Source organism: Erythrobacter sp. HKB08 (genome assembly GCF_004114695.1).
Lineage (GTDB): Bacteria > Pseudomonadota > Alphaproteobacteria > Sphingomonadales > Sphingomonadaceae > Parerythrobacter_A.
On record NZ_CP035310.1, the window covers coordinates 1037501 to 1093923 of the forward strand.

Here is a 56423-nt window from a genome sequence, read left to right on the forward strand (position 1 = left end):
GGCTGCGACTTCCTCGGTGGCGCGACTGGTCTGTGCGGCCAGCTCCTTCACTTCCGATGCGACCACCGCGAACCCGCGTCCCGCCTCGCCGCCGCGAGCCGCCTCGATCGAGGCGTTGAGGGCGAGCAGGTTGGTGCGCTTGGCGATCGACTGGATCAGCTCGACGATGTCGCCAACCTGCACTGCGGAATCGGACAGGGCGGAGATTGCCGTGTCGGCCTTCTCGGCGGATTCCGATGCCTTGCGGGCCAGTTCTGCCGAAGAGGCCGCCTGGCGGCTGATTTCGCCGATCGACATGGCGAACTCGTCGCTCGCCGCAGCGGCCGCCGTAACGCCCGAGGAAGCTTCGTTCATCGATTCGACGACCTTGGTTGCCTGGCTGGTCGACTGGTCGGCTGCGCTCGCCATCGAGCTAGCGGTGGTCTGGAGCTGGGTCGAAGCGGCCGCGACACCGCCGACGATCTCGCCGACCTGCTTTTCGAACCGGTCGGCCACGTCGGCAAGCATGCTCGCTTCGCGGCGGCGCAGTTCATCGCGCTCGCGCTCGCGCTCTTCATGCTCGCGCATTTCGGCCTCGGCGCGCTCGGCGCGTTCCTTGGCCCATTTCTCGAGGCGGATGTTGGCGCGCTTGAACAGGGCGATCGCGCGAAGCATTTCGCCGATCTCGTCCTTGCGGTCCTCGCCTTCGATCTCGAAGTGGCGATCGCCCTTGGTGAGGCGGATCATGCCGTCGGTAATTTCGCCGATCTTGCCGACGAAATCGCGCGACAGGTAGCGCAGGCCCAGAGCCAGTACGAGGCCGGCGAGAATGGTCAGCACGATGATCAGTGAGATCATGTTGAAGAAGTTCGCCATCCCGCTGCGTTCCATCTCGACGCCTTGCGCGACGAGATCGGATTCCAGCGTGGCGACATCGGCGACGATCGCATCGCCGATTTCGGAAAGCTCATAGGCGAGGGCAGTGCTGCGCGGGCCCTGGCCTTCGCGTTCGAGACTGGTGCGAAGTTCGTCGAACTTGGTCTCGTAGGAGCGCAGGTCGCCCTTCATTTCGGCGACGCCCGGGGCCAGTGCGGGAACCTGCGTTTTCACGACAGTCTCGATCCCGTCGAGTTCGCTTTCGGCGAGCGCATGGGCTTCGCGCCACTTGTCGATCGAGGAGGTTTCGCCGCCGAAGATGAAGCGAACCGCGTAGAAGCGCATTTCGCCCGTGGTGCTGCGAAGGTCGGCCGAGGCGAGGGTTGCCCGCTGGACGTCCGCCGCTGCCATGTAGCGCCCGTAAACATCGGACAGCCCGAAGCCGAGCACCAGTGCCATCGCGACGATCACGCTAAGAAACAGGGCGAACAGCGTGCGGATCTTCTTCGCCAGCGGCATGTCGCGCAGCCACGCTTTCACATCGAAGCGCTTCGCCTGTTCCTCGCGCCCGTCGAGCGCCAGGGCTTCGGCCGTCTCGGCCTGCAATTCGCCAACAATGTCCTGTACGGCAACCATTATGCTCTCTTCCCTCTGACCTGGGCGCGCGCTGCCTCTTCGGGCAGCATGGCGCCAAGATGCTGTGTAATCTGGTCTTTCGGCATGGCCTTGAAGTAGAGCCACCCCTGGATCTGGTCGCAGCCGGCGGCGCGCACGAGGTCGGCTTGCGCCTCGGTTTCCACGCCCTCTGCGGTGACGTTCATCTTGAGTGCCTGCGCCATCGAAATGCTCGACAGCATCATCGCGCGCGAACCTTCGTCATCGGCGGAATCGACCACCAGCGAGCGGTCGAGCTTCAGCTTCTCGAAGCGGAACTGGCGCAGGAAACCGATCGAGGCATAGCCCGTGCCGAAATCGTCGAGAACGACGTTCACGCCGAAGCCGCGGATGATATCGAGGCTGCGCTCGGCGACGACGGGGTCGAGGACGAGGCAGGTCTCGGTGATTTCGAGCTCGAGCCGTTCGGCCGGAAATCCGGTTTCCTCGAGGATCTGGCCGAGCTGGATCGGGAATTCCGGGTTGCGCAGCTGTGCGGCCGAAATGTTGACCGACAATTTGATCCCGTTCCAGTCGAGCGCATCGCGGCAGCTTTCGCGCAGCACGAACAGGCCGATCGCGTTGATCAGTCCCGATTCCTCGGCGATCGGAATGAAGACATTGGGGCCGACGACGCGGCCGTCCGGCCGGTTCCAGCGCACCAGCGATTCCACGGCGACGACTGCCTGGCTGCGGGCATCAACCAAAGGCTGGTAGTGTACTTCGAGCTCATCGTTGAGCAGCGCGCGGCGCAGGTCCTCGTCGATCTCGCGGATCGCTTCGAGGTTGCGGTCGAATTCCGCCTTGAACCAGGTGCAGCGCATCTTGCCGCCGCGCTTGGAGGCATACATCGCGACATCTGCGCGGCGCAGGAGTTCGGAGGAATCGAGCTTGTCGCCGGCAGCGCAATGCGACAGGCCGACGCTCGCGCCCACGCCGATGCGGCGATCCTCGATCGCGATCGGCTGTCCGAGGCGATCGAGCAGCGAACGCGATACGCCTTCGAGGAGCGTGGTGCTGAGCTGGCCCGACATGCAGATGGCGAACTCGTCGCCGCCGAGGCGGTAGGGCCGGGCTTCCTCGCCGCATACGTCTAGCAGGACCTTGGACGCTTCCTTGATCAGCTTGTCGCCGACCGCGTGACCGTAGAGGTCGTTGACCATCTTGAAGCCGTCGAGGTCGATCAGTGCGACCGAGACTTCCTCGCCGCCGGCAAGGTGCGAGCGCACGTCGGTGTGCAGCGCGCGCCGGTTCGGCAGCAGCGAAAGGCTGTCGGTAAGGCCGAGATGTTCGAGGTCGGAAATGCCGCGCATGCCGATCTTGCACAGCAGGGCCGCCGAGGCGGAGTAGAGCGCGATACCGCCGACGATCATCGAAATAGCGGTCGAACGCTCGATATCGCTGGTCAGCAGGACGGCGGTGACAGTGCCGAAAATAACGCTGAGGACGACAAGCGGCGCGAGCACGAGCATTCGCGGAGAAGTGCTGAATTTTCGCAGCGTCGCTTGCATCTGTGGACCCCCGGAGCGCGCCCACCAAGGCGCTTCGAAACGTGCTAGCGCGGCAAGGCTAAAGAACGGTTAATTCGAGGTTTACCGGCGCGCCTACAGGCGACCCTTGCCGGCAGTGGCGAACTGGGCACGCCAGCTCTCCGCATCAGGCAGGGTCGGCGTCGATCTCACGTAGAGCCCCTGGTTGCCCTCGACCGGCTTGAACTGGTCGGTCCGTCCCTGCGCCGTCTCACCCGCGCCGAGCATCAGCCAGCCATCGGGGCGGATCGATTCCGCCAGCCGGTCGAATGCCAGTGCGCGGCGTTCGGGATCGAAATAGAGCAGCACGTTACGGCACAGTACGAGGTCGAAGCGCTCGCGGATTTCCGCCGGATCGAGCAGGTTGCGCACCTTGTAGTGCACCATCGTCTTGAGCGCCGGCTTGGCCTTCCAGCCATTCTCGGTCTCTTCGAAATAGGACAGCATCTGCCCGACCCCGAGGCCGCGCTGGATCTCGAACTGCGAATAGCGCGCCTCGCGGGCAGTGCTGATCGCGCGTTCGGAAATGTCGGTGCCGACGATGTCGATCGTCCAGTCCTTCCACAGACCCGGCTGATCCTGGATCATCATCGCCAGCGACAGTGCTTCCTGCCCGGTTGAGCACCCGGCCGACCATATCGCGATGCGCTTGCTATCGGCCCGTTTGCGGGCGAGCGCAGGAAGCACCTGGCGAGCGAGCAGGTCGAACATGACGCGGTCGCGGAAGAAGTAGGTTTCGTTGTTGAGCAGCGCCTCGACGACACGCTGGGCGAGCCGTTCGGAACCGGGCGCGGCGAGCAGGCAGACGAGCTGGTCGACATTGCTGATGCCATGTTCGCGAAACAGCCCGGCGAGCGCGGTGTCCACGCGCCAGCGGCGGTTTTCGCTCATATGTTGACCGGTACGTGCTTCGAGCAGCTCTGCGATGATGCGATGCGAAGCACTGGTCATTTCCACGCCTCCGCATCCAAGCTTGCCGCGGCGCGCAATGCCAGCTTGTCCGGCGGCAATATCGCGGTAGCGAGCCCGCGTTCGGCAACGGCGCGGGGCATCCCCCACACGGCGGATGTCTCTTCGTCCTGGGCAAGGACCGTGCCGCCTGCATCGACCAGGTCCTGCGCGCCGATCGCCCCGTCGCGGCCCATGCCGGACAGGATGACGGCGAGCGCCCGGCCTTCGAAAACCGTGGCGAGGCTGGTCAGCATGGGATCGACCGAGGGAGTACAACCGCTCGGCATCGGGCCCTGCGTGATGGCAGCGGTCAGGCGACCGGCGCGCTGGACGAGCGAAAGATGGCCCGTGCCCGGCGCGACATAGATGTGGTTCGGCCTGATCTCCATGCCGCTCTCGGCGACGAGCGTGTTGCGCTTCGAAGCTGTCTGGAGCTGGCTCGCGAAGACCGGGATGAAAGAAGAAGGGAGGTGCTGCGTGACCAGGATCGGTGCGTCGAGCCCCTGCGGCAGCGTGCGCACGAATTCGTTCAGCGCATGAATGCCGCCGGTTGAAGCGCCGATGCCGATGATGGCCGGTCGCTTGAGCGTCTTGCGCGGCCGCTGCTGGGCGAGCGGCGGACGGCTCGAGGCATCGTGCGGCTTTGCCGACTGGCCGAGCGCGCGCACTTTCGCGACGAGAGCCTCGCCGAAGCCCTTGGCGAATTCACCCGCCTGCGGCTTGGGCATGGTATCGGCGGCGCCCATCGAAAGGGCCTGCAGCGTCGATTCCGCGCCTGCAGTCGTCAGCGAGGAGACGACCAGCACCTTGATCTGCGGGGATGCGCCGAGCAGCGCAGGAAGGGCCTTCATCCCTCCCATGCCCGGCATTTCGAGATCGAGCAGCACGACATGCGGCCGCGCATCGTCCAGCTCGGCGAGCGCGAGTTCCGCGCTCGAAGCCTTGCCGACGACTTCGATGTCGTGTTCGGCATCGAGGATACGCGAGAGGATCGAGCGGACCGTCAACGAATCGTCGACGACCATCACCCGCGTCTTGCGCGATGCCCTTGCGCCCGGTGGCGCTGCTATTCTTGTCGCCACGCCCATCGACCTTGGCTTTACGCCATGCCGACGAGCTGGAGCTTGATCTGTAGCGTTTCGTGATCGAACGGCTTCATGACGTATTCGTCGGCCCCTGCGCTGATCGCTTCGCGAATGTGCGCGATATCGTTTTCCGTGGTGCAGAAGACGACCTTGGGCTTGTCGCCGCCCGGCTGCTGGCGCAGCTGGGTGATGAATTCGATGCCGGTCATGACGGGCATGTTCCAGTCGAGCAGGACCACGTCGGGCATGCCCGCCTGGCACTTCTCGAGGCCTTCCTTGCCGTGTTCCGCCTCGTCGACTTCGAAGCCGAGCGTTTCGAGGATGTGTCGCGAAACTTTCCGGATGACCCGGGAGTCGTCGACGATAAGACAGCTCTTCATCATTACTTCCTTCCAATGCGTCGACTAGCGCGACCCAGTAACCAACAGCTTAAGCGGCCTGCTTTTGCAGTCCCGCCACAAGTGCTTCGACATCGAGAATGAGCAGCGGACCGCTCTCGCTCTCGATCATTCCGCGTCCGACACGCTGCCAGCCCGGGCCGTAGTCGCCCGGTACCGGTTGCATTTCGGAGCGCGATTCGAGGACGTCGTCGACCAGGTCGACGCGTAGTGCGTAAAGGTGCCCGCCGACCGACACGACCGGCGCGCGTTCGCCGCAGGTCTCGCTTTGCGCCAGGCCGAGCGCGGCGCGGCAGTCGATCACGGTGAGCGACTGGCTGCGCATGGCGGCAAGCCCTGCGACATGCGCCGGGGCGCGCGGCACCGGATAAATATCCTCCAATTCGATGACCGATTCCACGTGGCCCGCCGGGATTGCGGCCAGCCGGTCGTCGATGCGGATCACGACATAGAGCAGGCTCATGCGATCTTCTCCTGGCTGACACGGGCGAGCGCTTCGATCAGTGCGGCCCGGTCGTAGCGATAGACGCCGTTGTCGTTGCGCGCGGCTTCGGCCGGATCGGCGAATACGCGCAGCGACGGGATGGCCGGGTCGGCCTGAGCGTCATCGCCGGCGATGATTGCGAAGCTAGCGGCTTCCTCGTCGCTGTCGGCGATGGCGTAGCCGGCGGATTCGACCAGCGGGCGGAGCATGCGCTGCGTCCATTCGTCGTCGCCATAGATGCGGCAAACGGCGCGCTCTTCGGCGTTGCCACTGCGGGCATGGCCGGCAAACAGCCTGAATGCGTCGAGCACGCGGACCGGAGCCCCGCGGTCGAGCACGATGCCTTCGAGAGTGACATCCTCGGGTGCCGGATCGATAGCGCCCAGGACTTCAATCGTCTCGTCGAGCTCGGCTGCGGCATGGCAGACTTCGGTATCGCCGTCCGACAGGCGGAGCAGCTTGACCTGCTCGCCGCAATCGGCATTCGCACCAAGGCCCGAAAGCGGGAAAATTTTCTCGCCGATGACCACGCGCGCCTGTCCGTCACCATGGTCGATAGCCTCGACCGGAACCTGGTCGATCCGGCTCACCAGTTCCATCGCAACGGCATAGCGGCGGCCGTCGAAACCGACGAAAGTCATTAGCTTGCGACCGACTTCGCTGCGGACCGTGGTCTGGCGCGTTTCGGAAGCGATGCGGCGCGAACGCAGCTGGCTGACGAGCCCGCTGCGCTGGGCGATCGCGGGAATGTCGAGCATCAGGACCGGGCGCCCGTCATCGAGCAGGGTAGTGCCTGCGTAGAGGCCGGTTTTCATCACCGACGGGGCGAGCGGTTTGACGACGAGGTCTTCCTGGTCGTGGATCGCATCGACCGCCATCGCGAAAAGGTCGTTTGCCCCCATGCGCAGCAGGACGAGTTTCTTGGTCGCATCGGGCGCTTCATCGCCCGTCGCCAGCACGCCAGCTAGCGTCAGGCAGGGGATGCGGCGACCGCGGAAGGTCATGAGGTGGGTGTCGCCGACGCGCGAGAATTCGATTGTCTTGGTCGTGCTGTGGGCGATTTCCTCGACATAGGACTGCGGGATCGCGAACCGCTGGCCGGAAACGCTGACGGTCAGCGCGGAAATGATGCTGAGCGTGAGCGGGATCTGCAGGTCGAACTGGGTGCCGTGGCCCGGATTGGTCGTCACGCTGATCGAGCCGCCGACCTTTTCGAGATTGGCGCGCACCACGTCCATGCCGACACCGCGGCCCGAGATCGAGCTCACTTCCTCGGCCGTCGAAAGGCCAGGTTCGAAGATCAGGTCGACCAGTTCCTCTTCCGACAGCTTGGCAAGCTCGGCTTCGGAAAGAAGGCCGTTCTTGACCGCCTTCGCGCCGATCTTCTCGGCATTTAGGCCTGCACCGTCGTCCGAAATGGTCATGGTGATGCGATTGCCCGACTGGCGGGCCGAGATGCTGAGCAGGCCGATTTCGCGCTTGCCGGCGGCCATGCGTACAGCCGGGGTCTCGATGCCGTGGTCGACTGCATTGCGGATGATATGCGTGATCGGATCGCGCATCATTTCGATCATCTCGCGATCGAGTTCGACATCGCCGCCGTCGAGATCGACCATCACCTGCTTGCCGAGTTCTGCGGAGAGGTCGCGCACTAGGCGGGGCAGGGCGTTGTAGAGGTTCTCGATGCGCTGCATGCGCATCTTGGTGACGGCTTCGCGCACGTCGGTGAGGATGCCGCTGAGGCGCTCGAACGGACCGTCGAGGGTCGGCTCCGCGCCGCTTTCGCGCAGGCGCCGGGCAAGGTCGTTGCGTGCCAGGACCATGTCCGAAACGCCGCTCATTACGCGGTCGAGCAGTTCGACCGGCAGGCGGATGGAGCGCAGGTTCGCCTGGCTGTTGCTGCCCGACGTCTTGGTCGCGGCGGCGTTTGCTGCCTGCATGGCCGCGCATTCGCCAGTGTCGGATGCATCGGGCTCGAGCGCGCCGATGAGGTATTCGTCGCCGCCTTCGGGAAGCTCTTTCCCGTTCTCGATGGCATCGACCATATGCGTGATGCGATCGATAATCGCGAGGACGGCGTTGACGAGGCGGCTATCCGCGCTGCGGCGTCCCGCCCGCACTTCGGCGAGTGCGCCTTCGGCAGCGTGGCTGAGCTTTTCAAGGCGCGGGAAGTCGAAGAAGCCGCAATTGCCCTTAACCGTATGGACGAAGCGGAAAATCGCATCGAGGCGTGCGCGGTCGGACGGCTCCGCCTCCCACGCGACTATCTCGCCTTCGATAGCTTCCAGCATTTCGCGCGTCTCCGCGACGAAATCGGCCAGCAGGTCGTCCATTGATGCACCCCCAAGAATTGCAGAGTGCTGTATGGACAAGGATGGTTAACGAACCGTCACTTCTCCGGCGCTTTGCGCCACAGGATGCGCCAGACGACCAGAATTGCGACCAGCCCGCCCAGGAGATTGGCTGCGAGTTCAGCCGCATAAATCGCTGAGGAGCCCCAATCTTTCCGCAGGAACCACGCGATCGGCAGCATGACGGCGAAGACGCGCGCGAAGCTCTGGCCGAGGGCCCATGCGGCCTTGTCGACCGCGTTCAAAATGCCGTTGCCGACGATCAGCAGGCCGTAGCCCGCATAACCCCAGGCAGCGATGCTGAGGTAGAGTGCGAACTCGTCGATCACCTCGGGGTCTTCGGTGAAGAAATCGGCGAACCACTCGCCGGCTGCGAACAGGATGATCGCGATGGCGATCCCGTAGCCGATACAGAACAGGCCCGCTCCGAAAGCGGCTTTGCGTGCGCGGTCGTGCTGCTTCGCCCCCCAGTTCTGGCCGACTATCGCGCCGATTGCGCCCGACAGGGCGAGCAGGGGCACGACCGCAAAGCTCTGCAAGCGACCCGCGGCACCGAAACCTGCGACCGCTGCCTGCCCCTCGATCGCCACGAGCGCGGTCAGCACCGACAGGCCGATCGGATTGATTGCGTTCGAGAATGCCGCCGGGACCGCGACGCGCAGAATCGCCTTCATCGGATCGACGATGGAGCACTTGCGCAGCAACGAAGGATGAAGCGGGATCGCGGCCTTGCCGATCAGGAACAGGCCGAAACCGATGCCCAGCGCCCAGCCGATCAGCGTCGCATAGGCTGCACCCACGATGCCGAACCCCTCGAAGCCGAAAGCGCCGGTGATCAGTATCGGGTCGAGCACCCAGTTGGCCGCTGCGTAGCAGATCGAAATATAGGAGGTCTTACGCGCCTCGCCCTGACCGCGGAGCACGCCGTTGATACCCATGATCGCAAGCAACAGCGGGAAGCCCAGCGCATAGGGCTGCATGTAGGTTCGGATGTAGGGCAGGAGGCTTTCCTGCGCGTTCATCAGCCGGAACAGAGGATCGAGCAGCAGGTAGAGCAGCAGCCCCAGCGTAACGCCGACGCCCAGCGCGAAGGCGAAACCGAAATTGGCCCGCCGGGCCGCCTTCTCGTCGTCACCTTCGCCAAGTGCCCGCGCGACGACCGAGTTGATCCCGACCATCACGCCGACGCCGAGGCTGGAAAGGGCAACGCTGATCGGGAAGATGAAGCTGATCGCGGCGAGTTGCTCGCTACCGAGCTGGCCGATGAAATAGGCGTCGACCAGCCCGATCGACATGATCGCGGCGACCCCGATAATCATCGGCGCGGTCTGGCCGACCAGGTGGCCGTAGATGCTACCGCGCGTAAGCTTGGCGTTCTCGCTCATTGCGAGCGGCGCTAGCGGGGGCAACACGCGGGGGAAAGCGAAAAGCTCTTCGCTTGCCCGATCTTGTGAAGCGCAGGCCGATCGTGCGAAGGGTGGACCACTCGCGAGGAAAAGGCGCAATCATGCCGCGCATGACGGTCAACGGGCAGCCGCTCGAATTCGAAATGGATCCGGATACCCCGCTGCTGTGGGCGCTGCGCGATGCGGCCAATCTCACCGGCACGAAATACGGCTGCGGGACCGGCGATTGCGGGTCCTGCATGGTGATCGTCGACGGGACGGCCTTGCGCAGCTGCCTCATCACCATTGCCGAGGCCGAGGGGCGCTTCGTCACCACGATCGAGGGGCTGGCGCGCGATCGTTCGCACCCGGTGCAGCAGGCCATGGTGGCCGAGCAGGCTATCCAGTGCGGCTTCTGTACGCCGGGCATCGTGATGGCGGCAGCCGCGCTCATCGCGCGCAATGCCGAGCCGAGCGAAGCGGAAATCCGCGCGGCGATCCCGAACCTGTGCCGCTGCGGCGTCTATCCACGCCTCGTGCGGGCAATCCAGCGGGCAGGGCGCGTCGCCCGCCGGCAGGAGCGCATCAGCGCCGCGCCAGCGCCGGGTATCAGCGCAGAGGACGCTGCGCGCGAAGTCCCCGCTTTCCGGACGCCGGAGCGAGCGGGTAGCGGGGACCGCGAAGACTAGAGCGAGATACGCACGCCGACGCGGGCACTCAGCGGGGCGCCCGGCTGGATGTTGTTGTCGCCGTGCGCGCTCGGATAGTAATCCTCGTCGAACAGGTTCTCGACATTCAGCTGCAGGCTCACGCGGTCGCTGACCTCGTAGTAAGCCGCGACATCGACGCGCCAGTAGTCCGGCAGCACGACATTGCCGCTGAAGCTCGCGAACTGCTGCGACTGGTGGATCGCGCCGAAGCCGAGGCCGAAGCGGTCGGTCACGTCGAAGTGGTTCCACGCGCTCACCTGGTGCTTCGGCAGCTGCTGCAGGCGGGTGCCGGCAGCCGCGAAGTCGCTCGTCGTGGTGATCTCGCCGTCGAGATAGGTGTAGCCGAGGCTCGCTTCCCAACCGGGAAGAACTTCGCCCACCAGGCTCGCTTCGAAACCTTCGACCCGGCTCTCGCCGACCTGCACGGTCAGGCCGGTATTGGCCGGATCGGGCGCGGTGGTGTTGGTCCGGTCGAGGCGGAAGAGCGCGGCGGTCAGGAACAGGTCGGGCTTGACCAGCCACTTCGCGCCGATTTCGTAATTGGTGAACTTCTCCGGCTCGAAATCGGCATCGCCTGCGCCGAGGATCAGGAACTGGTCGCCCGCCTGCGGCAGGAAGCTTTCCGAATAGCTGGCGTAGAACGACAGGCGGTCGGTCGGCTTGACGACGAGGCCGAAGCGCGGGCTCCACATCTCGTCGACGCGGTCGGCGTCATTGGTGCCGACGAGGTCCTGCGTGTCGAGGTCGAAACGTTCCCAGCGCAGGCCCGCGATGAACTCGACATGGTCGCCGATCTCGATCTGGTCCTGGATGTAGCCGGACAGCACCGACAGTTCGCTCTGCCGCTCGCGCGAGAGGCCGGTGACGGTCACGGTCGGGTAGAGGATGGTTTCCTGGAGAGCGACCGTGTCGTTGCTCAGCGCGATGCCGAAGCGGCCGTTGTTGGTGCTCTGGTCGAGCGCCTCGATCCCGGCGAGGATCGTGTGGTCGATGGCTCCGGTTTCGACGTTCCAGACGAGGTTCGCCTGGCCGATCAGGTTCTCGCGCTTGGTGAAGTCGCGGTAGCCGCCAAGCGATACGTCCACACCGTCGGTGCCGCGCGGCAGGATGTTGGAATAGATCTTGTCGTAATTCGCATACTGGACCGAGGCATTGGCGCTCAGCGCTTCGGAGAATTCGTGATCGATGCGGGCGCGGGCGATGTGCACCTCTGCGCTCGCTTCGTTGAAGCCGGGTACCCCGAAGAAAGTCGTGTCGAAGCCGCGCAGCGGCTCGCCGTTGAAGCTCGGCACGCCGCGATCGGTTACGCGCCAGTCGTCGTCATAGGTGTAGTGGAGCGACAGGCGGGTCTGGGGCGAAAGGTCGGCGGTGAGGGTCGGCGAAATGCCGATGAAGCGGCCTTCGTATTCCTGCCGGTCGTTGTCGAATTCCTCGTAGGTCGCAGCGATACGGCCCGCGACATTCGCGCCGAGCGGCTGGTTGACGTCGGCGGTGAGGGCGAAGGCGCCGAAGCTGTCGACCATCGCATCGAATTCGGCGAAGCGCTCGAGCGGGTCGGCCTTCTTGCTGACGCGGTTGACCACGCCGCCACCGCCGCCGCGACCGAAGATCAGTGCGTTCGCGCCCTTGAGCACCTCGATACGCGAGACATTGTAGAGCGAGCGGTAATACTGCGCATCGTCGCGCAGGCCGTCGAGATAGAAGTCGGCGGTGGTTTCCTGGCCGCGGATGAACACTTCGTCGCGGTGGCCTTCGCCCGTTTCGAGGCTGACGCCCGGGACATAGCGCAGAGCATCGCCGAGTTGGGTGATCGCCTGGTCGTCCAGCTGGTCTTCGGTGATGACCGCGATGGTCTGCGGCACTTCGATCAGCGGGGTCGGCGTCTTGGTGCCGGTGCTGCCATCGTCCGTCTTGTAGCCATCCTTCGCGCCGACCACGACGATCGCCCCGGGCAGGTAGTCGCGGTCGAGGTCCGCGTCGGCACCGGCAGTCTCGGCGGAAGCGATCCCCGGCACAGCCAGCGCGACAGCGCTTGCGGAAAGGGCTAGGGAGGCGGCGAATCGGTTCATAGAAGCACTTTCTTGCGAATGATTATCAATTGCTGGAACCGCGCTATTGCGAATTATTCGCATTTGCAAACACCGAATGACTACATTCGGGAAATTCAATCGATTGCGTGATATCAATCGGATTTGACGAACGGAGAAACAGGATGAACGCAACCATCTGGCACAACCCGAAATGCGGCACTTCGCGCAAGACGCTCGCGATCCTCGAGAACCTGTCCAAGGTCGACGTCGAGGTGGTCGAGTATCTCAAGAACCCGCCGAGCCGCGACAAGCTGGCGCAGCTGTTCAGGGATGCCGGGATGACGCCTCAGGAAGGCCTGCGCCTGCGCGGGACCGATGCGGAAGAGCGCGGCCTGCCGGATGCCGATGCCGACACGGTGCTCGATGCGATGGTGGCCGACCCGATCCTGATCAATCGCCCGTTGGTCGAAACCGAGAAGGGCGCACGACTATGCCGTCCGCAGGATACGGTGCTCGAAATCCTGTAAGCTAGAAGCGGCGCTCGCGCGTGGTCTCGCTATCGAGCTGCAGCGAGCGCCAGCCATGCAGCAGCACGGCTGCGCACAGGGCGATGACCATGCCGAAAGCGAGCAGCTCGGAAAAACCGTAGAGCCACACGCCGAGCGCGGGGGCGAAGACGAAAGCCGCCCCGGTGACCGAGGCGACGACGCCCGAAGCCTCGCCCTGCTCGCTGCGCTTCACGGCAAGCGATGCGCCGGCATTGAAGCCCGGCCGGAACAGGCCGAAGCCGAGCGAGGCGATGGCATAGCCGAGCGCGATCGCATGCAAATCGTCCGCCACTGCGAAAAGCACGACGCCGAGCGCCGCCAGCGCGACACCCGATAGCGTCGCCGCGCGCGGCCCCAGGTCGAAACGCGGGATCACGCCCCATTGCGCGAGCAGCGTCGCCACCGCGCCGCTCATCAGCACGATGCCCACAGGGCCCGCGCCCTCGGCTGGCGTTTCGCGCAGCCCGAGCCGATCGAGCACGAGGAAGCCCGCGATGCCGAGGATCATCGCATGGGCATGCCCGCCGAGCAGGCCCGCCATGACCCACGGGCGAAGCCGCGGCTCCCACCAGCCCATCTTGGCCGGCACGCCGCCATTGGCCGCGTCGTCTTCCTCGTCTTCGTCGTCATCGTCATGCGAGGATGCGGAGCCCGACCCGAAGGGCGCGTCATAGGTCGTGCCCTTGGCTTCGAACTTCGGCTCGTCGTTCGGGAGGCGCAGACGCAGGATGACCAGCGCGGCGACACCGAAGCCGGTGAAGGCGAGGAATGGGCCGACCAGCCCTTCCGGCGCGCTCGAAAACACCAGCAGCGGGGCGAGGGCAGGCCCGATTACCGTGCCGAGGCCGAAACTCGAGGCAATCAGCGAGAGCGACTGCGTACGCTCGGCACGTGAGGTGCGCGAGGCGACATAGGCCTGCACCGCAGGCGGCGCAGCCGAGCCGAAGCCGCCGTATAGCGCGCGGAAGATCGCGAAAAGGATAAGGGTCCACATGGCCGTGAGGATGCCGCCAAGGCCGAACCACAGAACCAGCCCGCAAAGCCCCATAGAAACTATGAAGCCGACGAGGCCGAGCGCCATCATCGCCTTGCGCCCGCGCTTGTCCGATCGCCGCGCCCAGATCGGCGCGCAGATGACCCAGAGCAGCGCCGACCAGGTGTAGGCGAGGCTGATCCACCAGTCGGCCACGTCGAGCGCCGTACCGATCGACGGCATGACCGACTGCATCGCCGTGTTGCCGGCCGCAGTGACCAGCATCACGATGAACAGCAGGATCATCCGCCCGCGCGAAATTCCGCGCTCTCCTCCCGACGGGGAAGCCTGGACCGGTGCCTGGACTGTGGATGGATCGCTTTCAGCCATGATGGAACAGGGCGCTACGCCCGCAGGGCGAGGGTTGCAATGGTCCAGCCTTTTTGCGAGGCGAGTAATGCTCGCGCAATTGCGGGCTTTTGATCGAGGAATCCGGAAACTTGTCGAATCCCAATAACATGGCGATTTCCCGCCCCCGCAGCCTGCGCAGTCGGATGACTCGCTGGTTCGGCCAGTGGGGCGTGTTTTTCCGCGGTTTCCTCGAACATCCGCGCATGGTCGGGTCGATCATCCCGTCCTCTCGCTTCACCATCGCCAAGATGCTGGAGCCGGTGAAATGGGACGAATGCAAGCTGTTCGTCGAATACGGCCCGGGTGTCGGAACCTTCTGCTACCCGGTTCTGGAAAAGATGCGCGGCGATGCCTCGCTCATCGTGATCGATACCAATCCGCTCTACGTCGACTACCTCAACCGCACGATAGCCGACAGCCGCTTTACCGCGGTCCTCGGTTCGGCCGAGAATGTCGAAGAGATCATTCGCGCCCATGGTCACGACCATGCGGATTACGTGCTTTCGGGCCTGCCGTTCTCGACCCTCCCCGAAGGGGTCGGCCCGGCGATTGCCGAAGCGACCCACAAGGTGATCCGTCCGGGCGGCGCGTTTCTCGTCTACCAGTTCTCGGCCAAGGCGCGCGATTACATGGCTAAGCACTTCAGCCACATCGAACAGGGGTTCGAGCTGTGGAACGTGCTGCCGTGCAAGCTCTTCTGGGGCTGGAAGGACGAGGCGGCCTGAGCCGCCTCACCATTTCGCTTACTCGAAAGTCTCGCTGACTTCCTCTTTGCTGCCGCCGGTAAGCTGCAGGTAGATGGCGACCATGATCGCGGCCATGATCGTCGCATAGACGGCGTTCATGACGCTCGAGACGAAGCCGTTGCCGACCATCGCGACATCGGTCCCCATCAGCGCGAAGATCAGGCCGAAGATCATCGAGATGACCGAGCTCACGACCACGTAGGCGATGATCAGCAGGAGGTAGAACAGGAAGATCATCAGGCTGTTGCCCTTGGTCGCCTGCCACGAACTGCGAAGCGCGTGGATCGGGTTCATCGTCCGCTCGATCGCGAACGCCGGGGCGGTGAGCGAGAACTTCACATAGAGGTAGACCGCGATCACCACCGCGATCAGCCCGAGGATGACCGCCAGAGCGACCGAGCCACTCGCCGCGCCGAGCGCGATCGGCAGGATGACCAGCAGGCCGAGCCCGAAGCCGATCAGCAGCTGCGCGGCAAAGAACGGCACGAACATTTTCGCGCCGGCTGCGAGCGCCTGCCCGAGCGTCGGGCGGCTCTTGTCGGACAGCAAGGCCATCAGGCCGAGCGTCCCGATCCCCTGCGCAACCGCGATGAGGATGAAGACCCACCAGTAGGACAGGTAGAAGTCCTTGAGGATTTCCATCAGCTTTTCCGGTTCCGGCTGCGCGCTGCCGCTTTGCAGCGCGGCCATTTCCGCCGGCAGGAACAGCATGAGGGCGAAGTAGGGCAGGAAGAAGAATACCCCCGCGACCACTGCGACCACTTCCTTGTTGGCTGCCAGCTTGGCAACCGCATCGTTCCAGGCGAGCCCCATGTCGAGCTTCATCGCGTCATTCCCCTCACGCATTGCAATTGGGACTTGATAAGCGGCGAAGGGGTCGCCACGCAATTGCAATGTCTGCGAATTCCCCATTCCCGGCCCCGGAAATCCGGTGCGAGAGCGCGCAGGTGCCTTATCGCGAGGCGCTGGCCGCGATGGAGGAGCGCAACCAGGCAATCCAGACGGGCGAAGCGAGCGAGCTGATCTGGCTGCTCGAACATCCGCCGGTCTATACCGCCGGGACCAGCTCGGCCGACGATGAACTGCTCGATCCGCGTTTCGAGGTGGTCGAGGCGGGGCGCGGCGGGCGCTATACCTATCACGGGCCGGGCCAGCGGGTCGGCTACGTCCTGCTCAACCTCGGCGAGCGCAATAAGGACGTGCGGCGCTTCGTCCATTGCATCGAAGGCTGGGTAATCGACACGCTCGGCGATTTCGGCGTGAGGAGCTGGCGGGCAGAGGGGCGCGTCGGCATCTGGACCAGCGATCCGCAGGGCCGCGAAGCGAAGATCGGTGCGATCGGCGTGCGTGTGCGCCGCTGGGTGACGATGCACGGCTTCTCGGTCAATCTCGCGCCCGACCTGTCGCACTTCACGGGGATCGTGCCCTGCGGGATCGAGGAATTCGGCGTGACCAGCCTCGAGCAACTGGGTATCGAATGCAGCAACGAACAATGGGACGCGGCTCTGCTGGCGCGTCTCGACGAATTTCTCGAGAAGGTAGGCGAGCCATGCGGAGCGCGAAGTTGAAATCCTACGCCGTGATCCTTGCAGCGGGCGTGCTGCTGGCATCTTGCGGCGACAGCGCGAACGACGCGGTCAGTGCAGAGGGGTCCGGCGCGCAGGGCGAAGTGCTCGAAGGCTCGATCAGCGATGACATGCTTGCGCTCGACCAGGTGAAATCGCAATCGCCGCGCATGAAACCCGAACCTGGCGAAGGCGGGAACGATAGCGCTACCGCGTCGGACGGCGACGGCGAAGCGGACGGTGAAGGCGAAAGCGAAGCTGCCGACGAGCCCGCCGAAGCGGCGCAGGACGACGACGCTTCCGAAGAATAAGGCGTTAGCCGAGCTTGCGGATCGACGGCGCGGCCGGTTCCTCTTCGGGTTCCTCTTCAATCGGAGCAAGCTCCGCCTTGGGTGTCGCCTTGCTGGCGAACAGGCCGAGCAGCGCTTCGGCTTCGGCGCGTTCGGCGGCCGATAGCGAATAGGCTTCGTTGATCGCGGCGACCTGTGCCGGGTGCGAAGCGGCAATCCCGGTGAACCCGTCGCGCTTGGCCTTGCGCGCATCGGCGAGGCTCTGCTCGGCGTCCTTCGGGTTTTCGGTCGGCGTGTCGATGCCCATCACCCCGATCGACCGGGCGAGCATCAGCGTCATCGCGCGCACGTGGCTCAGCGCATCGGTCCAGCGCCCGTCGTCGCATTTGGTCCGCTTGGCCCCGAGGCCGCGCGCGACATTCTGCGCATTCCAGGCAAAGCCCGACAGGCGCGGCTGGCGGTCGTTGATCAGCTCGTGCAGCGTCAGCGCCGCACGCGGCGTCTCGCCCACCTGCGGAATGATCTTGGTCGTGTTGTGCTTGAGGCCCAGCTTCTGCTCGATCTCGTACAGCTCGGACGCGAGCATGCGGATCTGGTCCGTGCCGGTCGTCTTGGGCAGGATCACGCCCTCGGGCGAGCCGCGCATGATGGCCAGCAGGTCCTCACGCCACAGCGGCAGGTCGAGCGGCTTGATCCGCACCCAGCGGGCGAACGCCTTGTCGCTCACCAGCGGGTCCGTGTGCGCCTTGAGCCAGTCGGCGAGGAAGCTGCACGCCTGCTCGCTTTCCTCGCCCGGCGCGATGCTGGATACGTCGACAACGACAGCGTCGGCACCGACGCGCGGTGCCTTCGCCAGCTTGCTTGCGTTATCGCCTTCGATGAATAGCCACGATCTCATGGCTATTGCCGTAGCGGCAAAAGGCTAATTGTCCCTTACGACGGGTTTACCATTGAACGCGAAGGTCAGGCCGCGTTTTCCTCGAGCGTCGGATAGTCGATGTAGCCTTCCGGTCCCTGGCCGTACCAGCTGCGCGGCACGTCCTTGTTCTCCGCCCATTCGGCCCCTTCGCGGATGCGAACGTCGAGGTCGGGGTTTGAGATGTAAGGGCGACCGAAGCTGACTGCGTCGCAGCGGCCCGCCTCGATATCGGCGCGCGCTTCCTCGGCGGTGTAGTCGCTGTTCAGCACCAGCGGACCCTTGTAGATCTCGCGGATCATCGGGCTCTGCTTGGGTACGTCGGTCTGGCCGAACGTGCCGTCCGGGCCAGGTTCGCGCAGTTCGAGGAAGCCGAGGCCGAGATCCTGCACGACGGCAGCCGCCGCACCGAAGGTCGCCGGCGGGTTGCTGTCGTCGCAGCCTTGCGTCTCGCCATTGGGCGAGAGGCGGACGCTGACGCGGTCCGCGCCCCAGACGCCGATCAGCGCTTCGAGCACTTCGCGCAGGAAGCGGGTGCGGTTTTCGGGCGAGCCGCCGTATTCGTCGGTGCGCAGGTTGGAGCTGTCGCGCAGGAACTGGTCGACGAGGTAGCCATTCGCGCCGTGCAGCTGCACGCCGTCGAACCCGGCCTTCTTCGCGTTTTCTGCGGCATGGGCGTAGTCGGCGACCACGCGCTTGATCTCTTCGGCCGGAAGCTCGCGCGCCTGTTCGTAGTCCTTGCGGCCTTCGAACGTATGGGCATGGCCCGGCGCGGTCGTCGCGCTGGCCGAGACCGGCGGTTCGCCGCCAAGGAAATCGGGGTGCACGAGGCGGCCCATGTGCCACAGCTGCATGACGATCGCGCCGCCTTCTTCGTGCACGGCCTTGGTCGTCAGCTTCCAGCCTTCGACCTGCTCGTCGCTCCAGATGCCCGGCGCCGCCGGCCAGCCGAGACCTTCGACGCTGATGCCCGTAGCCTCGCTGATGATGAGGCCGGAGCCCGCGCGCTGGCGATAATAGGTCGCCATCATCTCGTTCGGGATCGAACCCGGCTGGGTCGAACGGCCGCGCGTGAGCGGAGCCATGAGGATGCGGTTGCGGGCGGTGATGGCGCCCAGATCGAGCGGCTGGAATAGGACATCGGTCATGGGAAATAGCTCCTGCAACAGATTGGCGGCCGTGGGCAAGAGCAAGCTTTCGCTTCGCCTCCCCCTGCGGCGGGTCTATGGGCAGGTGGGATGGAGGGGGACGAATCCAAGCGGGCCACATGGCCATTTCTGCTTGCCTTGCTGGCAGGAAATGTTGCGCTTGCGCTCGGTCCCTGGTCGGTGCGGCTGGCGGACAGCGGCCCGGTAAGCGCCGCCTTCTGGCGCCTGGCACTCGCGCTCCCGTTCCTCGCCCTGCTTGCATGGGGCACCGGGCAGAAGCTCGGCGGCATTCCGAGAAAGACGCTGATGCTGGTCGCGCTCGGCTCGGTCGCATTCGCGCTCGACCTGTCGAGCTGGCACATCGGGATCGAGCGCACCCGCCTCGGCAATGCGACGCTGTTCGGCAATGCGGGCAGCATCGTGCTGCTGTTCTGGGGTTTCATCCTCGCACGCATTTTGCCGCGCGGGCTCGACTTGCTGGCGATCGTCTCGGCGCTTGCAGGCGCTGCCATCCTGATGGGCCGCAGCCTGGAGATCAGCACCGGCACGCTGATCGGCGATTTCTTCTGCCTTGCAGCCGGATTGTTCTACGCGGTCTACCTGCTCACCCTGCAGGATGCGCGCAAGGAAATCGGCGCGTGGAGCTTGCTGGTGTGGGTGAGCATATTCGCCTGTCCCGTCCTGCTGATCCTCGCGACGATCAATGGCGAGCCGATCTGGCCGACCGACTGGACGCCGCTGATCGTGCTCTCGTTCCTCAGCCAGCTGGTCGGGCAGGGGCTGCTGGTCTTCTCCCTCAGGCACTTCCCGCCGCTGGTTATCGGCTTGGCGCTGCTCACGCAGCCGGCAGTCGCGGCGCTATACGGCTACTGGATCTTCGGCGAGGTGCTGCTGCCGCTCGATATCTTCGGGATGATGCTGCTCGGCGGCGCGCTGGTGATCGCGCGGATGGGACAGGCACGCAATCCGGCTCCTGCCCTCGCGAAGGACTAGTCCGCAGTTGCGTCGTCCCAGAAGTTCCGGTCGAACCGGCCGGACTGTGCCTCGAACCGGGCGAGGTCCGGGCCGACTAGGATTTCGCGCGCCTGCTCGGCCAGCAGACGTCCTTCTTCGCGCAGCATGCGCTGGCGGCGCTCGTCCCTGATGGGGAGCGCTGCATGGGCGATCGTGTCGAGCATGACCTCGGCCGCGATGGGCGAGCTTGCCACCGCGCTGCGGATCGAGCCGAAACCGCGCTTGAGATAATGTTCGAAATTGTCCGGCAGCGGGATGACCGGGCACTCCTCGTCTTCCTTGCCGCAGATATCCTTGCGCAAGTCGCGCCGACCGATTTCAGAGGTTGCCGCGCCGAGCCAGTGAAGCGCGGTGATCGCGGTGAAGGGATCGTTGATGCCCGGTGAAAGCGCGCGCAGCCCGATCTCTACCAGCTCATCGATGAGGAACTGCGGGTCCTGCTCCGGGGTGCGCGTCGGGCCGAGGGTGAAGCACTGGCGCACCCGGTCCTCGATATCTTCGGGCTTGCAGCCTTTGATCTCCATCAGCGGCAAATCGCGGTGGACGAAATCGCCGGTGCGGACCTTGAGCGAGAAAGTGCAACCGCAATTGCGGGCAGCCGTCGCCAGGTCCTCGAAGTCGATCATCTGGACATAGCCGGTGCCCCAGGCGGTCAGCGTTTCGCCTGCGACCTGCTCGCGAGCATCCGAAAACTCGTCCTCCACCGGATAGGTCTCGCGGATCGCGTCGAGCAGGCGGGTGCCGATGCCTTGCAGCACCTTGTTGATGCGGATGCTCGACGGAATGTGGTTGAGGAAGAACACCAGCACAGCGACGCAGATCGCCATCAGCGCATAGGCGACGAGGAGCGAGAGCTGCGGCACGAAGCCGGGGAGCGCCGTCGAGGCGGCCTCGGCGCCGGTGGCCGGCGTCTCGTCTTCCGCGCGCACGCTGCGCAGCACGATGAGCGCATAGACGAAGCTGCCGATGAAGGTCGCGAGGCTGAGCTGGTTGCCGCGATCCTCGAGGAAATTGGTCAGCAGGCGCGGGCCATAGTTGCCGCTGGCATAGGTCACGGCGACGAGCGTTATCGAAAAGACCGTCGATGCGACCCCGATCATGCTACCCGCCATCACGGTGAGCATGTCCGCCGCGCCCTTGGGCCGCGATGGCACGATCCAGTTCACGTCGTTGAGGAACTCGGCAAAGCCGCTGCGGTCGAGCCAGATCATCGCCAGCGCAAGCAGCGCGGCGAGAATCGAAAACAGGGCCGGATAGAACCAGTAGTTCGCGTTCAGACGCGCCCAGAACCAGCGGATTTCAGCAGTCATGCGGCTCCAACGCGCGAAACCGCGATTGAGTGCCCGTCAGACCTTGCCGAGGTCGCCCTTGCCGATCGTCCCGCTGGCCATTTCGAGCATCCGGTCGAGGCTCTGCTTGGCCTTTAGGCGCAGGCCTTCCTCGATCTCGATGCGCGGTTCGAGGTCGCGCAGGCATACGTAGAGCTTCTCGAGCGTGTTGAGCGCCATATAGGGACAGATGTTGCACGAGCAGTTGCCGTCCGCACCCGGTGCGCCGATGAAGTTCTTTTCCGGCAGCGCTTTTTCCATCTGGTGGATGATGTGCGGCTCGGTCGCCACGATCAGCGTGTCGCCCGGGAAGGTCTTGGCGAATTGCAGGATGCCGCTGGTCGAGCCGACATAATCGGCATGGTCGATGATCGTCGGCGGGCATTCCGGATGCGCCGCGATCGGAGCATCGGGATATTCTTCCTTCAGCTTGAGCAGCTCGGTCTCGCTGAAAGCCTCGTGCACGATGCACACGCCCGGCCAGAGCAGCATTTCGCGATTGAACTTGCGCGAGAGATACCCGCCGAGATGCCGGTCGGGGCCGAAGATGATCTTCTGGTCTTCCGGGATCTGCTGCAGGATCGTCTCTGCACTGGACGAGGTGACGATCACGTCCGAAAGCGCTTTCACCTCGGTCGAGCAGTTGATGTAGGTCAGCGCAATGTGGTCGGGATGCGCTTCGCGGAAAGCCTTGAACTTCTCCGGCGGGCAGGAATCCTCGAGGCTGCAGCCTGCGTCCATGTCGGGCAGGACGACGATCTTTTCCGGGCTGAGGATCTTGGCCGTTTCGGCCATGAATTTCACGCCGCAGAACGCGATCACATCGGCATCCGTCTCGGCCGCCTTGCGGCTCAGCTCGAGGCTGTCGCCGACGAAATCGGCCAGGTCCTGGATCTGCGGCTTCTGGTAGTAATGCGCCAGGATGACCGCGTTGCGCTCCTTGCGCAGCCGATTGATCTCGGCGAGCAGGTCTTCACCGGTGGGCAGGGCGGTTTCGACAGTCATTGGCGTTCCTTTCGCTTGGCGCCGACATGGCGGGCGAAAGGCCTGCGATCAAGGCAGATTTGCTGTCACACACCGAAGTCGGGCGGAACGAACGCCTCTGCCGGACGCTCGCCGCCCGGATATCCGGCGACATGGGCTGCGGTGTAATCCTGCGCCCAATCGGTGCTCGCGACGATTTCGCCGATGGCAAGCGCCGCGAAAGGCACGACCAGCGTCCACAGCCAGGCGCGGTGCACGCTGCCGTGGAGCCTCTTGTCGGCGATCATCCCGATAATCGGGAAGAGGGCGGCAGCGATGAAGACGACCGTGAAAGTATAGGGGATCGTCAATGGCAGCGGCAGCAGGCGGGCAAGGCCGGGCGAGCCGACCGTGGCCATGGCGCCGAACATCAGCCGCCGGTGCCAGTCGGTCTCGCGCCGCTTGGCAAGAGCGTAACCTGCAAGGATGGCGAAGGCCGCGATGTGGGCCAGGTTCACGAACAGGAATTCGGCCTGCCCGAAGAACGGCGGTCCGCCTAGGACGCGCAACGTGGTGAAGGTCAGCCAAACGGCCAGGATCACCATGGTCGGGATGAGCAGCAGCGAGAGCTTTCCCATGCGACGGTGGAGCGCGATATTGCCGCGGAAGATGAGCGCGTTCTGGCCGACATAGAGCGCCACCCACGACAGGAACACAAGCGCGTGGACATGGTAGAGCACCGGCCGCTCGAAACTCGAGACGCCCATCGCCGCCATCAGCGCAAAACCGCCGACCGTCGTCGCCGCCATGAGCAGCGCCATGATGAAGAAAAAGCGCGCCTCACGATGCGCGAGATCCGCGGCGCCAGCCAATGTGGCCATCAGTCGGTCTCCCCCTAACCGTTTCGTATTAGGGGGTTAGTCGAGAAACGCGGGTCCGCGCTTGGATTTTTCCGACAGGCTTACTGTGCCTCGGTCCCGTCCGAGCGGTCGTCGTCATAGGTCACCCGGACCGTGACGTCGCCGAAGCCTGCCACCTGCAGCGGGATGGCGAGGTTCTGCGCCACAGCGCTGCGGCCGGCATCGCGGGCGAGTTTCAGCAGCGAAGGGTTCGCCGCCTGCTCCATCGCCTGCTGTTCGGCCTGCCGCGTATTCGCGCGGGTGAGGCTGTCCTGCGCATCTCGGCTGATCCACACGCCTTCGCGCAGGTACTGCGCTTCGGCCTCGTCGAGATTGGGCGTGCCGATGCGAACCGGCGGCAACTGGACGGACAACACCTGCTCTTCCGCGTCCCAGTTCAGTCGCCGCTCGCTCATGCGCGACAAATCGATCGAATAATTCACCCGCGCCGGGATGACCGCGATCTGGCGGCTCTTGATCGCGCCGAACAGGCGGCTGTCCTCGCTCGATACGACAGGGGCGAGCTGGGCAGTGAACACGTTGAGGGCGTTCTGTTCCTCGAAGGCGACCAGCGAGGTCGCGATCGGGTCGCCGTCGAGCTCGCTGGGGCCGAAGGCCTTCCACGCGAGCCATGCGCACAGTGCGAACAGGAGGATGACGATCAGCCACGGAACCGCCTGTACGCGGGCGAGCGGTTTGGGCCGTTCGGCCTTGGGCACCAGCGTCTCCGCGCTGGTCTCTGCTGTCTTTACATCGTCTGCCATGTGTCCCCCGAACGAATGACGAGCCCGCGCCGTTCCAGATCGAGCAGGTGCGCCTTGACCGACATGCCCGCCGCATCCTCCAGCCGCGGGTCGAGCCCCTTGTACATGCGCGGGACCATTTCCTTGATCGCATGCGGCTGTTCGCCGAGGATGCGCATGATCTGGTTTTCGCGCTGGCGCCGATGGCCGATCATCCCGCGCACGAGCTGGCGCGGCTTTTCGATTGGTGCGCCGTGAGCCGAATAATAGACCCGATCTTCGCGCGCGTAGAGCTTCTCGAGGCTCTTCATGTAGTCGCCCATGTCGCCATCGGGCGGCACGACGACGCTGGTCGACCAGCCCATCACGTGGTCGCCGGTGAACAGCGCGCCGCTTTCCTCCAGCGCGAAACACAGGTGGTTCGACGTGTGGCCGGGCGTCGCGACAGCGCGCAGCGTCCAGCCGCGGCCGGTCATCGCCTCGCCATCCTCGAGCACGCGGTCGGGCTCGTAAGTGCGGTCGAATGGTGCGTCGGAGCGCGGGCCGTCGTCAGGAATGGCGAGCGGGGCGCAGCCGACCACCGGCGCGCTGGTTTTCTTCGCCAGCGGCTTCGCGGCAGGAGAATGATCGCGGTGCGTGTGGGTGCACATGATCGCAACCAGCCTGGCATCGCCGATAGCCTCGAGGATCGCGTCGATATGCTCGGGATCGTCCGGCCCCGGATCGATCACCGCCACTTCGTCCTCGCTACCGACGAGATAGGTCTGCGTCCCGGTGTAGGTGTAGGGCGAGGGATTGGGCGCGAGGATGCGCCGCACGAGCGGCTCGGGCTGCTCGGCCTTGCCAACGGGCCAGGGTTGGGGCGGTACTTCAACCATAGGCGTCCCCTATGAAGTTGTTTTGATTGCGCCTCAAGCGCCAGCGTTCGCATGCGCTCCTTACGCTTTCCTCGCCTGCGCGTCTTGCGGTTGGGAGGCGACCGACTAGGAAGGCGTTGGGAAACGGAGAGGATTGAATGTCCGACAAGATGTTGCTGGTGCTCGACGAGGGGACGACCTCGACCCGCGCGATGCTGTTCGGAGCGGATGGCAAGCCGCATGGCAGCGCGCAGCAGGAACTGACCCAGCATTACCCCGCGCCGGGCCGCGTCGAGCACGATCCGACGGAGATCTGGCACCGCACGCTCGCCTGCGCCCGCGAAATGGTCGCGAAAGCAGGCGGGGCCGAGAGGATCGCCGCAATCGGGATCACCAACCAGCGCGAGACGGTCGTCGCGTGGGACAGGACCACCGGCGAACCGCTGGCTCGGGCGCTCGTCTGGCAGGACCGGCGCACCGCCGATTTCTGCGACCGGCTGCGCAAGGGCGGCCACGAGCCGCGCGTGCAGGAGGAGACCGGCCTGCTGCTCGATCCCTATTTTTCCGGCACCAAGATGCGCTGGCTGGTCGAGAACGAACCGGCGGTTGCGGCAGCCGCGAAGAAGGGCACGCTCGCGCTCGGCACGATCGAAAGCTGGCTGGTCTTCAAGCTGACTGGCGGCACCTTCATCAGCGATGCCAGCAATGCGAGCCGCACGCTGCTGCTGCCGCTGGCAGGCGCGAAATTCGACGAGGGGCTGTGCGAGCTGTTCGAGGTGCCGCGTGGCGCGCTAGGCGAGGTGGTCGATACTTCGGGCAATTTCGGCGAGACGCTGAAGGAGCTGTTCGGCGCTCGCATCCCGATCTGCGGGCTGGTTGGCGACCAGCAGTCGGCGACCATCGGGCAGGGGTGCCTGACCCCGGGCGAGACCAAGGCGACTTACGGCACCGGCGCCTTCATCCTCGCCAACAAGGGGCAGGACGTGCCGCAATCCTCGCACCGCCTGCTCGGAACCGTGCTGATGCAGCAGGGCGGCGAGCGGACCTATGCGCTCGAAGGTTCGGTCTTCGTCGCGGGTAGCCTCGTCCAGTGGCTGCGGGATTCGCTCGGCCTGCTCGGCACCGCTGCGGAAACCGAGACGCTGGCCCGCTCGATCGAGACGAGCGGCGGGGTGGTCATCGTTCCTGCGCTTTCCGGCCTCGGCGCGCCGCACTGGCAGCCCGAGGCGCGCGGTGTGATCGCCGGCTTGAGCTTCAGTACGGGGAGGGCGGAAATCGCCCGTGCCGCGCTCGAGGCGATGGCGCACCAGACCTTCGACCTCGCCGAGGCCTTTGCCGCCGACGGGGCGGAGTGGACCTCGCTCAAGATCGACGGCGGGATGAGCGCCAACGACTGGATGGCGCAGGATATCGCCAACCTGCTCGGCCTGCCGGTCGAGCGGCCTGACTTCGTCGAGACGACCGCGCTCGGCGCAGCGATGCTGGCTGCGGTCGGCTGCGGGATGCATGCCGACCTGGCGAGCGCAAGCGATGCGATGCGCGGGAATGTCGGAACGTTCGCCCCCGACATGCCGGGCGAAGTGCGGGCGAGCCGCCTTGCTGCGTGGAGAAAGGCGCTTTCGGCGGCCTAGGGCTCAACCCCGGGCGGCAAAGCTCCGGTCGATCCGGTCGCGCAGGCGGTGGACGGCCGAGGGGCGCATTTCGAACCCGTCGCGCCAGGCCGCATCGAGCCGCGCGACGCGGGCATGCAGCCGCTCGCTATCGTGGATCAACTCGCGCGTCGGATATTCGAGCACGGCAAGGTTCGCGCGGTCGGATTCCCTGTCGGGCGGTAGCTTGCTGTGGCGGCGCAGCTGCAACTCGGTCATCTCGCCGTTGAAATAGGCGCGGTGGTTGAGCAGCCAAGCAAGGATATGCATCACGCGCGTCGTCGTGCGCAGGCCTTCGACCGATAGCGCCAAGCGGACATGGTCGGCTTCCGGATCATGCGCATCGACCGGCGCCAGGTCGAACACCTGGCGTGCCTCATCGGCGAGCACCAGCGCTTCGGTGTAAAGCGCCTCGATGATGGGTTCGCTGATGTCGGTCGGTATCGCCATGTCCATTCTTCGCTACGCCTCCCGATTCGCGAGCGCCAGCAGCCTGTGGACAGAATTGTGACTCGTTTCGGGACTGTCCCGCAGCGGTACAGTTTTTGTGTGCCGCAGGCGCTGTTCCTCCGCTTCGCTACGGGCGCCTGCGGGCGGGCGGTCGCCCTTGCGGCTCGTTTTACTCGCCGTTCGGTGCCGAACGCGAGCCGAAGACGAGTGCAAGCGCGACTGCGCGCCGCGGCTAATGCCGCGAAAGCCAAGTGAGCGGATGCGAACGCCGGCGCCTGAGGCGCAACAAAACTACGCGATGATATCGGGCAGAAGCTGGTCTTCGATGATCGCGATCTGGTCTTTCAGCATCAGCTTTCGCTTCTTGAGCCGGGCGATCTGGAGCTGGTCGGTTGAGCCGGACTCGCGCAGCGCGGTGATGGCGGCGTCGAGGTCGCGATGCTCGGTACGCAGCAGCGCGAGCTTCTTGCGCAGCTCCAACTCGTTCACCGGTTCCCTCCTGCCATCGCATGCGACTCGTCGCGTCTTTGCGCGCAGTTACCGCTTAGGAGTTCGTGGGGACTTCGCAAGGCATCAATATTGTGGTTTGTTGGCAATTCGCGGTTCGTCCGCGCTCGGACGAGTCGCTCCCCTGGGGTCGCACCCAATGAAGGAGAGCCAGATGGTATCGTCCCATGTCAGCGCGCTGAAATCCAAACATGCCAATATCGAAGCCCAGCTTCGCGAGGAAATGAACCGGCCGGCTCCTGACGATGCGACGATCCAGATGCTCAAGAAGCGCAAGCTTCGAATTAAGGAAGAGCTTTCAGCGCATTGAGCCGAAAGCTCCGGCGTCGCATCTGACGCATTCCCCGCTTCCATTTGAGGCCGTGTGCTATAGGCTGCGCGCATGACAGCCGCAGCCGCCGCACGTTCGATCCTCACACAGCTTCACGAGGTCATGGCCTCGCGCATGCATGCGCAGGGCAAGCTCGACCGCGTGGTGGAGATTATCGGCGAATCGCTCGATAGCGAGGTGTGCTCGATCTACCTCCTGCGCGAGGGCATGCTCGAGCTGTTCGCGACGCGCGGCCTCAACAAGGAAGCGGTGCACGTTACCCGCCTGGCGCTCGGCGAAGGGCTGACCGGCACGATCGCCGACAAGGTCGAAACGCTCAACCTTGCCGAGGCGAAGGCGCACCCGGACTTCCAGTATCGCCCCGAAACGGGCGAGGAGAAGTTCCACAGCTTCGCCGGCGTCCCGATCGTCTACCGCGAACGCTCGGTCGGTGTGCTGTGCGTCCAGCATGTCGACCCGCGCCGCTACGAGGACGTCGAAGTCGAGGCGTTGCAGACGACCGCGATGGTCCTGTCCGAGCTGATCGCCAACGCCGAACTGGTCGACGAGGAAGAAGCGCGCGGGCGCAGCGAGCAGCAGTCCGGCCCGGTGACCATCACCGGCCTCTCGCTCGTGAAGGGGCTGGCGAGCGGCTATGCCGTGTTCCACCAGCCGCGCATCACCATCGACCAGGTCATGGCCGACGACACCGAGGCCGAGCGCCAGCGCGTCTACCGCGCGTTCGACAAGATGCGCGACCAGATCGACGGCCTTTCGCAGCAGGCCGAATTCGGCGTCGGCGGCGAGCATGAAGAGGTCCTGCAGACCTACAAGATGTTCGCCTACGACGAAGGCTGGTCGCGGCGCATCAACGAAGCGATCGACAGCGGGCTGACGGCCGAGGCGGCGATCGAGCGCGTCCAGCAGCGCACCCGCATGCGCATGCGCGAGATCGACGACCCGCTGCTGGCCGACCGGATGCACGATCTGGAGGATCTCTCCAACCGCCTGCTTCGCATCGTCTCGGGCCAGCTGGGCACCGCGGCTACGCAGGGCTTGCGGCGCGATACGATCCTGATCGCCAAGAACCTCGGCCCGGCCGAGCTGCTCGAATACGACCGCAGGCGCCTGAAGGGCGTCATCCTGGAAGAGGGCTCGCTCACTGCACACGTGGTGATCGTTGCGCGGGCGATGGGCATCCCGGTGCTCGGCCGCGCTCGCGGGCTTCGCGGCATCCTGTTCGAAGGCGACGAGGTCCTGCTCGACTGCGACAAGGGGATGGCCAACATCCGTCCCGCACAGGCAGTGGCCGATGCTTTCGACATGCGCTTTGCGAAAACGCGCGAGAAGCAGGCGAGCTATGCGGAGCTGCGCGATGTCGAGCCGTTCACCCGCTGCGGCACGCGCATACAGGTGCTGATGAACGCCGGGCTGCGCGACGATATTTCGAACCTCAACCTCGTCGGCGCGGACGGCATCGGCCTGTTCCGCACCGAGTTCCAGTTCCTCGTATCGGCCACGCTGCCGCAGCGCGAGCGCCAGCTGCGCCTCTACCGCGACGTGCTCGATGCGGCGGGGGACAAGCCGGTCATCTTCCGTACGGTCGATATCGGCGGCGACAAGGCGGTGCCCTATCTCAATTCGGACGAGGCCGAGCATGACGAGAACCCCGCGATGGGCTGGCGCGCGCTGCGCCTCGCGCTCGAACGCGAAGGGCTGCTGAAGGCGCAGGCACGCGCCTTGCTCGAGGCGGCCTCGGGCCGCTCGCTCTACGTCATGTTCCCCATGGTCAGCGAGCCGTGGGAATTCGACGCGGCCAAGCAGGTATTCGAGGACCAGCTCGCCTTCCTGCGCAAGCAGAAGCGCATCCTGCCCGAACAGATCCAGTATGGAGCAATGCTCGAAGTCCCGGCGCTTGCCGAAGTGCTCGACCTGCTGATCCCGCGCCTGTCTTTCCTGTCGGTCGGCACCAATGACCTGACGCAGTTCCTGTTCGCTGCCGACCGGGCCAACCCGAAGCTGGCAGAGCGCTACGACTGGCTCAGCCCCGGCATCCTGCGCTTCATGCGGCGCATCGCACAGTCGACCATCGGCCAGCCGGTCGAGCTTGGCGTATGCGGCGAGATGGGCGGGCGCCAGCTGGAAGCGCTGGCGCTGCTCGGCCTTGGCTTCCGCCGCCTGTCCATCACCCCGGTGTCGGTCGGCCCGATCAAGGAGCTGGTGCGGCAGGTCGATCTCAACGAAATTACCGAAGCGATGAATCGCTGGCTCTCAAGCCCGCCGGAAGACATGCGCGCGACGATGCGGGCGTGGGCGGAAGAGCGCGGCATTGCGATCGATTAGTTTTCGCCAAGCTTCATCCTGCGGCAAAACCGCTTCGTCGGAAATGCCGCAAACCGCGGAGTTCTGCGGCTTGACAGCGAAAGCGCGACGCGATTGTCTTGGCGAAAAACAAGTATAGGGTCGCTTGGACATATGTCGAATACGGAAGAATTGGTTGAAGAGCAGCTGCCGCTCGAAGGGGCGGGGGACCAGCTGCGACACGCGCGTGAAGCGCAGGGCAAGTCGCTCGACGATATGGCGCAGGAAACGCGTATTCCGCGCCGCCACCTCGAAACACTGGAAGCCGGCGGGTTCGCCGAACTGCCTTCGCGGGCCTATGCGATCGGGTTCTCGCGCACCTATGCGCGCGAACTCGGCCTGGACGAGCATGTCATCCTCGACGGGGTTCGCGCGGAACTGGCGCAGGATACCCAGCAGCGCGAAACGCATGTCTCGAAATTCGAGCCGGGCGATCCCGCTCGCGTTCCGAGCCGGGGCCTCGCCTGGTTCAGTGCCTTTGCCGTCATCCTGCTGTTCGCCGGGCTGATCGCCTTCTTCGGCGACAGGGTCTTCCCCGGCGCGGGTCCGGGCTCGATCCTGGAGGACGAGGAAGCGGTCGAGGCGGCACCTGTCGCCTCGGAAGACGAGGGCGAGGTTCGCACGGCAGCCGCGCCCGCGGATGCCTCGGGCCAGGTCGTTTTCACCGCGCTGGAGGACAACGTCTGGGTCCGCTTCTACGAAAGCGACGGCGACCGTCTGCTCGAAAAAGTGCTCGCGCGGGGCGAGACATTCGCCATTCCCGCCGATGCGAACGATCCGCGCATCAACACCGGCCGGCCCGACGCGCTGGCGATAACCATCGGCGGAAGGGAAGTCGCCAAGCTTTCGGACCAGCCAACGACCGTGGGCGATGCGCCGGTCAATGCCGCCGCATTGCTCGCCCGCGCGGATACGCCCGCGACGCCGGCTACCGAGTAATCTCCACCGATTTGGGGCAAGGTCGCCTCGACAAGCAAAATATCGTGGGGCAGGATTCTGCGCGTGCATTCAGCGCGCGTTCGGCTGGCGCATGCCAGCTTTTTGCGCATCCAAATGCCGCATGAAGGGACAGGAGCTAGTACAGCAATGATCAGCCGAACGAGCCGCTTTGTAATCGCGGGCCTCGCCGCTTTCGCCGTCGCGGGCACGAGCATGCCGGCTCTCGCGCAGGACGAGGGTGCCGATGCGCGTATCCGCAAGCTCGAATCCGAAGTGCGCGCGCTTCAGCGCAAGGTATTCCCGGGCGGCGACGGCCGCTTCTTCGAGCCGGAAATCACTGCTGCGCAGCGGACCGGCTCCACCACCGGCACTGCGCCCTCGACGACTGCCGTGACCGACATCCTCGTGCGCCTCGATGCGCTGGAATCCCAACTTGCCGGGCTGACCGCGCAGACCGAGGAGAACTCCAACGCGATCATGCAGCTGACCAATCGGCTCGTCGCCCTCGAGAATGGCGGCAGCACGCGCGGCGCGACTTCGAGCGGAACCGAAGCCAGTGAAGCGACCGGCTCGAGCGCCTCGCAAAGCAATCTCTCCGCCATGACCGGCGGGCAGGCTGCGACTACCGCTTCGGCAGAACCGGCCGGCCCTACGGCCGAGCGCCTCGCTGCGGTATCGGAAATTGCAAAGCCGCAGACCGACGATCCGGGCGACGACGAATATTCCTACGGCTTCCGCCTGTGGAATGCCGGCTTCTATCCCGAAGCTCAGCAGCAGCTGACGCTGTTCGTCGAGAAGTATCCGAACCACTCGCGCACGACCTATGGCCGCAACCTGCTGGGCCGCGCCTATCTCGACGATGGCAAGCCTGCCGAGGCCGCGCCGTGGTTCCTGCGCAACTACCAGGCCGACAAGAACGCGCGCCGTGCGCCCGACAGCCTGCTCTATCTCGCCGAAGCGATGATCGCGATGAAGGACGAACGCCGCGCCTGTATCGCCCTGGCCGAATTCGGCGAGACCTATCCGGCCGTGGCCTCGGGGCGCCTGTCGGACGAATACCAGGCCAATTTGCGCAAGGTGGACTGCGATTGATACGCCGGCCGATCTCGATCCGGAGCTGCTAGACCGCTTCCGGCGGGATCTCGGCCGGCTGTGGTCCGGCGACGGAAAAGTCGGGCTCGCCGTATCGGGCGGGCCTGACAGCATGGCCATGCTGGTCCTCGCTCAGGCTTCGATCCCTGACTGCTTCCAGGTGGCGACTGTCGATCACGGCCTGCGTCCCGAAAATGCCGACGAGGCCCGCTCGGTCGCCCGATATTGCGAGATGACCGGCGTCCCGCACCGGACGCTCGAGGTCGAGGTCGAAGGCGGCAATCTCCAGTCGCAGGCGCGCCTCGCGCGTTATCAGGCGCTGGCGGACTGGTCGCGCGAGAATGACCTCCGGGCGATCCTGACCGCGCACCATGCGGACGACCAGGCCGAAACCCTACTCATGCGGCTCAACCGCGGAAGCGGTGTCGCAGGGCTAGCCGGTGTACGTGCATCCGGCAGCTTCGCCGTTGGTGCGGGCGACTTGGCCGTCCTGCGTCCACTGCTCGGTTTCCGCAGGGCCGAACTCCAGTCCGTCGTCGCAGCTGCCGGCATCAATCCCGCCGAGGATGCCAGCAATAGCGACGAACGCTTCGACCGCGTGCGCATCCGTAAAGCTATCGAAGGCGCCGACTGGCTCGACCCGGTCGCGCTTGCGCGCTCCGCGGCCAATCTTGCGGATGCCGACGAGGCGCTCGATCACTTCGCCGAGCTTGCCTGGGTCGAAGCGGCGCAGCGTGATGGGGACGCGATCTTGGTCGCGCCCATCGGCCTTCGCGCAGTGGCGCTGCGTGTGCTGGCCCGTGTGTTCGAGAACTTCGGAGGGCAGCCGCGCGGATCGGAGCTGGCTCGCCTGCTCGAACGGCTCGAAGCTGGTGAGGGCGCGAACCTGGCCGGGATCATCGCCCGGGTCGAAAACGACGGAGCGGGAAGCCGGCGTTGGCGGTTCGAACCCGAACCGCCGCGCAAGACCGGCTGATCAGATAATCTCGTCGCCCATGCCCATGGTCTCGCCACGGGTGATGATGACCTTGTCGCCCTTCTTGGCGATGGCGAACAGGCGGCTGGCAAGCTCGTCGGGGATCGCGATGCAGCCGTGGCTGGCATAGCCGTTCTCGACTTCGCTGCCGCCGTGGATGGCGATGCCGTCCCATGTCAGGCGCAGCGTCCAGGGCATCGGCGCATTGCCGTATTTCTCCGACACATTGTGCCGTTCCTTGGTCAGGATCGGGAAGGTGCCGAGCGGCGTCGGATGATCGTCGGTGCCGAGCATCGCTGCCGCCGCGCCGATTTCGTATCCGTCGCGGAAAATCGAAATCACGCGCGCATCGAGATCGACGGTGATGACCAGCGGGCCTTCCGGCACGCCCTCGGTATCCCAGTACCAGTCGCCATATTTGATCGGGCCGTCGATATCGAGGATGCGCTTCACGACGAAGCGCTCGTCCTTCGGCTCGGCTTCCTTTTCGGGGAGCGGCTGGACGACTTCTTCGGTGACGAATTCAGGGTCTGCCGATTTCTCGACCGCCGCCGGATCGACCGGGATCGCCTGTTCGATGCTCTTCGCTTCGGCGGAGGTGTCGCCGTCGCCGTCCATCATGGCCCCCGCGAGCGAAGCGCCGCTGAAGACCAGCACGAGTGCGGCCGTTGCGCCGCCGATCCATGTCACCATCGAGTTCATGCGCGCAGATATGCGCTTTTCCGGCGATTCTGGCGAGTCTGCGAGAGCCCGGCGTCCCGTTGCGAAACAGCGCAAGCCAAGAGGTTAACGCGCCGGGGACGCCTAGCCGTGCGCGCCGAATTCGTTGGCGATGGCCGTGCCGAGCCGCAGCGTAAGGCCGTAGGAGCGCTCGAGCGGATCGATGTAGTCGCGCTGGATGGCCGCGTAGCCTTCGCCCGAACCGTCGGGATAGTCGCTCGGCTCGTCCACCGCGAAATCGCCGAGCTTGGGGAAGCTCGTCGGATAGGCGCGGCGCAGCTGGGCGAGTGCATCGTCGATCCGCAGGGTGAAGACCATTTCCAGCACGTCGTCGCGGCTGATGTCGTTGGCGCGGCTGAAGGCCGGGATCGACACCGCCTTGATGAACATGTGCTGGAGCAGGGCGAGGCGCAGCGCCTGTGCGACCCCGATCGAGCGCCGCACGGTCTCGCGGTTGTCGAGCGGTGCCTCGTCGGGCAGCAGGTCGAGCAGCCGGTGGAGCTTGAGCGCATCGACCCGCAGGCGCGAGGCGAGGCGCCGGAACACGCCGGTCCGGTCGTCCTTGGTGAGATACTCGGCCAAGGTCTCGCACGCGTCGGACAGGTGCGTTTCCGTGCCGCGATAGGGGCGGCTCGCCCAGTAGGCCGAATTGAACAGCTCGCCGAAAGCGGCGACGGTCTTGATGCTGGCGAGCTGGTTGGACGCGCGAACCAGCCGGATCAGCTGCCGCCCGCGCTCGCTTTCCTTGATGAGCTCGGCCAGCTCTTCGTAATTGCCATCCGCCGCGCTGCCGATGCCGGAAATGATGTTCACCGGGTAGCCGAGCTGCTGCAGGATCGCATTATGCGGGATCGCGCGGATCTGGCGCAGGTTCATGTCGCGGTCGGCGGACAGGTCGCTCTGACGGCGCGAGACGCGGCTGCCGGTCGAATTGAGCAGGCCGAGCCCGAAGGCGGTCAGCGCGCGGCTGTAGGTCTGGCTCTCCAGATGCTCGCGCTGGTGCTTGCGGATAGCCCGGTAGAAATCGAGGCTCAAATCGGTGCGGCGATAGAACGGGTCGGTCGGCGCATCGACATCGGTCGAGGACGGGTCGAGCACCGCAATCCGCGTGAGCGTCGCCTGCGCGAGTTCGGGCGTCGCGAAATGCAGGTAACCGTCGCCGCCCTGGAAGCTGACTTCCGGTTCGAGCCTTATGCCGGCCCGCGCGAACCGCCTGCGCGCCCACGGGCTGAGCGGCCAGGCCAGCCGGTCCTCGAACCCGCCAGGATGCGCGCCGCGGCCCATGCTCTCGCCGTGGGTGTTGAAGATCAGCGCCGCGACATCGGTCAACTCGTTGGCGACCATCGCTTCAGCGAGGCGGCCCTGCAGGCGCTCGATGGCGAGACTGGCCGGAATCTGGCCGACGAAGCGGCCCGCGTCCGAGAAGCCGGTCTGGATACAGACGCGGCCCCGCTGGCGGGCGTAGTCGCGGTAGATTTCTTCGGCGAGCAATGCGTCGAGGAAACGCCCGCCGTGTTCCAGCGCGCTCTCGGTTTCGAACAGCGGCGAGACATCGACCTTGTCCTCGATACCGAAGAGCTTGGCGAAATAGAGCGCGGCTAGGATGGTCGAGGGCTGCTCGCACTCGGCGATCAGCATGCGGATCGGTGCGTCGCCGTCGATATGGTGCAGGATTTGCGCCATCGCGAGGAACTGGCGGATCGCGGTGCTGCTCTCGATCGCGAGCGCCGCGAAATTGGAGCGCAGCGGTTTCACATTCGTCAGCAGCTCGCGCAGCGTCGCGATGGCGCTTTGGCTTGCGAGGTCGAGCGTATTGTCCGGTTCGATCCGGCGGCGGATGGCATTGTGCAGCTGGCTCGAGTTCACCCGGAAATGGATCCAGCCCATCCCGAGACCATCGGCGCGCATCGCGGCGGCGAGCGTCTTGAGCGCTACGGCGCGGTCATCGCCTGCTTCGGCAGCTTCGCTTTCGAGCGCATTGATATAGCGCGAAAGGCTGAGCAGCTTGCGCGGATCGTTCGCGGTCAGGCGATTGGCTGCGACGGAGAGTGCGGCCGGGTCGCTCAGGTCGGCGGCGAAATCGTCGGCGCGTTCCTGCGCATAGTCGCGTGCGGCGGTGATTTCGGCCAGCAGCGGGTGGTCGTCGTCGATCGCTTCGAGAGAATTGCAGTACCGCGTCAGGCGTTCGGCCTTCTCGGCGAGGCGGAAACCGATGGAATCGAACCACTTGATGTCGGTTCGCCCGTCCATGTCGTAGCCAACCCAGCTTGCGAAACGGAACGGGAGCGGGGCGAGCTTGCGCCACTCGTCCGGCCACTTGCTCGCCGCCTGAGCGAGTGTCTTGCCGACGATCCGGTCGCGCGCGTCCTGCGCATGGGCAATGGCGCGCATCGCGCGGCCATGTTCGTAGTCGAGCGTTATCGCCGGGCGTTCCGCGCCGGTGATGCAATGCGCCTCTTCGCTTTCGCTGCTCGCCGCCTCGGCGACGGCTTCGCTCTGCTCGGGCGTGAGAAGAAAGGTCGGGTGGGCTGTAAAGACCGCGTGGAGGCTCGGCCGTTCCCATTCGGCGCGGAAGGTCTCGAAGTCCTCGCCCTCGCAGAGCTCGGCAATCGCCGCATCGTTCTGCGCCGGAGCGACGGGCGACAGGTTGCGCCGCAGCCGGTCGGCCCGGCTGGTGAGCGAATTGCATTCCAGCTCGCGTACGAGGTTCTCGACCTGGTCGAGGGTCAGGCGACCCGCTTCGAGATCGCGCGACAGGTCGAGCGAGAGCTGGAAGACCGGATTGAACAGCGGCGTCTCGCGCGTGCGCTGGTGCAGTTCCTGCAGGCGTTCGGTGAGCGTCGCGACATCGGTCATGGGCGCAGGTCCATCGCTTCGCGGGCGAGCTTTTCGATGGCGGCCTTGTCGGGCTTGCCCTTGGGCGCGACCCAGCTTCCGCCGACGCACAGCACCGGATCGAAGGCGAGCCATTCCGCGGCATTCGCTTCGGAGATACCGCCCGTCGGGCAGAAACGGCACTGGCCGAAGGGCGCGGCGAGCGCCTTCAGCGCAGGAAGGCCGCCGGCAGCCATGGCCGGGAAGAACTTGAAATGCGTCAGGCCAAGGTCGAGCCCGCGCATGATGTCGCCCGCATTGGCGATGCCGGGCAGGAAGGCGATGTTGTGGCGGATAGCCGAGCGCGCGAGCGGTTCGGTAAGGCCGGGCGAGACGATGAACTCGGCGCCCGCCTCGATCACGTCTTCCATCTGCTCCTGGTTGATGACCGTGCCTGCACCGACGATCGCGCCGGGCACGTCCTTCATCGCGGCGATCGCGGGCAGGGCCGCCTGCGTGCGCAGCGTGACTTCGAGGACGCGCAGGCCGCCTGCGACCAGCGCCTCGGCCAGCGGAACGGCGTGGTCGAGGTCGTCGATCACGATCACCGGGATGACCGGCGCGGTGCGCATGATGGTGTCGATATCGGTCACGCATTGTCTCCGTGATGCAGGGCAAATGCCGCGGCCGCGCCGTAGAGGCCCGGCTGCGGGTGCACGATGAGTTTGACGGGCAGGCTCGCCATCAGGTTCGAGAAGCGCCCCTTGGCGCAGAAACGGTCTTCGAAGCCGGACTTGAGCAGCGTTTCGCGGATGCGGTAGCCGAGCCCGCCGGCGATCACGACGCCCTTCGCTCCCTGGATGAGCGCGATGTCGCCCGCGACCGATCCGAGCGCGAGGCAGAACCGGTCGACGGCAGCCGCGGCGAGGCTGTCTTCTCCCGCGGTCCCCTTGGTCCAGATCTCGATATCGTCAACGTCTTTCGTTGCGCGCCCCTCCATCGCGGCGAGCGTGTGGTAGATGTCGACGATGGCGGGGCCGGAGACGACGCGCTCGTCCGATACGCGGGTATGGCGCTTGCGCAGCCGGGCAAGGATTGCGTCCTCGATGGAATCGAGCGGGGCGAAGTCGCCGTGCCCGCCCTCGGTCGCCTGCACGCGGTAATGACCTTCGCCATCGCGCCAGAAATGCGCCACGCCGAGGCCCGTGCCGGGGCCGAGGACGCTGATCGTGCCGCTCGCGGGCAAATCCTGCTTCGGCCCGGCGAGGTGGATGAATTGCTCGTTCGGCGCGCGCGCGGCGGCATGGGCGACCGCCTCGAAATCGTTGACGATGCAATGCGCCTCGCAACCGAGCTTCTCGGCGATCAGCGGAGGGCGGATGATCCACGGGTTGTTGGTGAAACGGATGACGTCCTGCTTGACCGGCCCGGCAACTGCCATGGCAACGCGCGGGGGCAGGGTCCCTCCCTGCCGGTCGCGGAAATCCTCCCACGCGGTCTGGAAACTCGCATGATCGTCGGTGTGCAGGGTGACGGGTTCGCCGAGTTCGATCGCGCCGTCATCGCCGATCGTCGCGATGGCGAAGCGGGCATGGGTGCCGCCGATATCGACCGCAACAAGCTCCATCATAGGCCCGCCGTCGCCAGCATGGCCGAACCGCCGCGCTCCGCGCTGTCGGCATGCATGCGCATCATGGCAAACAGCTCGCGACCGAAGCCGGGTTCGTCGCGCGGATCGGGCGCGGCTTCGCGGCTGTCGAGATCGGCGGTGGTCGAAAGCTCTCCCGTGAGGGCGCAGACCTTGACCACGTCGCCGTCGCGCAGCCTGGCAAGCGGGCCGCCGCCGAGCGCCTCGGGCGTGCAATGGATCGCCGCAGGTACCTTGCCGCTGGCGCCCGACATGCGGCCATCTGTGACGAGCGCAACGCGGTAGCCGCGGTCCTGCAGCACGCCGAGCGGCGGGGTGAGCTTGTGCAGTTCGGGCATGCCATTGGCGCGCGGGCCCTGGAAACGCACGACGACCACGACGTCCTTGTCGAGCTCGCCCTTGCGGAAGGCCTCTGCGACAGATGGCTGGTCCTCGAACACGCGGCAGGGTGCCTCGATGGTCCAGCGCTCGCGCTCGACGGCGGAGGACTTGAAACATGCGCGCCCGAGATTGCCCTGGACGAGGCGCATGCCGCCATCGCTCTGGAACGGGGCGCTGGCCGGGCGGAGCATTTCCGCATCGCCGCTCTCGCCGATCTCGCGCCAGGTCAGAGCCTCGCCATCGAGGCCCGGTTCCTGCGCATAGGCGGCAAGGTCGCTCGGCCCGACGGTCAGCACGTCGCGGTGCGCGAGGCCCGCTTCGAGCAGTTCGCCGATGACGTAGCCCATGCCGCCGGCGTCGTGGAAATGGTTCACGTCGCCCGCGCCGTTCGGATAGACCCGCGCCAGCAGCGGAACAGCGCTCGACAGCTCGGCAAGGTCGCTCCAGTCGAACTGGACACCGGCCGCGCGGGCCATCGCCGGGATGTGGATCGCGTGATTGGTCGATCCGCCGGTGGCGAGCAGGCCGATCGCCGCGTTGATAATCGCCTTTTCGTCGACGCATTTGCCGAGCGGGCGGTAGTCGTTGCCGCCGCGACCGATGGCGGCAACGCGGTGCACCGCTTCGCGGTCGAGCGCCTGGCGCAGCTTGGTGCCCGGCTGGATGAAGGCGGCGCCGGGCACGTGCAGGCCCATCATCTCCATCATCATCTGGTTGGAGTTCGCAGTGCCGTAGAAGGTGCAGGTGCCGGGCGAGTGGTACGAGCCGAGCTCGCTTTCGAGCAGCTCCGCGCGGGTCGCCTTGCCTTCCGCATAGAGCTGGCGGACGCGCTGCTTTTCCTTGTTCGAGACGCCCGAGGGCATCGGTCCGCTCGGCACGAAGATCGTCGGCAAATGGCCATAGCGCAGCGCGCCCATCAGGAGGCCCGGCACGATCTTGTCGCAAATGCCGAGCATCAGTACGCCGTCGTACATCGCGTGGCTGAGCGCGACGCCGGTGCTGAGTGCGATCACGTCGCGGCTGAAGAGCGACAGCTCCATGCCGGTCTCGCCCTGCGTCACGCCATCGCACATCGCAGGCGTTGCGCCCGCGACCTGCGCGGTTGCGCCGACTTCCCGCGCATAGATCTTCAGCCGCTCGGGATAGCGGCCATAGGGCTGATGCGCCGAAAGCATGTCGTTATAGGCACTGACGATGCCGATGTTCGCGCCGCGGTTGGCCTTGAGCGCCTCCTGGTCCTCCAGCGCGCCGGCATAAGCATGGGCGAGGTTGGAGCAGGACACTTGCGCGCGGTCGGGCTGGTTATCCGCCTCCCGCTGCATCAGTTCGAGATAGGCCGCGCGGCTGCCGCGAGAATTCTCGATCACGCGCTGGGTCACGCGGTGGATGGTATCGTGGAGCTTACTCATGCCAGGTGACTCCGTCGCGTTCGGCGAGGGCGATGGCGGCGCTCGGGCCCCAGCTGCCGGAGGTATAGGTCTTCGGTGTCATGCCCTGCGCGTCCCAACCTGCGCGGATCGCATCGACCCATTCCCACTGCGCCTCCACCTCGTCGCGGCGGACGAACAGCGTCTGGTCGCCTTCGATCAGGTCGAGCAGCAGCCGTTCGTAGGCGATACGGCGGTGCTGGCCGACGAAGGCGTCGGGCATGGCGATGTTGAGCGGAACCTGCCGCAGGCGAATGCCCTCGCGGTCGAGGCCGGGCACCTTCGCCATCAGCGACAGGGTGATGTTCTCTTCCGGCTGGATGCCGATGACGAGCCGGTTCGGCTGCATCGTCGCGCCCTTGCCGGCGAAGATCGAGTGCGGGACGCAGCGGAACTGGACGACGATTTCGGTCACGCGCTCGGGCAGGCGCTTGCCCGTGCGCAGGTAGAAGGGCACGCCCTTCCAGCGCCAGTTGTCGACATGCGCCTTGATCGCAACGAAAGTCTCGGTGTCGCTGTCCTTGCCGAGCTCCTCGTCATAGCCGGGAACGGCCTGTCCGCCGATTGCGCCGGCGCGGTACTGGCCGGTCACGGTCTCGCCTTCGCCGACCGGGCGGAGCGAGCGCAGGACCTTGACCTTCTCGTCGCGGATGGCGGTCGCTTCATAGTCTGAAGGCGGCTCCATCGCCACGAGCGCGAGGAGCTGCAGCATGTGGTTCTGCACCATGTCCCGCAGTGCGCCTGCATCGTCGTAGAAGGCAACGCGACCTTCGAGGCCGACGGTTTCCGCGACGGTGATCTGGACATGGTCGATGCAAGCGGCGTTCCACAGCGGCTCGAACATCAAATTGGCGAAGCGCAGCGCAAGGAGGTTCTGCACCGTCTCCTTGCCGAGATAATGGTCGATCCGGAAAGTGCGCTCCTCCGGATAGGCGGCAGCGACCGCATCGTTGATCTCGCACGAGGTGCCGAGATCGGTGCCGAGCGGCTTTTCGAGGCACATGCGCACCGTTTCGCCGTCGAGCCCGGCATGCTGCAGGCCGCGGATTGTCGGCTCGAACAGGCTGGGCGCGGTCGAGAGGAAGATGGCGAGGCCCTTGTCGGTCGGGCCGACCTTTTCCGCGAGTGCATTGTAGCCTTCCAGCGTGGTCGCATCGAGCGGCTGGTAGCTCAGCCGGTTGAGGAAGCCGGCCATGCCGCCGCGGCGTTCCGCCGGCAGGAATTTCTCCAGCGCCTCGCGAGCGAATTCGCGGAATTCGCCGTCGTTCATCTCAGTCCGGGCGGTGCCGATGATCTTCAGGTCGGGATCGATCAGCTCGTCCGCATGGAGCGCGCACAGGCTGGGCAGCAGCATGCGCTGCGCAAGGTCGCCAGTGGCGCCGAAAAGCAGCAGGCGGTCGGCAGTGAAACTCATGCGCTGGCGTCTCCCCTTGGTTTGCCGCGCAGCCTACCTAGCAAGCCGCTCGGCTGCGCGCCATGTGCCGCAATCGTATTCAAAGTTTCTCGACGCGGACCTCGCTGAAAAGGAAATTGCTCGGCCCGAAGCTGGTCAGGAAGCTGACGTCCGCCGCATCGCGCCCGACGCCGATCTTCGCGGTGAAGGCGGGATCGGCCATGCCGGTCGCATCGACGATATGCCAGGCACCGCCGCCCTCGACCGTCGGATCGGCGAGGAAGACTTCGGCGACTGCATGGAAGTCCTGCGGCTCGACGCGCGGCGCATAGCAGGCGACATAGCGGGCAGGGATGGTCGATGCGCGGGCGAGCGTCACGAGTACATGCGCGAAGTCGCGGCATATCCCGCGCCGCTCGATGAAGCTGTCGCGCGCGGTCGTGTTCACATGGCTCGAACCGGGCGCGTAGTCGAAATGGTCGGCAATCCACTGGCGGATCGCATCGACCCTTGCACCGCCCAAGGTTCCGCCGAATTCGCCCTCGACGAAGCTCTGGAAGCTGTCCGCCGGGCAATAGCGGGAATCGAGCATGTATTTGACCGCCTCTCCGGGCATTTCATGCGGCGATAGGGCCTCGAGCGTGCCGAGATCGGGCAGCAGCCGCTCGATCGTCACTTCCGCCGAATATTCGACGTCGAAGCGCCCTTGCGAGCGCAGCCAGATACGTTCGCCGATATCGTCTTCGGCAGGCACGCGCGCGCAATGCTCGGCCTGTGTCAAAGACGTGTTGGCCTTGCCGATCCGCTGCTCGGGAATGGCCGCAGCCTCGAACTGCAGCAGCACGTCGGTCGGCTGGTCGGTTTCGAAAGCGAAGCGGGCGGAAATGGAAAGGGTCATCACTGTCCCAATGCCTCCCCGCCCAATTCGTTTCGCGGATTCAGGCGGGCACTCCGAACAGGTCGTGCGCGTCGGCGTCTTCGATGGTGACGTCGACGATATCGCCCTGCTTCAGCGTCGCGGCGACATTGCGCAGGTAGACTGCGCCGTCGATCTCGGGTGCGTCCGCCTGGCTGCGGCCCGTCGCGCCGATGTCGCCGTCCTCGTCCGGTTCGCCGACCTCGTCGATGATGACGGGAATGGTCTTGCCGACCTTGGCCGCGAGCTTGGCGGTCGAGATACGCTCGGTGACTTCCATCAGCCTTGCGTAGCGCTCCTCCTTGACCTCTTCCGGCACCGGGTTCGGCAGGTCGTTCGCCGCAGCGCCTTCGACCGGCTCGAAACGGAATCCGCCGACGCGGTCGAGCTGCGCTTCCTCGAGCCATTCGAGGAGGTAGCGGAAATCGTCCTCCGTCTCGCCCGGAAAACCGACAACGAAGCTGGAGCGGATCGCGATGTCGGGGCAGATCTCGCGCCATTTCCTGAGGCGTTCGAGCACCTTGGCCTCGTTCGCCGGACGCTTCATCGCGCGCAGCACATTGGGTGCGGCATGCTGGAAGGGAATGTCGAGATAGGGCGTCAGCAGTCCCTCGGCCATCAGCGGGATAACCGCATCGACGTGGGGATAGGGATAGACGTAGTGCAGCCGGACCCACGGGGCGCGGCCTTCCTCGGTACGCAGCTGGCCGAGCTCGCGGGCAAGGTCGGTCATATGGGCGCGGACCAGGTGGCCCTTCCACTCGCGCTCTTCATGGCGGGTATCGACACCATAGGCCGAGGTGTCCTGGCTGATGACCAGCAATTCCTTCGTGCCGGCAGCGACGAGCTTTTCCGCCTCGCGCAGCACCGCATCTACGCGTCGGCTGGCGAGTTTCCCGCGAAGCTGCGGGATGATGCAGAAGGCGCAGGAGTGATTGCAGCCCTCGGAAATCTTGAGGTAGCTGTAATGGCGCGGGGTCAGCTTGATGTCCGCTTCCGAGGGTTGCGGGATCAGGTCGACGAAGGGCCCCTGGCTCGGCGGGGCATGGGTGTGCACCGCCTCGACCACCTGCTCGTACTGGTGCGCGCCGGTCACGGCGAGAACCTGCGGGTGGGCGGCTCGGATCGCGTCCGCTTCCTCGCCCATGCAGCCGGTCACGATCACGCGGCCGTTCTCGGAAATTGCCTCGCCGATCGCGGCAAGGCTCTCTTCCTTCGCGGAATCGAGGAAGCCGCAGGTGTTCACCAGCACAACGTCGGCGCCGGCGTAATCGGGGCTCATGGCATAGCCGTCGGCACGCAGGCGCGTGAGGATACGCTCGGAATCGACGAGCGCCTTGGGGCAGCCGAGGCTGACCATGCCGACCTTCTTCTGGTCGGGGAGTTTGGTGGTGGTGTTCATGTCAATCAATCCGGGATTGCGCGCGCCTCTACACGCGATTGCCGCTTTGCGCTATCCCCGAAGGCGGGGCGCGAAAGGGAGGGATATCATGGGCAACATTTCGATCCTGCCGATAGTGCTGGCGGCAGTCGCATTCTTCGTCGTCGGTTTCATCTGGTACGGGCTGCTGTTCGGCAAGGCGTGGCAGGCTGCAGCGGGCCTGAGCGACGAGGACGTCCAGACCGGCAACATGCCGTTGATCTTCGGCCTCACTTTCCTGTTCGAGATGCTGATCGCGCTGGTGCTGGCCCACCAGTTCGCGATGACCGGCGCGAGCGACCGGGCGGTGATGATGATTTCGGTCGGTTTCGGCGCCTTCGTCATGACGCCGGCGATCGGGATCAACTATCTCTATCAGCGCAAGAGCGGGAAGCTGTTCGCCATCGATGCCGGACATTTCATTCTCGGCATGACCGCGATGGGGCTGGTCTTCACCCAGTTCAACTGAGGCGCGTCAGCCGCGCGAGCCGTTATGCCCGTCGCCGTGCTCCTCGCCGGTTACGGTGGGCACGATCTCGACAATCACGTCGCCGGGCAGCAGGTTCTGGCACTCTTCTTCCCAGAAGCCGAGCACCTTGCCGCCGCGATAGACCCGCAAGCCGCGTCCGCCCGAGCTCAGCTCGGAGATGGAGCAGCCGCATTCCTCTTCGGTGATCTTGCGCTCGACCAACTGCACGCGGCCCGACACCGAAGCGAGGTCGGCGAGGTAGTCCGCGATATGCGCCCCCTTGGCGCTGCCTGCGAGCAGGAGGCCGGTGAAGCGAACCGGGTTGATGACGTTGTTCGCGCCCGCCTGGCGAGCGAGAAACTCGTTGTCGTCGGCGCGCACGACCACGCTGATCGGGACATGCGGCGCGAGGTGGCGGACGGTCAGCACGATCAGGATCGAGGTATCGTCGCGCCCGGCCGAGACGAGCACATTGTCCGCCTCGCGGATACGTACCGCCTCCAGCGTCTCGTCACGCGTCGCGTCGGCCGCCATGACGTTGCAGCCCATCTTTTCCGCCTCGACCAGCCGCTCTTCGCTCGGGTCGATCACGACGATGCAACTCGGGTCGGTGCCCCGGTCGATGAGTTCCTGCACGCTTTCCGAGCCGGAGACGCCGTAGCCCAGGACCACGATGTGGTTGGTCAGCTTTTCCTGGATGCGGGCCATGCGCCATTTCTCCCAGCTGCGCTTGATGATGAAGTTATACGCCGTGCCGACGAAGATGAAAAAGACGGCAAAGCGGATCGGTGTCACGATGACGGCCTCGACCAACCGCGCGCGGTCGCTGATCGGCGCTATGTCGCCGAAGCCGGTCGTGGTGATCGAGATCATGGTGAAGTAGACGACGTCGAGGAAGCTCACCTCGCCATCAAGGTTGTCGACCAGCCCTTCGCGATCCCACCAGTGGATCATCACGACGATGCCGACGAGGAACAGCGCAAGGCCCAGGCGAATGCCGAGATCGCCCCAGACCGGCACCTTCACGGCGCGGCGCAGCGGCTTGAAGCTGCGGCCGCGAACGACGCGCGCAGTCTTCTCCGGCACGATGCGATCCGTGGAGCTACTCATTGCGCGCTCAGCGTTGCGGCAGCTTTTGCGCCGGGTCAACGGGCACGTTGTTCTTGAGGATGTCGAAATGGAGCTCGGTGCGGGTCGCTTCGCCCGCGCTTCCGGCAAGGCCGATGCGCTCGCCGGTCTTCACGACATCGCCCAGTTTCACCGTGATGCGCGAGAGGTGGCCATATCGCGTGCGCCACCCGTTTCCGTGGTCGATCACCACCAGCCGCCCGAACCGGCCGGAATCCTCCTGCGCATAGACGACCGAGCCTGAAGCCGAGGCGCGCACCATGTCGCCGGGCTGTGCGGCGATATCGATCCCTTCGTGGCCCTTGTCGCCCGCGCGCTGGAAGCCGAGCAGCGTTGCGCCATCGTGCGGGCGGCGGAAATAGGGCTCGGTCCGGGCCTGCTGCGGCGCGGACTGCGGTGCGGCGACCACGGCAGGGATGATGAGCTTCTGGCCGGGCGCGATGGTGTAGGGCTCCTCCAGCCCGTTCGCGATCGCGATGAGGTCGAAATCGACCCCGTATCTGACCGCGATGGAAAAGCCGGTCTCGCCTTCCTTGACGAGGTGTACGCGCTGGCGCGGTATCGCGAGCGTCTTCCCGACGCGCACGTTGTAAGGTTCGACCAGGCCGTTGGCCGCGGCGATCACCGATGCGGGAACGCCCGCACGGTTCGCGATCCCGCCGAGCGTTTCGCCTTCGGTCACCACATGCTCCGTCTCGGTTGCCGGATTGCCCGCCGCGACGAGTATCGGGGCGAGGGCGAGCAAAGCGAGACGTTTCATGGAGTTACTCCGGTCAGGCGAACCTTTCGCTCAATGTGCCGAGCGAGGATTCATGCGTCAATTCCGGACGCAGCGGCGTCACCGAAATATAACCGTCGGCAATCGCTTCGAGGTCGGTGCCGTGATCGGGCGTGTGCTCGATCGCGTGGAGGCCGAACCAGTAATATTTGAGCCCGCGCGGATCGCGTCCCTCGACCACGCTGCCGCGCGAGTAGTCGTGGAAGCCCTGCCGCACGACGCGAATGCCTTTCACCGCGTCGGCTGCCTTGGGCGGGAAATTCACATTGACCAGCGTGCGCTCGGCAAAGTCGAGGTCGAGCAGCGGGCGAAGCACCTTGGCGCCCCACTCGCGCGCGGCGGAGAAGGCTTCGTGCTCGGCCTCGCGGTTCAGCACCTGGCTCAGCGCGATCGAGCGGATGCCCGCAAGCGCGCCCTCCATCGCAGCCGAAACCGTACCCGAATAGGTGATGTCGTCGCCGAGGTTTGCCCCGCGATTGACACCCGAGAGGATGAGGTCGGGCTTCGCGTCCTTCAGGACGGTCCGCAGCGCGAGCATCACGCTGTCGGTCGGCGTCCCGGTGACGGCATAGCGCCGCTCGCCATGCTTGCGCAGGCGAACCGGCTCGTTGAGCGTCAGCGAGTGACCGGCACCCGACTGTTCCTCCGACGGGGCGCAGACCCAGATATCGTCGCTCAGCGTGCGGGCGATCTCTTCGAGGACCGCGAAGCCGGGGGCGTTGATGCCGTCGTCATTGGTCAGGAGGATGCGCATTATCGGGTCGGCTCCAGCTCGGTTACGCCGCCCATATAAGGCTGCAATGCGGTCGGAACCGTGACGCTGCCGTCGGCCTGCTGGTAATTCTCGATCACCGCGACGAGCGTGCGCCCGACCGCGAGGCCGGATCCGTTGAGCGTATGGACGAACTGCGTCTTTTTCTCGCCCTCGGGGCGGTAGCGCGCGTTCATGCGGCGCGCCTGGAAGTCGCCGGTGTTCGAGCAGGAGCTGATTTCGCGATAGGCGCCCTGGCCGGGCAGCCACACCTCGAGGTCGTAGGTCTTGCGTGCGCCGAAGCCCATGTCGCCGGTGCACAGCAGCATCTTGCGATAGGGCAGCTCGAGTGCCTGCAGGATGCCTTCTGCCGCAGCCGTCATGCGCTCGTGCTCGGCCTCGCTCTCTTCCGGTCGGCAGATGCTGACGAGCTCGCATTTCTCGAACTGGTGCTGGCGGATGAAACCGCGCGTGTCCTTGCCCGCCGCGCCTGCTTCGGAGCGGAAGCACAGGGTGAGCGCGGTCAGCCGCATCGGCAGCGCGCTGTCGTCGAGGATTTCGCCCATGACCGAGCTGGTCAGGCTGACTTCGGACGTCGGGATGAGCCAGCGGCCATCGGTCGTGCGGAAACTGTCTTCGGCGAACTTGGGCAGCTTGTCGGTGCCGTACATGGCCTCGTCGCGCACCAGGACGGGCGGGTTGCATTCGGTGTAGCCGTTCTCGCGCGTCTGCTGGTCGAGCATGAACTGGCCGAGCGCGCGGTGGAGGCGCGCCATGTCGCCGCGCAGGAACGTGAAACGAGCGCCCGAGATATTGGCACCGGTCTCGAAATCCATGCCCAGCGCGGGGCCGATATCGGCGTGTTCCTTGGCATCGAAATCGAACGCGCGCGGGTCGCCCCAGCGGCTGATCTCGACATTGCCTTCCTCGTCGTCGCCCTCAGGTACGTCGTCGGCCGGCATGTTGGGGATGCGGGCGAGCATGTCCTCGAGCTGCGAGCCGAGTTCGCGCTCGCGTTCCTCGAGTTCGGGCAGGGTGCGCTTGATCTCGGCGACTTCGGCCTTGAGCGCTTCGGCCTTGTCCTTGTCGCCCTGGCCCATGGCCTGGCCGATCGCCTTCGACGCCTCGTTGCGGCGACTCTGCGCCTCCTGCATCCTGGTCGTAACCTCGCGCCGTTCGGCGTCGAGCTTCAGGATGGTGCCGGCCACCGGCTCCGCGCCGCGGCGGGCGAGGGCGGCGTCGAATGCGTCGGGATTGTCGCGGATAAAGCGGATGTCATGCATGGCGCGCGCTATGGAGAGTTTTGCGAGGGCCTTCAAGCACCGGAACGCCCGCGCGAGCGGGGGATTTGACCGGTCATGACGCGCCTCGTCCACTTCGTCGGCTTCCGGGACGACCGGTACTGGAATGCGCGGCGCGTATTCGGCCCGCCCGACATGATCCACCGCGACTGGGACCGTTATGCCGCCGACGACGTCGCGCCGGGCGATACGGTGGTGTTCGCGGAAGGGGAGTGGAACCAGAGACCGCGCAGCTTCACGGTGGAAGCTGCGCGGTCGAGGGCGAAGCGACGGGATGGAGGCCCGTCACCTCGACTGGGTCAGAAGCGGAATTCGCCGGTCACGAAGAAGCGCCGCGGATCGCCGTAGAAGCCGGTCAGCGTGCCTTCGAGGCCGAGCGTCGGCACGATCGGCTGCCCGTTCACACCGCCTGCCACGAAGTTGTAGCCCGCGACGATATAGCGCTTGTCGGTCAGGTTCTTGCCGTGGACGCCGATCGACCAGCGATCGTCATCCGAGGTGTAGACGATGCTCGCATCGAGCAGGACGAAACCGTCCTGGTCGAGGAACTGGTTCGGCACTTCGAACTGGCTCGCATCCGAACGCATCGACATCGAACCGAGGAAATCGACGATGCCCGGACCGACCGGCAGGCCGAGATCGAAGCCGGTGTTGAGCGTCCATTCCGGCGTGTTCTGGAACACGCGCTGGTCGGCGACATCGTTGCCGAAGGCGTCGATGAACTGGTTGTACTCCGCATCGACATAGCCGACCGCCCAATTCACCGAGAAACGGCTGCCGAGGCCCGCGAAGTCCTTGCCGACGAGCGCGTTGCCTTCGAATTCGAAGCCGTTGACGTCCGCGTCGCCTGCGTTGGAGGTGATGCCGATGAAAGTGTCGTTGATCCCGTCGTTGTTCGTATCGAGGCCGACCGAACCGGGGATCTGGATGTCGGTATAGTCACCCTTGAACAGGGCGAGAGCGACATTCAGGCGATTGTCGAGCAGCGACGCCTTCCAGCCCAGTTCGAAGCTGTCGACCTTTTCCGGTGCGAAGCGCAGGAAATTGAACTGGTCGTCGAAATCCACATCGCCATCACCATCGAGGTCGGGCGCCGCCGTGCTCTGGCCGCGCGGGTCGAAGCCGCCGCCCTTGAAGCCTTTCGAATAGGTGAAATAGATGTTGTGGTTCTGGTTCGGCTTGAAGCTGATCGAGGCACGCGGAGTGAACTCCTTGAACGTCTCGCTACCCTCGAAGTCCGAAGTGACCGCAATCGGGATCGCGGTGGACGGCGGGAACAGGTCCGAGAAGCCGCCGATGAAGGTGGTGCGCAGGATGCGGCTGGAACGCTTGTCCCACGTATAGCGCCCGCCGAGCGATACGCTCAGCCTATCGGTGAAGTCGTAGGTGAAGTCGCCGAAGACCGAGAAGGTCTCGGTATCGACGTCGCCCAGCGTCTGCGCATTGAGGCCCGGCAGGCTGATGAGCGTACCGGTGGTGAACAGGGCCACGTCGAACGCGGTGAAGGCATTCGCATCGAGGTAGTATGCCCCGATGACGCCATTCAGCCTGTCGCCTTCGTAGAGCAGCTGGAATTCCTGGCTCAGCTGGTCGTTCTCGTAGATCGCCGGCACATCGAGGTCGGCTGCGGGCAGGCTGTCGAAATCGATCGGCGTGGTCGACTTGTCCTCGCGGTAGCCGGTGATCGATTTGAGCGTGATCGTGTCGGAAACCTCGACAGCGATCTGCAGCGCGCCGCCATAGGCTTCGACTTCCTGGTCGACCACGTTGAGGCCGGAGCGGGTGTCGTAGACGTCGTCGAGCACCGGCGCGCCCGAAAGCAGGCCGGGGATGAGACGCGTGCCTTGGCGCGGGTCGCTGTCGTCCTTCACATAGTCGCCCGACAGGCGGATGAAGAGCGGGCCGTTGTCGAATTCGATCGTGCCGCGCGCTGCCCACACGTCCTTGTTGTAGTTCTCGACGCCCGGCTGGACGAGGTTGTCGCCGAAACCGCCGCGCGACAGGCGAGCACCGCTCGCGCCGATGCGCAGATTATCGGTCAGCGGGGTGGAGGCGCTGATGATCAGGTCGGCCTGGTCGTAGCTGCCATAGGTGCCGCGGATCTTGACCGAGGTGTCCTCGGGCAGGCGCGCGGTGACATATTTGATCGCGCCGCCGATCGTGTTGCGACCGTAGAGCGTGCCCTGCGGGCCGCGTAGCACCTCGATCCGCTCGACGTCGTAGATATCGAGCACGGCCGCCTGCGGGCGGTTGAGATAGACATCGTCGACATAGAGGCCGACGCCCGCTTCGAAGCCGGCGACCGGGTCCTGCTGGCCGACGCCGCGGATGAAGGCGGTCAGCGTGGTGTTCGTGCCGCGGCTGACCTCGAGCGTGAGGTTGGGCACTTCCTGGCCGATTTCGGTGATGTCGAGCGTGCCGGACTTGCTCAGCTGCTCGCCCGAGACGGCGGTGATCGAAAGCGGGACGTCGGTGATCCGCTCCTCGCGGCGGCGGGCGGTGACGACGATGGGGCCGTCGCTCGCATCATTGGTGGCACGGGTGTCGCTATCCACTTCCTGCGCGGAAACCGACGCCGGGGCGAAAGCAATTGCAGCCGAGCCGGCAAGCAGCATGGCAGCCAAACGAGGTGGCGAAAAAGACATCGAATCCTCTCCCTGATTGTCTCTTTCCCCGCTCAATATTGAAACCTGAACCAACTTTCAAGTTTAGTCTTGTGGATTGGGTCAAAGCGACCTAGCATCATGGAATGGAGAGGGGTTCGGGGACCGCCGCTATCGATGCGCACAAGGCGCCGCGCACCGAGCGTGGGCGCAAGACCCTGCGCAAGCTGCTCGACGCTGCCGCAACCGAGTTCGGCGAAAAGGGTTTCCACGACGCTTCGATCAGCGGGATCACTCGCCGCGCCGGCGTCGCGCTGGGCAGTTTCTACACCTATTTCGATTCCAAGGACGCGATTTTCCGCGCGTTGGTGAGCGACATGAGCGAGGCGGTGAAGACCGCCGCACGCGATGCGCTGACCGAGCCGATGGATGCGCTGACGATAGAACGCGAGGCGCTCGCCGCCTTCCTGCGCTTCGCCAGCGAGCACAAGGAAGTCTACCGCATCATCGACGAGGCCGAATTCGTCGATCCGGCGAGCTATCGCGGCCACTACGAGACGATTGCGGCGCGTATTCTCGAGCGCCTGCGTGAAGGCGCGGCCAAGGGTGAGTTACGCGCCGAACCGCATGAGGCCCATGCCTGGGCGCTGATGGGAATGAACGTCTTCCTCGGCCTGCGATATGCTATCTGGGGCAAGGGCGAGATGGACGCCGATAGCATTGCCGGCATCGCCAACGAACTGCTCGCCGACGGCTTGAGGAAACGCTGATCTCCCGGAACCGTGCGGCTGCCAAGCCGTTGTTCGGGCAAAGGAGATTGACATGATTGGCAAGCTTATCGGCGCATTCGCCGGCTCGAAACTCGCAAGTTCCACCACTGGTACCGTTGGCGGCCCGATGGGTGCCGCATTGGGTGTCGGTGCAGCCACAATCGCCAAGCGGCTGAGCCTCCCGGCTCTCGTCGCTATCACGGCAGGCGGCTACTTCGCGAAACGCTACATGGACAAGAAGAAGCAGGAAGAAACCACGCCGACCCCGCCGAAGGTATCGCCGTCGGCTACCTGAGCGAAGCCTGACACGAACGAAAAAGGCGCGCGGATCGAACCGCGCGCCTTTTTTCTTGGCCGATTTCCGAGGAAGAAATGGTGGGCGCGGCAAGGATTGAACTTGCGACCCCACCCGTGTGAAGGGTGTGCTCTACCACTGAGCTACGCGCCCGCCTTGTGAGACGACCTGAAAGGCCTCGTCCCGGCAGGGGCGCGCCTTTGCCACGCCCCTTGCCGGAATACAAGACTTCTCGTTACTCGGCGAAGAGCTTCGCGGCCTTGAACAGCCACCCGCCCTGCGCCTCGCCAGCGGCAAGAGCGCGCGGCTGGGCAGGGCATTCGAGGCAGTAGGCCTGCATGCCGCGCACCGACATCAGCATGTCGAGGTCGTTAGCGACCTGGCCGAGCAGCGCGTTCTGCTGGCGCGCGACCATCGAGAAGATGTCGCCGCCACCTTGCGGAGCTTCGCTGTCGTTGGTCAGCAGCGTCGCGAGCAGCGTGTTGTAGCCGCCGATGTCACTGCCGAGATAGCGCGCATGCCAGTCGCCTTCGCCAAGGCCCGCCTGCTCGGCGGCGTAGGCGAGGGCATCCTCGATACCGCCATACTGGTCGACGAGACCGATCTGGCGCGCCGTTCCGCCGTCCCAGACGCGGCCCTGGCCGACGGTGTCGACCTGCTCGGTCGTCATCTTGCGGCTTTCAGCAACGCGGGTGAGGAAGTCGGAATAGCCGTTCTCGATCGAGGCCTGCAGGATCGAATCGATCTCCGGCGTGAACCCGGCGATCAGGTCCGGCTGGCCCGACAGCGGCGTGGTGCGCACACCGTCCCCGTAAACGCCGAGGTCGGCAGCGGCGCGTTCGAACGTCGGGACGACCGCGAATATGCCGATCGAACCGGTGATGCTTTCAGGCTCTGCGAAGATGCGATCCGCCGGGGTCGAGACCCAGTAGCCGCCGCTTGCAGCGACATTGGCCATCGAGACCACGATCGGGATGTCCTTCGCCTTGTGGCGCAGGATCGCCTGGCGGATTTCCTCCGAAGCGGTGACCGAACCGCCGGGCGAATCGACCCGGACGACCAGTGCCTTGAGATCTTCGTCGAGTGCATCGTCGAGCAGGTCGGCAATGCGTTCGCCGCCGGCCGTGCCCGGGCCTGCATCGCCATCGACGATCACGCCTGCGATGGTCACAACACCGATCGCATCGCCGGGCTTGTCAGGCGAATTGTCCGACAGCCACGGGTCGAGCTCGGTGTAGGCGTAGCTGCCCGGGGTATCGTCCCACGGGTCTTCGCCGACGAGTTCCGCGACGCGCTCGCCGAATTCGATGCGGCTGCCGAGCTTGTCGACAAGGCCAGCGTCGAGCGCAGCGGTGGCGAGGTCGCCATCCTTGCTCTGGATCCATTCGACGGGGCTGCCGGTGACGCGGTCGATATCCGCACCCGGGCGAGCCTTCTTGACGTTGGCCTGCCATTCTTCCCACAGCGCGCCGTAGAGCGCTTCGGCATTTTCACGCGCCTCGGGCGACATGTCGCTGCGCGAGAAAGGCTCGACCGCCGACTTGTAGCTGCCGACCTTGTAGACCCGCGCGTTGACCTTGAGGTTTTCGAGCAGCTCGCCGTAGTAGAGCTGCGAACCGCCGGGGCCGGCAATCAGCGCGCCGCCGAGCGGGTCGACCCAGACTTCGCTGGCATGGGCGGCGAGCATCATGTGCGCGTCGCCGTAACCCATCGAATAGGTGAGGACCGGCTTGTCAGCCGCGCGAACGCGGTCGAGCGCCGCGCCGACCGACTGCAGGTGGACCTGGCCCGCGCCGAGGAACTCCGACATGTCGATGACGACGGCCTTGATCCGGTCGTCGGTCGCCGCTTCGTTGAGTGCATGGACGAGGTCACGGACCTGGTATTCACCCATCGGTTCCTGCCCGGTGAGCAGGGCCGCGAGCGGATCGACTTCGGATTTTTCCTCGACGATCACGCCGTCGAGCTGGATCAGCAGCGCGCCTTCGCGAACCTGCGCAGGGCTCGGCCGTGCGGTCATGATTGCGAATAGCGCCCAGAAGAACAGCAACAGGAATACCAGGCTGAGCCCGTCCTTGATGCCGACCAGAAGTTTCCAGACCTTGCCTGCGAATGCCATTGAATTTCCTGTCCTGCGATTAGCCCCTTGTGCCTGACGTAAGCGGCAAGGGCGCGAGTTTCCAGTCGAATCCGCTTGAGCGGCTGACATCACTCGACTAACAGCCCCCCTTTAATGACAGGTAAGCCGATCTCGACGTCGCCCGGCCGCTTTCCAGCGGGTCGGCGCGCCTTTCCGCATCGCGACCTGCTCGGCATTTCACATCTCGAGCGGCACGAAATCCTCTTCCTGCTGGCCGAGGCCGAGCAATGGGTCGATCTCAACCGGCAATCGACCAAGCATGTCGATGCGCTCGCCGGGCTGACGATCATCAACGCCTTCTTCGAAAACTCGACCCGTACGCTGCTCAGCTTCGAAATCGCGGGCAAGCGGCTCGGTGCAGACGTGGTCAACATGCATGCCGCGCAGTCGAGCGTGAAAAAGGGCGAGACGCTGATCGATACCGCGATCACGCTCAATGCCATGCGCGCCGATGCAATCGTCATCCGTCACGGATCGAGCGGCGCGGTCGACCTGATCGCGAGCAAGGTCGATTGCCCGGTCCTCAATGCGGGCGACGGCCAGCATGAACATCCGACGCAGGCCCTGCTCGACGCGCTGGCACTGCGTCATGCGCTGGCGGAGCGCGGGTGGGACAACGAGGACTTCACCGGCCTCACCGTCACGATCTGCGGCGATATCCTGCATAGCCGCGTCGCGCGTTCGAACATCCTTTGCCTTACCGCGCTCGGCGCGAGCGTGCGCCTGTGCGCGCCGCCCGCGCTGATGCCTGCAGGGATCGAGGCGATGGGCGCGCAACCGTTCCACGATTTCGAAGCTGCGCTCGACGGGACGGACGTCGCGATGATGCTGCGCCTGCAGACCGAGCGGATGAGCGGCCAATTCATTCCCTCGGCGCGCGAGTATCACCACCTCTACGGTCTCACGAAAGAGCGTCTCGAACGCTGTGCGCCCGATGCGCTGGTCATGCACCCGGGGCCGATGAACCGCGGGGTCGAGATCGACAGCGACGTGGCCGACATGCTCGATCGCTCGATTATCACCCGGCAGGTCGAAATGGGCGTCGCCATCCGCATGGCGAGCCTCGACGTGCTGACGCGCAGGGCGCGCGGGGTCGAAGGCTGGAACGACGGGGAATGGCAATGAAACAGACCGCTCCCCTGACCATCACCGGCGGCAGGCTGGTGACGCCCGAAGGCCTGCGCGAAGGCGCGATCAGGCTGGCGAACGGCACGATCGAGGCGATCGGTGATCTCGAACCGGGCGAAGGCGAGGAAGGGCTCGATGCGCGAGGGCAGATCGTCGCGCCGGGCCTCGTCGATTTCGGCGTATTCCGGGTCGACAAGCCCGCGTTCCATTTCGGCGGCATCACGCGGGCAGCGCTGATGCCCGACCAGTCCCCGCCGCTCGACTATCCGAGCCGGATCAACTTCATCGCCAAGAGCGGCAAGCCCGACCTGTGGGTCCACCCGCTTGCCGCTGCGACGCGCGGTCTCGAGGGGACCGAACTCGCCGAAATCGGCCTGATGCGCGATGCAGGCGCGCGCGGCGTTGCGACCGGGCGGCGCTGGATTGCCGATTCCGGCACCATGCTGCGCCTGCTGCAATATGCCGCCATGCTCGACCTCGTCGTGGTGACTCACGCGGAGGACGCGGCGCTCGCCGGTTCCGCCGTTGCGACAGCGGGTGAAATGGCGACCCGCCTCGGCCTGCCGAGCGCGCCTGCCGAGGCAGAGGCTCTGGCAGTCGCGCGCGACATCGCGCTTGCCGAATTGTCGGGTGCGAGGCTCCATTTCCGGCAGGTGACGACCCGCGTCGCGCTCGATCTCGTTCGAGCCGCGAAGGCGCGCGGGGTGAACGTGACCGCCGGGGTAACGCCCGCGCATTTCATGTTGTCCGACCTCGCGACGGCAGAATTCCGCACCTTCGCCCGTCTCTCGCCGCCGCTGCGCAGTGAAGAGGATCGCAAGGCCGTGATCGAGGCGATCGGCGACGGAACGATCGACGTGATCGCGAGCGGCCACGACCCGCGCGGTGCGGAGGACAAGCGCCTGCCGTTCTCCGATGCGGAGCCGGGCATGGCGGGGGCGGAAACGCTGCTCGCCATGACGCTGACGCTGGTGCGCGACGGGGTGATCGACGAGGCGCGGGCCTTCGAGCTTCTTGCGTCCACCCCGGCACGTCTGCTCGGCGTTCGCGCAGGCGCCCTGGTCGAAGGTTACGAGGCGGACATCTGCCTCGTCGATGCGGAGAAGCCGTGGATCGTCGACAGCCGCAAGATGGAGGCCGCTGCGGGCAATACCCCGTTCGACGGCCAGCCCGCGCAGGGCCGCGCGACCTGCGTCATCAAGGGCGGCGTGATCCTCTAGGCGC

General features: G+C 65.4%; 52 protein-coding genes and 1 tRNA gene (1 of these 53 cut by a window edge). 18 read left to right on the plus strand and 35 right to left on the minus strand.

Annotation, left to right across the window (positions count from 1 at the left end):
* The 8 genes from EO245_RS04895 to EO245_RS04930 form a co-directional block, all read right to left on the minus strand.
* A protein-coding gene (locus EO245_RS04895; RefSeq protein WP_234026965.1) for a methyl-accepting chemotaxis protein crosses the window boundary here: on the minus strand, positions 1-1491 show its 5' portion. The gene continues 333 nt to the left of window position 1, outside the view; only the first 1491 of its 1824 coding nucleotides appear in the window; its start codon is at positions 1489-1491; its stop codon lies beyond the left edge, outside the window.
* On the minus strand, positions 1491-2981 hold the full coding sequence (locus EO245_RS04900) for a bifunctional diguanylate cyclase/phosphodiesterase (protein WP_128891871.1): 1491 nt from the start codon (positions 2979-2981) through the stop codon (positions 1491-1493). Before EO245_RS04900 ends, EO245_RS04895 begins: the two co-directional genes overlap by 1 nt.
* A 132-nt stretch (positions 2982-3113) precedes the next feature.
* Entirely contained in the window at positions 3114-3989 is an 876-nt protein-coding gene (locus EO245_RS04905) for a protein-glutamate O-methyltransferase CheR (protein ID WP_234026966.1), read from the minus strand.
* On the minus strand, positions 3986-5077 hold the full coding sequence (gene cheB, locus EO245_RS04910; protein ID WP_255416953.1) for a chemotaxis-specific protein-glutamate methyltransferase CheB: 1092 nt from the start codon (positions 5075-5077) through the stop codon (positions 3986-3988). The genes EO245_RS04905 and cheB overlap by 4 nt, the downstream gene beginning before the upstream one ends.
* An 11-nt stretch (positions 5078-5088) precedes the next feature.
* Positions 5089-5454 (minus strand): PleD family two-component system response regulator, encoded by a 366-nt coding sequence (locus EO245_RS04915; RefSeq protein ID WP_128893467.1) that lies wholly within the window; start codon positions 5452-5454, stop codon positions 5089-5091.
* A gap of 49 nt (positions 5455-5503) precedes the next feature.
* Positions 5504-5935 (minus strand): chemotaxis protein CheW, encoded by a 432-nt coding sequence (locus EO245_RS04920; protein ID WP_128891874.1) that lies wholly within the window; start codon positions 5933-5935, stop codon positions 5504-5506.
* Positions 5932-8289 carry a chemotaxis protein CheA gene (locus EO245_RS04925; RefSeq protein WP_128891875.1) on the minus strand — a complete coding sequence of 786 codons (2358 nt, stop codon included), beginning with the start codon at positions 8287-8289 and terminating at the stop codon, positions 5932-5934. The genes EO245_RS04920 and EO245_RS04925 overlap by 4 nt, the downstream gene beginning before the upstream one ends.
* A 56-nt stretch (positions 8290-8345) precedes the next feature.
* A complete protein-coding gene (locus EO245_RS04930; RefSeq protein ID WP_128891876.1) occupies positions 8346-9692 on the minus strand; it encodes an MATE family efflux transporter in 1347 nt (448 codons plus the stop codon).
* Between the two features lie 122 nt (positions 9693-9814).
* On the opposite strand from EO245_RS04930, the gene EO245_RS04935 reads away from it, so the two are divergent.
* Positions 9815-10381, plus strand: a complete 567-nt coding sequence (locus EO245_RS04935; RefSeq protein ID WP_128891877.1) for a (2Fe-2S)-binding protein — start codon at positions 9815-9817, stop codon at positions 10379-10381.
* Here EO245_RS04935 and EO245_RS04940 read toward each other — a convergent pair.
* A complete protein-coding gene (locus EO245_RS04940) occupies positions 10378-12471 on the minus strand; it encodes a TonB-dependent siderophore receptor (RefSeq protein ID WP_128891878.1) in 2094 nt (697 codons plus the stop codon). The two genes, EO245_RS04935 and EO245_RS04940, sit on opposite strands and share 4 nt — an antisense overlap.
* Positions 12472-12614: 143 nt before the next feature.
* Between EO245_RS04940 and arsC the strand changes: the two genes are divergently transcribed.
* Positions 12615-12959: an arsenate reductase (glutaredoxin) gene (arsC, locus tag EO245_RS04945; protein ID WP_128891879.1), complete on the plus strand. Its 345-nt coding sequence runs from the start codon at positions 12615-12617 to the stop codon at positions 12957-12959.
* 1 nt (position 12960) lies between these two features.
* On the opposite strand, the gene EO245_RS04950 is transcribed toward arsC, so the two are convergent.
* Positions 12961-14343 carry an MFS transporter gene (locus tag EO245_RS04950; protein WP_128891880.1) on the minus strand — a complete coding sequence of 461 codons (1383 nt, stop codon included), beginning with the start codon at positions 14341-14343 and terminating at the stop codon, positions 12961-12963.
* A gap of 164 nt (positions 14344-14507) precedes the next feature.
* Between EO245_RS04950 and EO245_RS04955 the strand changes: the two genes are divergently transcribed.
* On the plus strand, positions 14508-15089 hold the full coding sequence (locus EO245_RS04955; RefSeq protein ID WP_234026967.1) for a class I SAM-dependent methyltransferase: 582 nt from the start codon (positions 14508-14510) through the stop codon (positions 15087-15089).
* A gap of 18 nt (positions 15090-15107) precedes the next feature.
* Here EO245_RS04955 and EO245_RS04960 read toward each other — a convergent pair whose 3' ends face one another.
* Entirely contained in the window at positions 15108-15956 is an 849-nt protein-coding gene (locus EO245_RS04960) for a glycerophosphoryl diester phosphodiesterase membrane domain-containing protein (RefSeq protein ID WP_164931263.1), read from the minus strand.
* A gap of 47 nt (positions 15957-16003) precedes the next feature.
* Here EO245_RS04960 and lipB point away from each other — a divergent pair, with 47 nt between their 5' ends.
* Entirely contained in the window at positions 16004-16678 is a 675-nt protein-coding gene (lipB, locus tag EO245_RS04965) for a lipoyl(octanoyl) transferase LipB (RefSeq protein ID WP_128891883.1), read from the plus strand.
* Complete coding sequence (locus tag EO245_RS04970; RefSeq protein ID WP_128891884.1) at positions 16675-16986, plus strand: hypothetical protein; 312 nt, start codon at positions 16675-16677, stop codon at positions 16984-16986. The genes lipB and EO245_RS04970 overlap by 4 nt, the downstream gene beginning before the upstream one ends.
* 4 nt (positions 16987-16990) lie before the next feature.
* Here the strand turns inward: EO245_RS04970 and EO245_RS04975 are convergent, their stop codons facing one another.
* Positions 16991-17863 carry a CoA ester lyase gene (locus EO245_RS04975; protein WP_128891885.1) on the minus strand — a complete coding sequence of 291 codons (873 nt, stop codon included), beginning with the start codon at positions 17861-17863 and terminating at the stop codon, positions 16991-16993.
* A 65-nt stretch (positions 17864-17928) separates the two neighbouring features.
* Positions 17929-19029 (minus strand): alkene reductase, encoded by a 1101-nt coding sequence (locus EO245_RS04980; RefSeq protein ID WP_128891886.1) that lies wholly within the window; start codon positions 19027-19029, stop codon positions 17929-17931.
* 138 nt (positions 19030-19167) lie between these two features.
* On the opposite strand from EO245_RS04980, the gene EO245_RS04985 reads away from it, so the two are divergent.
* On the plus strand, positions 19168-20022 hold the full coding sequence (locus tag EO245_RS04985) for a DMT family transporter (protein ID WP_234026968.1): 855 nt from the start codon (positions 19168-19170) through the stop codon (positions 20020-20022).
* Here the strand turns inward: EO245_RS04985 and EO245_RS04990 are convergent.
* From EO245_RS04990 to EO245_RS05010, 5 genes are all read right to left on the minus strand, one after another.
* A complete protein-coding gene (locus tag EO245_RS04990) occupies positions 20019-21353 on the minus strand; it encodes a DUF2254 domain-containing protein (RefSeq protein ID WP_128891888.1) in 1335 nt (444 codons plus the stop codon). The genes EO245_RS04985 and EO245_RS04990 overlap by 4 nt on opposite strands.
* A 36-nt stretch (positions 21354-21389) precedes the next feature.
* Positions 21390-22376: a quinolinate synthase NadA gene (gene nadA / locus EO245_RS04995; RefSeq protein ID WP_128891889.1), complete on the minus strand. Its 987-nt coding sequence runs from the start codon at positions 22374-22376 to the stop codon at positions 21390-21392.
* Between the two features lie 65 nt (positions 22377-22441).
* Positions 22442-23215 (minus strand): hypothetical protein, encoded by a 774-nt coding sequence (locus tag EO245_RS05000; RefSeq protein ID WP_128891890.1) that lies wholly within the window; start codon positions 23213-23215, stop codon positions 22442-22444.
* A gap of 80 nt (positions 23216-23295) precedes the next feature.
* Positions 23296-23997 carry a DUF4230 domain-containing protein gene (locus tag EO245_RS05005; RefSeq protein WP_128891891.1) on the minus strand — a complete coding sequence of 234 codons (702 nt, stop codon included), beginning with the start codon at positions 23995-23997 and terminating at the stop codon, positions 23296-23298.
* Positions 23982-24854, minus strand: a complete 873-nt coding sequence (locus EO245_RS05010; RefSeq protein WP_128891892.1) for an MBL fold metallo-hydrolase — start codon at positions 24852-24854, stop codon at positions 23982-23984. Before EO245_RS05010 ends, EO245_RS05005 begins: the two co-directional genes overlap by 16 nt.
* A 137-nt stretch (positions 24855-24991) precedes the next feature.
* Here EO245_RS05010 and EO245_RS05015 point away from each other — a divergent pair, with 137 nt between their 5' ends.
* Complete coding sequence (locus EO245_RS05015) at positions 24992-26464, plus strand: glycerol kinase (RefSeq protein ID WP_128891893.1); 1473 nt, start codon at positions 24992-24994, stop codon at positions 26462-26464.
* Between the two features lie 3 nt (positions 26465-26467).
* Here EO245_RS05015 and EO245_RS05020 read toward each other — a convergent pair whose 3' ends face one another.
* Complete coding sequence (locus tag EO245_RS05020) at positions 26468-26932, minus strand: DUF1465 family protein (protein WP_128891894.1); 465 nt, start codon at positions 26930-26932, stop codon at positions 26468-26470.
* Between the two features lie 291 nt (positions 26933-27223).
* Positions 27224-27421: a YdcH family protein gene (locus EO245_RS05025; RefSeq protein WP_128891895.1), complete on the minus strand. Its 198-nt coding sequence runs from the start codon at positions 27419-27421 to the stop codon at positions 27224-27226.
* Between the two features lie 172 nt (positions 27422-27593).
* Here EO245_RS05025 and EO245_RS05030 point away from each other — a divergent pair, with 172 nt between their 5' ends.
* The 5 genes from EO245_RS05030 (at position 27594) to tilS (ending at position 33117) form a co-directional block, all read left to right on the plus strand.
* A complete protein-coding gene (locus EO245_RS05030) occupies positions 27594-27749 on the plus strand; it encodes a YdcH family protein (protein WP_128891896.1) in 156 nt (51 codons plus the stop codon).
* Positions 27750-27821: 72 nt separating this feature from the next.
* Complete coding sequence (ptsP, locus tag EO245_RS05035) at positions 27822-30092, plus strand: phosphoenolpyruvate--protein phosphotransferase (protein ID WP_128891897.1); 2271 nt, start codon at positions 27822-27824, stop codon at positions 30090-30092.
* A 132-nt stretch (positions 30093-30224) separates the two neighbouring features.
* Positions 30225-31049, plus strand: a complete 825-nt coding sequence (locus EO245_RS05040; protein WP_128891898.1) for a helix-turn-helix domain-containing protein — start codon at positions 30225-30227, stop codon at positions 31047-31049.
* Between the two features lie 147 nt (positions 31050-31196).
* On the plus strand, positions 31197-32141 hold the full coding sequence (locus tag EO245_RS05045; protein WP_128891899.1) for a tol-pal system YbgF family protein: 945 nt from the start codon (positions 31197-31199) through the stop codon (positions 32139-32141).
* Between the two features lie 58 nt (positions 32142-32199).
* The gene (tilS, locus tag EO245_RS05050; RefSeq protein ID WP_255416963.1) at positions 32200-33117 is read left to right on the plus strand and encodes a tRNA lysidine(34) synthetase TilS; all 918 of its coding nucleotides are present in this window, start codon (positions 32200-32202) and stop codon (positions 33115-33117) included.
* Here tilS and EO245_RS05055 read toward each other — a convergent pair whose 3' ends face one another.
* The 8 genes from EO245_RS05055 to rimO form a co-directional block, all read right to left on the minus strand.
* A complete protein-coding gene (locus EO245_RS05055) occupies positions 33118-33819 on the minus strand; it encodes a L,D-transpeptidase family protein (protein WP_128891901.1) in 702 nt (233 codons plus the stop codon).
* 102 nt (positions 33820-33921) lie between these two features.
* Positions 33922-36693 (minus strand): phosphoenolpyruvate carboxylase, encoded by a 2772-nt coding sequence (locus EO245_RS05060; RefSeq protein ID WP_128891902.1) that lies wholly within the window; start codon positions 36691-36693, stop codon positions 33922-33924.
* Complete coding sequence (eda, locus tag EO245_RS05065) at positions 36690-37304, minus strand: bifunctional 4-hydroxy-2-oxoglutarate aldolase/2-dehydro-3-deoxy-phosphogluconate aldolase (RefSeq protein ID WP_128891903.1); 615 nt, start codon at positions 37302-37304, stop codon at positions 36690-36692. Before eda ends, EO245_RS05060 begins: the two co-directional genes overlap by 4 nt.
* The gene (locus tag EO245_RS05070) at positions 37301-38278 is read right to left on the minus strand and encodes a glucokinase (RefSeq protein ID WP_128893468.1); all 978 of its coding nucleotides are present in this window, start codon (positions 38276-38278) and stop codon (positions 37301-37303) included. Before EO245_RS05070 ends, eda begins: the two co-directional genes overlap by 4 nt.
* A complete protein-coding gene (edd, locus tag EO245_RS05075) occupies positions 38278-40089 on the minus strand; it encodes a phosphogluconate dehydratase (protein WP_128891904.1) in 1812 nt (603 codons plus the stop codon). Before edd ends, EO245_RS05070 begins: the two co-directional genes overlap by 1 nt.
* Complete coding sequence (zwf, locus tag EO245_RS05080; protein ID WP_128891905.1) at positions 40082-41521, minus strand: glucose-6-phosphate dehydrogenase; 1440 nt, start codon at positions 41519-41521, stop codon at positions 40082-40084. Before zwf ends, edd begins: the two co-directional genes overlap by 8 nt.
* Before the next feature lie 79 nt (positions 41522-41600).
* Entirely contained in the window at positions 41601-42398 is a 798-nt protein-coding gene (locus tag EO245_RS05085; protein ID WP_128891906.1) for a transglutaminase family protein, read from the minus strand.
* A gap of 40 nt (positions 42399-42438) precedes the next feature.
* Complete coding sequence (gene rimO, locus EO245_RS05090; RefSeq protein WP_128891907.1) at positions 42439-43818, minus strand: 30S ribosomal protein S12 methylthiotransferase RimO; 1380 nt, start codon at positions 43816-43818, stop codon at positions 42439-42441.
* Between the two features lie 88 nt (positions 43819-43906).
* Between rimO and EO245_RS05095 the strand changes: the two genes are divergently transcribed.
* A complete protein-coding gene (locus EO245_RS05095) occupies positions 43907-44305 on the plus strand; it encodes a DUF1761 domain-containing protein (RefSeq protein WP_128891908.1) in 399 nt (132 codons plus the stop codon).
* Between the two features lie 6 nt (positions 44306-44311).
* Here the strand turns inward: EO245_RS05095 and EO245_RS05100 are convergent, their stop codons facing one another.
* From EO245_RS05100 to serS, 4 genes are read right to left on the minus strand one after another with little or no spacing between them, the layout of a single operon-like run.
* Positions 44312-45415 carry a TrkA family potassium uptake protein gene (locus EO245_RS05100; protein WP_128891909.1) on the minus strand — a complete coding sequence of 368 codons (1104 nt, stop codon included), beginning with the start codon at positions 45413-45415 and terminating at the stop codon, positions 44312-44314.
* A gap of 7 nt (positions 45416-45422) precedes the next feature.
* Positions 45423-46193, minus strand: a complete 771-nt coding sequence (locus EO245_RS05105) for a M23 family metallopeptidase (RefSeq protein WP_128891910.1) — start codon at positions 46191-46193, stop codon at positions 45423-45425.
* A gap of 13 nt (positions 46194-46206) precedes the next feature.
* A complete protein-coding gene (gene surE / locus EO245_RS05110) occupies positions 46207-46965 on the minus strand; it encodes a 5'/3'-nucleotidase SurE (protein WP_128891911.1) in 759 nt (252 codons plus the stop codon).
* A complete protein-coding gene (gene serS / locus EO245_RS05115) occupies positions 46965-48245 on the minus strand; it encodes a serine--tRNA ligase (RefSeq protein WP_128891912.1) in 1281 nt (426 codons plus the stop codon). Before serS ends, surE begins: the two co-directional genes overlap by 1 nt.
* A 75-nt stretch (positions 48246-48320) precedes the next feature.
* On the opposite strand from serS, the gene EO245_RS05120 reads away from it, so the two are divergent.
* Positions 48321-48611, plus strand: coding sequence for a hypothetical protein (locus EO245_RS05120; RefSeq protein ID WP_128891913.1), 291 nt, complete (start codon positions 48321-48323; stop codon positions 48609-48611).
* Here EO245_RS05120 and EO245_RS05125 read toward each other — a convergent pair.
* Complete coding sequence (locus EO245_RS05125) at positions 48563-50878, minus strand: TonB-dependent receptor (RefSeq protein WP_234026970.1); 2316 nt, start codon at positions 50876-50878, stop codon at positions 48563-48565. The genes EO245_RS05120 and EO245_RS05125 overlap by 49 nt on opposite strands.
* Before the next feature lie 134 nt (positions 50879-51012).
* On the opposite strand from EO245_RS05125, the gene EO245_RS05130 reads away from it, so the two are divergent.
* Together EO245_RS05130 and EO245_RS05135 are read left to right on the plus strand one after the other, a co-directional pair.
* Positions 51013-51636 carry a TetR/AcrR family transcriptional regulator gene (locus EO245_RS05130; protein WP_128891915.1) on the plus strand — a complete coding sequence of 208 codons (624 nt, stop codon included), beginning with the start codon at positions 51013-51015 and terminating at the stop codon, positions 51634-51636.
* Positions 51637-51688: 52 nt separating this feature from the next.
* The gene (locus tag EO245_RS05135; RefSeq protein WP_128891916.1) at positions 51689-51931 is read left to right on the plus strand and encodes a hypothetical protein; all 243 of its coding nucleotides are present in this window, start codon (positions 51689-51691) and stop codon (positions 51929-51931) included.
* 78 nt (positions 51932-52009) lie between these two features.
* On the opposite strand, the gene EO245_RS05140 is transcribed toward EO245_RS05135, so the two are convergent.
* Positions 52010-52084, minus strand: a tRNA-Val gene (locus tag EO245_RS05140).
* A gap of 82 nt (positions 52085-52166) precedes the next feature.
* Positions 52167-54050, minus strand: a complete 1884-nt coding sequence (sppA, locus tag EO245_RS05145; RefSeq protein WP_128891917.1) for a signal peptide peptidase SppA — start codon at positions 54048-54050, stop codon at positions 52167-52169.
* Positions 54051-54164: 114 nt separating this feature from the next.
* On the opposite strand from sppA, the gene EO245_RS05150 reads away from it, so the two are divergent.
* Positions 54165-55196: an aspartate carbamoyltransferase catalytic subunit gene (locus EO245_RS05150; protein ID WP_128891918.1), complete on the plus strand. Its 1032-nt coding sequence runs from the start codon at positions 54165-54167 to the stop codon at positions 55194-55196.
* Positions 55193-56419 (plus strand): dihydroorotase family protein, encoded by a 1227-nt coding sequence (locus EO245_RS05155; RefSeq protein WP_128891919.1) that lies wholly within the window; start codon positions 55193-55195, stop codon positions 56417-56419. The genes EO245_RS05150 and EO245_RS05155 overlap by 4 nt, the downstream gene beginning before the upstream one ends.
* Positions 56420-56423: the final 4 nt, after the last annotated feature.

Bases quoted from the DNA above. Each gene is read 5' to 3' on its own strand.
- EO245_RS04900 (WP_128891871.1), bottom strand. From the start codon at position 2,981: ATGCTCGTGCTCGCGCCGCTTGTCGTCCTCAGCGTTATTTTCGGCACT.
- EO245_RS05120 (WP_128891913.1), top strand. From the start codon at position 48,321: ATGACGCGCCTCGTCCACTTCGTCGGCTTCCGGGACGACCGGTACTGG.
- EO245_RS04930 (WP_128891876.1), bottom strand. From the start codon at position 9,692: ATGAGCGAGAACGCCAAGCTTACGCGCGGTAGCATCTACGGCCACCTG.
- EO245_RS04935 (WP_128891877.1), top strand. From the start codon at position 9,815: ATGCCGCGCATGACGGTCAACGGGCAGCCGCTCGAATTCGAAATGGAT.
- edd (WP_128891904.1), bottom strand. From the start codon at position 40,089: ATGAGTAAGCTCCACGATACCATCCACCGCGTGACCCAGCGCGTGATC.
- EO245_RS05015 (WP_128891893.1), top strand. From the start codon at position 24,992: ATGTCCGACAAGATGTTGCTGGTGCTCGACGAGGGGACGACCTCGACC.
- EO245_RS05060 (WP_128891902.1), bottom strand. From the start codon at position 36,693: ATGACCGATGTCGCGACGCTCACCGAACGCCTGCAGGAACTGCACCAG.
- EO245_RS04990 (WP_128891888.1), bottom strand. From the start codon at position 21,353: ATGACTGCTGAAATCCGCTGGTTCTGGGCGCGTCTGAACGCGAACTAC.
- EO245_RS05000 (WP_128891890.1), bottom strand. From the start codon at position 23,215: ATGGCCACATTGGCTGGCGCCGCGGATCTCGCGCATCGTGAGGCGCGC.
- EO245_RS05010 (WP_128891892.1), bottom strand. From the start codon at position 24,854: ATGGTTGAAGTACCGCCCCAACCCTGGCCCGTTGGCAAGGCCGAGCAG.
- EO245_RS04950 (WP_128891880.1), bottom strand. From the start codon at position 14,343: ATGGCTGAAAGCGATCCATCCACAGTCCAGGCACCGGTCCAGGCTTCC.
- EO245_RS05070 (WP_128893468.1), bottom strand. From the start codon at position 38,278: ATGGAGCTTGTTGCGGTCGATATCGGCGGCACCCATGCCCGCTTCGCC.
- EO245_RS05105 (WP_128891910.1), bottom strand. From the start codon at position 46,193: ATGAAACGTCTCGCTTTGCTCGCCCTCGCCCCGATACTCGTCGCGGCG.
- sppA (WP_128891917.1), bottom strand. From the start codon at position 54,050: ATGGCATTCGCAGGCAAGGTCTGGAAACTTCTGGTCGGCATCAAGGAC.
- cheB (WP_255416953.1), bottom strand. From the start codon at position 5,077: ATGGGCGTGGCGACAAGAATAGCAGCGCCACCGGGCGCAAGGGCATCG.
- zwf (WP_128891905.1), bottom strand. From the start codon at position 41,521: ATGAGTTTCACTGCCGACCGCCTGCTGCTTTTCGGCGCCACTGGCGAC.
- EO245_RS04980 (WP_128891886.1), bottom strand. From the start codon at position 19,029: ATGACCGATGTCCTATTCCAGCCGCTCGATCTGGGCGCCATCACCGCC.
- EO245_RS05125 (WP_234026970.1), bottom strand. From the start codon at position 50,878: ATGCTGCTTGCCGGCTCGGCTGCAATTGCTTTCGCCCCGGCGTCGGTT.
- EO245_RS05135 (WP_128891916.1), top strand. From the start codon at position 51,689: ATGATTGGCAAGCTTATCGGCGCATTCGCCGGCTCGAAACTCGCAAGT.
- EO245_RS04920 (WP_128891874.1), bottom strand. From the start codon at position 5,935: ATGAGCCTGCTCTATGTCGTGATCCGCATCGACGACCGGCTGGCCGCA.
- rimO (WP_128891907.1), bottom strand. From the start codon at position 43,818: ATGAACACCACCACCAAACTCCCCGACCAGAAGAAGGTCGGCATGGTC.
- lipB (WP_128891883.1), top strand. From the start codon at position 16,004: ATGTCTGCGAATTCCCCATTCCCGGCCCCGGAAATCCGGTGCGAGAGC.
- ptsP (WP_128891897.1), top strand. From the start codon at position 27,822: ATGACAGCCGCAGCCGCCGCACGTTCGATCCTCACACAGCTTCACGAG.
- EO245_RS05155 (WP_128891919.1), top strand. From the start codon at position 55,193: ATGAAACAGACCGCTCCCCTGACCATCACCGGCGGCAGGCTGGTGACG.
- EO245_RS05005 (WP_128891891.1), bottom strand. From the start codon at position 23,997: ATGGCAGACGATGTAAAGACAGCAGAGACCAGCGCGGAGACGCTGGTG.
- EO245_RS05030 (WP_128891896.1), top strand. From the start codon at position 27,594: ATGGTATCGTCCCATGTCAGCGCGCTGAAATCCAAACATGCCAATATC.
- EO245_RS04960 (WP_164931263.1), bottom strand. From the start codon at position 15,956: ATGCGTGAGGGGAATGACGCGATGAAGCTCGACATGGGGCTCGCCTGG.
- EO245_RS05085 (WP_128891906.1), bottom strand. From the start codon at position 42,398: ATGACCCTTTCCATTTCCGCCCGCTTCGCTTTCGAAACCGACCAGCCG.
- EO245_RS04925 (WP_128891875.1), bottom strand. From the start codon at position 8,289: ATGGACGACCTGCTGGCCGATTTCGTCGCGGAGACGCGCGAAATGCTG.
- arsC (WP_128891879.1), top strand. From the start codon at position 12,615: ATGAACGCAACCATCTGGCACAACCCGAAATGCGGCACTTCGCGCAAG.
- EO245_RS05020 (WP_128891894.1), bottom strand. From the start codon at position 26,932: ATGGCGATACCGACCGACATCAGCGAACCCATCATCGAGGCGCTTTAC.
- EO245_RS04940 (WP_128891878.1), bottom strand. From the start codon at position 12,471: ATGAACCGATTCGCCGCCTCCCTAGCCCTTTCCGCAAGCGCTGTCGCG.
- EO245_RS04915 (WP_128893467.1), bottom strand. From the start codon at position 5,454: ATGAAGAGCTGTCTTATCGTCGACGACTCCCGGGTCATCCGGAAAGTT.
- EO245_RS04905 (WP_234026966.1), bottom strand. From the start codon at position 3,989: ATGACCAGTGCTTCGCATCGCATCATCGCAGAGCTGCTCGAAGCACGT.
- EO245_RS05040 (WP_128891898.1), top strand. From the start codon at position 30,225: ATGTCGAATACGGAAGAATTGGTTGAAGAGCAGCTGCCGCTCGAAGGG.
- surE (WP_128891911.1), bottom strand. From the start codon at position 46,965: ATGCGCATCCTCCTGACCAATGACGACGGCATCAACGCCCCCGGCTTC.
- EO245_RS05055 (WP_128891901.1), bottom strand. From the start codon at position 33,819: ATGAACTCGATGGTGACATGGATCGGCGGCGCAACGGCCGCACTCGTG.
- EO245_RS05045 (WP_128891899.1), top strand. From the start codon at position 31,197: ATGATCAGCCGAACGAGCCGCTTTGTAATCGCGGGCCTCGCCGCTTTC.
- EO245_RS04975 (WP_128891885.1), bottom strand. From the start codon at position 17,863: ATGAGATCGTGGCTATTCATCGAAGGCGATAACGCAAGCAAGCTGGCG.
- EO245_RS05150 (WP_128891918.1), top strand. From the start codon at position 54,165: ATGACAGGTAAGCCGATCTCGACGTCGCCCGGCCGCTTTCCAGCGGGT.
- EO245_RS05095 (WP_128891908.1), top strand. From the start codon at position 43,907: ATGGGCAACATTTCGATCCTGCCGATAGTGCTGGCGGCAGTCGCATTC.
- EO245_RS05130 (WP_128891915.1), top strand. From the start codon at position 51,013: ATGGAGAGGGGTTCGGGGACCGCCGCTATCGATGCGCACAAGGCGCCG.
- serS (WP_128891912.1), bottom strand. From the start codon at position 48,245: ATGCATGACATCCGCTTTATCCGCGACAATCCCGACGCATTCGACGCC.
- EO245_RS05100 (WP_128891909.1), bottom strand. From the start codon at position 45,415: ATGAGTAGCTCCACGGATCGCATCGTGCCGGAGAAGACTGCGCGCGTC.
- EO245_RS04955 (WP_234026967.1), top strand. From the start codon at position 14,508: ATGACTCGCTGGTTCGGCCAGTGGGGCGTGTTTTTCCGCGGTTTCCTC.
- nadA (WP_128891889.1), bottom strand. From the start codon at position 22,376: ATGACTGTCGAAACCGCCCTGCCCACCGGTGAAGACCTGCTCGCCGAG.